54 protein-coding genes and 1 tRNA gene (2 of these 55 running past the window's edge) are annotated in these 55787 nt (G+C 60.5%); 32 read left to right on the forward strand and 23 right to left on the reverse strand.

What is annotated here, in order from left to right; translation table 11 throughout:
- The 12 genes from MF4836_RS04670 to MF4836_RS04715 form a co-directional block, all read left to right on the forward strand.
- Positions 1–4527 carry the 3' portion of a two-partner secretion domain-containing protein gene (locus MF4836_RS04670; RefSeq protein ID WP_161955731.1) on the forward strand. Its footprint begins 2550 nt before the window's first position, so 4527 of the gene's 7077 nt are visible here — the last part of the coding sequence; the start codon falls outside the window, past its left edge; it ends in the stop codon at positions 4525–4527.
- Positions 4528–4531: 4 nt separating this feature from the next.
- Positions 4532–4894 carry a hypothetical protein gene (locus MF4836_RS04675; protein ID WP_078469367.1) on the forward strand — a complete coding sequence of 121 codons (363 nt, stop codon included), beginning with the start codon at positions 4532–4534 and terminating at the stop codon, positions 4892–4894.
- A 547-nt stretch (positions 4895–5441) separates the two neighbouring features.
- The gene (locus tag MF4836_RS04685) at positions 5442–5735 is read left to right on the forward strand and encodes a hypothetical protein (RefSeq protein ID WP_078469369.1); all 294 of its coding nucleotides are present in this window, start codon (positions 5442–5444) and stop codon (positions 5733–5735) included.
- Between the two features lie 62 nt (positions 5736–5797).
- A complete protein-coding gene (locus MF4836_RS04690) occupies positions 5798–6175 on the forward strand; it encodes a hypothetical protein (protein ID WP_078469370.1) in 378 nt (125 codons plus the stop codon).
- A gap of 2 nt (positions 6176–6177) precedes the next feature.
- On the forward strand, positions 6178–6621 hold the full coding sequence (locus MF4836_RS04695) for a hypothetical protein (protein WP_078469371.1): 444 nt from the start codon (positions 6178–6180) through the stop codon (positions 6619–6621).
- Positions 6622–7373: 752 nt separating this feature from the next.
- On the forward strand, positions 7374–7550 hold the full coding sequence (locus MF4836_RS35340; protein ID WP_161955732.1) for a hypothetical protein: 177 nt from the start codon (positions 7374–7376) through the stop codon (positions 7548–7550).
- 238 nt (positions 7551–7788) lie between these two features.
- Positions 7789–7953, forward strand: a complete 165-nt coding sequence (locus MF4836_RS35345) for a hypothetical protein (RefSeq protein WP_161955733.1) — start codon at positions 7789–7791, stop codon at positions 7951–7953.
- Positions 7954–7960: 7 nt separating this feature from the next.
- Positions 7961–8239, forward strand: coding sequence for a hypothetical protein (locus MF4836_RS34870; RefSeq protein WP_153050189.1), 279 nt, complete (start codon positions 7961–7963; stop codon positions 8237–8239).
- A 745-nt stretch (positions 8240–8984) separates the two neighbouring features.
- A complete protein-coding gene (locus MF4836_RS35765; RefSeq protein ID WP_238596127.1) occupies positions 8985–9209 on the forward strand; it encodes a hypothetical protein in 225 nt (74 codons plus the stop codon).
- Positions 9210–9416: 207 nt separating this feature from the next.
- Positions 9417–9737, forward strand: coding sequence for a hypothetical protein (locus MF4836_RS34875; RefSeq protein WP_153050190.1), 321 nt, complete (start codon positions 9417–9419; stop codon positions 9735–9737).
- A gap of 138 nt (positions 9738–9875) precedes the next feature.
- The gene (locus MF4836_RS04710) at positions 9876–10373 is read left to right on the forward strand and encodes a hypothetical protein (protein WP_078469373.1); all 498 of its coding nucleotides are present in this window, start codon (positions 9876–9878) and stop codon (positions 10371–10373) included.
- A gap of 1697 nt (positions 10374–12070) precedes the next feature.
- Positions 12071–12463, forward strand: a complete 393-nt coding sequence (locus MF4836_RS04715) for a DUF2846 domain-containing protein (RefSeq protein WP_178102919.1) — start codon at positions 12071–12073, stop codon at positions 12461–12463.
- Positions 12464–12621: 158 nt separating this feature from the next.
- On the opposite strand, the gene MF4836_RS04720 is transcribed toward MF4836_RS04715, so the two are convergent.
- Together MF4836_RS04720 and MF4836_RS04725 are read right to left on the reverse strand one after the other, a co-directional pair.
- On the reverse strand, positions 12622–13185 hold the full coding sequence (locus MF4836_RS04720) for a DUF4272 domain-containing protein (RefSeq protein ID WP_078469375.1): 564 nt from the start codon (positions 13183–13185) through the stop codon (positions 12622–12624).
- An 83-nt stretch (positions 13186–13268) separates the two neighbouring features.
- The gene (locus MF4836_RS04725; protein WP_078469376.1) at positions 13269–13823 is read right to left on the reverse strand and encodes a hypothetical protein; all 555 of its coding nucleotides are present in this window, start codon (positions 13821–13823) and stop codon (positions 13269–13271) included.
- A gap of 125 nt (positions 13824–13948) precedes the next feature.
- On the opposite strand from MF4836_RS04725, the gene MF4836_RS04730 reads away from it, so the two are divergent.
- Entirely contained in the window at positions 13949–14509 is a 561-nt protein-coding gene (locus tag MF4836_RS04730) for a hypothetical protein (protein WP_078469377.1), read from the forward strand.
- Positions 14510–14526: 17 nt separating this feature from the next.
- Here the strand turns inward: MF4836_RS04730 and MF4836_RS35950 are convergent, their stop codons facing one another.
- From MF4836_RS35950 to MF4836_RS04745, 3 genes are all read right to left on the reverse strand, one after another.
- Entirely contained in the window at positions 14527–16368 is a 1842-nt protein-coding gene (locus MF4836_RS35950) for a M48 family metallopeptidase (protein ID WP_078469378.1), read from the reverse strand.
- A 5-nt stretch (positions 16369–16373) separates the two neighbouring features.
- Positions 16374–18374, reverse strand: coding sequence for a DUF4034 domain-containing protein (locus tag MF4836_RS04740; protein WP_078469379.1), 2001 nt, complete (start codon positions 18372–18374; stop codon positions 16374–16376).
- A gap of 142 nt (positions 18375–18516) precedes the next feature.
- Positions 18517–19479: a LysR substrate-binding domain-containing protein gene (locus MF4836_RS04745; RefSeq protein ID WP_078469380.1), complete on the reverse strand. Its 963-nt coding sequence runs from the start codon at positions 19477–19479 to the stop codon at positions 18517–18519.
- A 92-nt stretch (positions 19480–19571) separates the two neighbouring features.
- On the opposite strand from MF4836_RS04745, the gene MF4836_RS04750 reads away from it, so the two are divergent.
- The gene (locus MF4836_RS04750) at positions 19572–20561 is read left to right on the forward strand and encodes a DMT family transporter (protein WP_078469381.1); all 990 of its coding nucleotides are present in this window, start codon (positions 19572–19574) and stop codon (positions 20559–20561) included.
- Between the two features lie 18 nt (positions 20562–20579).
- Here MF4836_RS04750 and MF4836_RS04755 read toward each other — a convergent pair whose 3' ends face one another.
- A complete protein-coding gene (locus tag MF4836_RS04755; RefSeq protein ID WP_078469382.1) occupies positions 20580–21734 on the reverse strand; it encodes a Fic family protein in 1155 nt (384 codons plus the stop codon).
- 466 nt (positions 21735–22200) lie between these two features.
- On the opposite strand from MF4836_RS04755, the gene MF4836_RS04760 reads away from it, so the two are divergent.
- The 3 genes from MF4836_RS04760 to MF4836_RS04770 all read left to right on the forward strand — a co-directional run bounded on the left by MF4836_RS04760 (position 22201) and on the right by MF4836_RS04770 (position 23383).
- Entirely contained in the window at positions 22201–22479 is a 279-nt protein-coding gene (locus MF4836_RS04760) for a hypothetical protein (protein ID WP_078469383.1), read from the forward strand.
- Positions 22480–22587: 108 nt separating this feature from the next.
- Positions 22588–23163, forward strand: a complete 576-nt coding sequence (locus MF4836_RS04765) for a hypothetical protein (RefSeq protein ID WP_078469384.1) — start codon at positions 22588–22590, stop codon at positions 23161–23163.
- A gap of 7 nt (positions 23164–23170) precedes the next feature.
- Complete coding sequence (locus MF4836_RS04770; RefSeq protein ID WP_178102913.1) at positions 23171–23383, forward strand: helix-turn-helix domain-containing transcriptional regulator; 213 nt, start codon at positions 23171–23173, stop codon at positions 23381–23383.
- Positions 23384–23464: 81 nt separating this feature from the next.
- Here MF4836_RS04770 and MF4836_RS04775 read toward each other — a convergent pair.
- The 5 genes from MF4836_RS04775 to MF4836_RS04795 all read right to left on the reverse strand — a co-directional run bounded on the left by MF4836_RS04775 (position 23465) and on the right by MF4836_RS04795 (position 27685).
- A tRNA-Phe gene (locus MF4836_RS04775) sits at positions 23465–23540 on the reverse strand.
- A 103-nt stretch (positions 23541–23643) separates the two neighbouring features.
- Positions 23644–23916: an oxidative damage protection protein gene (locus tag MF4836_RS04780; RefSeq protein WP_078469385.1), complete on the reverse strand. Its 273-nt coding sequence runs from the start codon at positions 23914–23916 to the stop codon at positions 23644–23646.
- Positions 23913–24980 carry an A/G-specific adenine glycosylase gene (gene mutY, locus MF4836_RS04785; protein ID WP_078469386.1) on the reverse strand — a complete coding sequence of 356 codons (1068 nt, stop codon included), beginning with the start codon at positions 24978–24980 and terminating at the stop codon, positions 23913–23915. The genes MF4836_RS04780 and mutY overlap by 4 nt, the downstream gene beginning before the upstream one ends.
- Positions 24977–27205 carry an AsmA family protein gene (locus MF4836_RS04790; protein WP_078469387.1) on the reverse strand — a complete coding sequence of 743 codons (2229 nt, stop codon included), beginning with the start codon at positions 27203–27205 and terminating at the stop codon, positions 24977–24979. The genes mutY and MF4836_RS04790 overlap by 4 nt, the downstream gene beginning before the upstream one ends.
- Positions 27206–27286: 81 nt before the next feature.
- Entirely contained in the window at positions 27287–27685 is a 399-nt protein-coding gene (locus MF4836_RS04795; RefSeq protein ID WP_078469388.1) for an acetyl-CoA sensor PanZ family protein, read from the reverse strand.
- A gap of 309 nt (positions 27686–27994) precedes the next feature.
- On the opposite strand from MF4836_RS04795, the gene MF4836_RS04800 reads away from it, so the two are divergent.
- The 7 genes from MF4836_RS04800 (at position 27995) to MF4836_RS04830 (ending at position 33802) form a co-directional block, all read left to right on the forward strand.
- Positions 27995–29656 carry an OFA family MFS transporter gene (locus MF4836_RS04800; RefSeq protein WP_078469389.1) on the forward strand — a complete coding sequence of 554 codons (1662 nt, stop codon included), beginning with the start codon at positions 27995–27997 and terminating at the stop codon, positions 29654–29656.
- Positions 29657–29876: 220 nt separating this feature from the next.
- Positions 29877–30470 (forward strand): imidazoleglycerol-phosphate dehydratase HisB, encoded by a 594-nt coding sequence (gene hisB, locus MF4836_RS04805; protein ID WP_017849940.1) that lies wholly within the window; start codon positions 29877–29879, stop codon positions 30468–30470.
- Positions 30470–31108: an imidazole glycerol phosphate synthase subunit HisH gene (gene hisH, locus MF4836_RS04810; RefSeq protein WP_020299546.1), complete on the forward strand. Its 639-nt coding sequence runs from the start codon at positions 30470–30472 to the stop codon at positions 31106–31108. The genes hisB and hisH overlap by 1 nt, the downstream gene beginning before the upstream one ends.
- Positions 31108–31365, forward strand: a complete 258-nt coding sequence (locus MF4836_RS04815; protein WP_078469390.1) for a DUF2164 domain-containing protein — start codon at positions 31108–31110, stop codon at positions 31363–31365. Before hisH ends, MF4836_RS04815 begins: the two co-directional genes overlap by 1 nt.
- Before the next feature lie 100 nt (positions 31366–31465).
- Positions 31466–32203 carry a 1-(5-phosphoribosyl)-5-[(5-phosphoribosylamino)methylideneamino]imidazole-4-carboxamide isomerase gene (gene hisA / locus MF4836_RS04820; protein ID WP_003187784.1) on the forward strand — a complete coding sequence of 246 codons (738 nt, stop codon included), beginning with the start codon at positions 31466–31468 and terminating at the stop codon, positions 32201–32203.
- 9 nt (positions 32204–32212) lie between these two features.
- Positions 32213–32983, forward strand: coding sequence for an imidazole glycerol phosphate synthase subunit HisF (gene hisF, locus MF4836_RS04825; RefSeq protein ID WP_020299543.1), 771 nt, complete (start codon positions 32213–32215; stop codon positions 32981–32983).
- A gap of 63 nt (positions 32984–33046) precedes the next feature.
- Positions 33047–33802: a substrate-binding periplasmic protein gene (locus MF4836_RS04830; protein WP_078469391.1), complete on the forward strand. Its 756-nt coding sequence runs from the start codon at positions 33047–33049 to the stop codon at positions 33800–33802.
- Positions 33803–33812: 10 nt separating this feature from the next.
- Here the strand turns inward: MF4836_RS04830 and MF4836_RS04835 are convergent, their stop codons facing one another.
- From MF4836_RS04835 to gpmI, 4 genes are all read right to left on the reverse strand, one after another.
- Positions 33813–34637, reverse strand: a complete 825-nt coding sequence (locus MF4836_RS04835) for a divergent polysaccharide deacetylase family protein (protein ID WP_078469392.1) — start codon at positions 34635–34637, stop codon at positions 33813–33815.
- Between the two features lie 115 nt (positions 34638–34752).
- Positions 34753–36063, reverse strand: a complete 1311-nt coding sequence (locus MF4836_RS04840) for a S41 family peptidase (protein WP_020299540.1) — start codon at positions 36061–36063, stop codon at positions 34753–34755.
- A gap of 32 nt (positions 36064–36095) precedes the next feature.
- A complete protein-coding gene (locus MF4836_RS04845; RefSeq protein WP_020299539.1) occupies positions 36096–37382 on the reverse strand; it encodes a murein hydrolase activator EnvC family protein in 1287 nt (428 codons plus the stop codon).
- Positions 37383–37516: 134 nt separating this feature from the next.
- Positions 37517–39046 (reverse strand): 2,3-bisphosphoglycerate-independent phosphoglycerate mutase, encoded by a 1530-nt coding sequence (gpmI, locus tag MF4836_RS04850; RefSeq protein WP_078469393.1) that lies wholly within the window; start codon positions 39044–39046, stop codon positions 37517–37519.
- Positions 39047–39197: 151 nt separating this feature from the next.
- On the opposite strand from gpmI, the gene MF4836_RS04855 reads away from it, so the two are divergent.
- The 3 genes from MF4836_RS04855 to secB are packed head-to-tail and all read left to right on the forward strand — an operon-like array spanning position 39198 to position 40408.
- Positions 39198–39611, forward strand: coding sequence for a rhodanese-like domain-containing protein (locus tag MF4836_RS04855; protein ID WP_078469394.1), 414 nt, complete (start codon positions 39198–39200; stop codon positions 39609–39611).
- 1 nt (position 39612) lies between these two features.
- Positions 39613–39867, forward strand: a complete 255-nt coding sequence (grxC, locus tag MF4836_RS04860) for a glutaredoxin 3 (protein ID WP_020299536.1) — start codon at positions 39613–39615, stop codon at positions 39865–39867.
- Between the two features lie 58 nt (positions 39868–39925).
- Positions 39926–40408 carry a protein-export chaperone SecB gene (secB, locus tag MF4836_RS04865; protein WP_020299535.1) on the forward strand — a complete coding sequence of 161 codons (483 nt, stop codon included), beginning with the start codon at positions 39926–39928 and terminating at the stop codon, positions 40406–40408.
- A 190-nt stretch (positions 40409–40598) separates the two neighbouring features.
- Here the strand turns inward: secB and MF4836_RS04870 are convergent, their stop codons facing one another.
- Positions 40599–41054, reverse strand: coding sequence for a tRNA (cytidine(34)-2'-O)-methyltransferase (locus MF4836_RS04870; RefSeq protein WP_078469395.1), 456 nt, complete (start codon positions 41052–41054; stop codon positions 40599–40601).
- Here MF4836_RS04870 and MF4836_RS04875 point away from each other — a divergent pair.
- A complete protein-coding gene (locus MF4836_RS04875) occupies positions 41053–41493 on the forward strand; it encodes a hypothetical protein (protein ID WP_078469396.1) in 441 nt (146 codons plus the stop codon). The genes MF4836_RS04870 and MF4836_RS04875 overlap by 2 nt on opposite strands.
- An 843-nt stretch (positions 41494–42336) precedes the next feature.
- On the opposite strand, the gene ntrC is transcribed toward MF4836_RS04875, so the two are convergent.
- The 4 genes from ntrC to MF4836_RS04895 all read right to left on the reverse strand — a co-directional run bounded on the left by ntrC (position 42337) and on the right by MF4836_RS04895 (position 47791).
- On the reverse strand, positions 42337–43773 hold the full coding sequence (gene ntrC, locus MF4836_RS04880; RefSeq protein WP_020299532.1) for a nitrogen regulation protein NR(I): 1437 nt from the start codon (positions 43771–43773) through the stop codon (positions 42337–42339).
- A complete protein-coding gene (glnL, locus tag MF4836_RS04885; RefSeq protein ID WP_020299531.1) occupies positions 43770–44855 on the reverse strand; it encodes a nitrogen regulation protein NR(II) in 1086 nt (361 codons plus the stop codon). The genes ntrC and glnL overlap by 4 nt, the downstream gene beginning before the upstream one ends.
- Before the next feature lie 419 nt (positions 44856–45274).
- Positions 45275–46693 carry an MFS transporter gene (locus MF4836_RS04890; protein WP_078469397.1) on the reverse strand — a complete coding sequence of 473 codons (1419 nt, stop codon included), beginning with the start codon at positions 46691–46693 and terminating at the stop codon, positions 45275–45277.
- A 198-nt stretch (positions 46694–46891) separates the two neighbouring features.
- On the reverse strand, positions 46892–47791 hold the full coding sequence (locus MF4836_RS04895) for a LysR family transcriptional regulator (protein ID WP_078469398.1): 900 nt from the start codon (positions 47789–47791) through the stop codon (positions 46892–46894).
- Between the two features lie 111 nt (positions 47792–47902).
- On the opposite strand from MF4836_RS04895, the gene MF4836_RS04900 reads away from it, so the two are divergent.
- From MF4836_RS04900 to MF4836_RS04915, 4 genes are read left to right on the forward strand one after another with little or no spacing between them, the layout of a single operon-like run.
- Complete coding sequence (locus MF4836_RS04900) at positions 47903–49624, forward strand: acyl-CoA dehydrogenase family protein (RefSeq protein ID WP_078469399.1); 1722 nt, start codon at positions 47903–47905, stop codon at positions 49622–49624.
- A 32-nt stretch (positions 49625–49656) separates the two neighbouring features.
- On the forward strand, positions 49657–50844 hold the full coding sequence (locus tag MF4836_RS04905) for a CaiB/BaiF CoA transferase family protein (RefSeq protein WP_078469400.1): 1188 nt from the start codon (positions 49657–49659) through the stop codon (positions 50842–50844).
- A 36-nt stretch (positions 50845–50880) separates the two neighbouring features.
- Positions 50881–52428: a 3-hydroxyacyl-CoA dehydrogenase gene (locus tag MF4836_RS04910; RefSeq protein WP_078469401.1), complete on the forward strand. Its 1548-nt coding sequence runs from the start codon at positions 50881–50883 to the stop codon at positions 52426–52428.
- A 33-nt stretch (positions 52429–52461) separates the two neighbouring features.
- A complete protein-coding gene (locus tag MF4836_RS04915; RefSeq protein ID WP_078469402.1) occupies positions 52462–53664 on the forward strand; it encodes a 3-oxoadipyl-CoA thiolase in 1203 nt (400 codons plus the stop codon).
- Between the two features lie 16 nt (positions 53665–53680).
- Here the strand turns inward: MF4836_RS04915 and MF4836_RS04920 are convergent, their stop codons facing one another.
- The 3 genes from MF4836_RS04920 to MF4836_RS04930 all read right to left on the reverse strand — a co-directional run.
- Positions 53681–54199, reverse strand: a complete 519-nt coding sequence (locus MF4836_RS04920; protein WP_078469403.1) for a DUF4124 domain-containing protein — start codon at positions 54197–54199, stop codon at positions 53681–53683.
- A 70-nt stretch (positions 54200–54269) separates the two neighbouring features.
- On the reverse strand, positions 54270–54824 hold the full coding sequence (locus MF4836_RS04925) for a chorismate mutase (RefSeq protein ID WP_078469404.1): 555 nt from the start codon (positions 54822–54824) through the stop codon (positions 54270–54272).
- A 128-nt stretch (positions 54825–54952) separates the two neighbouring features.
- Positions 54953–55787, reverse strand: the end of a protein-coding gene (locus tag MF4836_RS04930; RefSeq protein ID WP_078469405.1) for a hypothetical protein. It continues 1208 nt past the right edge of the window; the window shows 835 of its 2043 coding nt (coding positions 1209–2043); the start codon falls outside the window, past its right edge — the gene reads right to left on this strand; the stop codon is at positions 54953–54955.

A 55787-nucleotide genomic window follows, 5' to 3' on the forward strand; every position in this document is an offset into this window, starting at 1 on the left:
GAGGGCGGGCGCATCGCCAGTGCCGCCGAGGCCGAAGTCAACCTGACCGGGCTGCTCGACAACCTGGGGCGCCTGACCGCTGGCACTCAACTCAATGTGCGCGCCCAGGGCATCGACAACCGCGGCACCTTGGGCGCGCAACAGTTCCTTGGCCTTACCGCCATCCAGGGCATCAGCAACCAGTCCGGCGGCTTGATCTTCAGCGGCGCCGATATGCAATTGCGCGCCAACAGCCTGCTCAATCGCTACGCCGATCTCTACAGCAAAGGCAACCTGAGCTTCGCTGCGGTCGACGGCGGCCGTGCCCGTGAAATGCGCAACCTGTCCGGCAGCATCGAAAGCGAAGGCGACCTGCAACTCAAGGTCAGTGAACTGGAGAACGCCAAGGCCGACTTCGAAGCCGGCGAAAGCGTGGCCAACCGCAACATTCTGATCAACTGCATCGACTGCCGGGGCGATCGCCACTCCGGCTACTACATCGTGCGCACCACCTACGAGGGCTCCGTTCTCAAGGACTCGCCGGCTGCGCGCCTGCTGGCCAATCGCGACCTGTTGCTGGAGGCCGTGACCGTCACCAATGGCCAGAGCCTGCTGGCGGCCAACCGTAACCTCAGCGTCACGGCGGCCAACTTCTACAACCGGGGGCTGACCCTCGACAACCGCGTCGAGACTGTCAATTACTTCCTCAGCGACGTGAGCCAAAGCGCCTACCGCGTGACCGAAGCGGCGACCAATGCCTGGAACGCCTGGAACGCCGGTCTGGCTCCCGGAGACCAGGCGCCGATCCCCGTATCGATCACCCAATATGGGGTTCACAGCAGCAACAGCACCCTCACCCCCGGCACCAACACCCTTGAAAGTGGCACCGTACAAGCCGGCGCGACGCTGAGCCTGAACATCAGCGGTGAACTGGTCAACGGAACCCTCAGCCCCCAGGGCGACGCTCAACTCCGTGGAACCACCCTGGACAGCCAGGCCTATGGCGCTGGTGGCCAGGAGGTGGTTCTCGGCACCCAGGCCGGCGCGCCGGGGCCGTTGAAAGACGTGAAGCGGGTTGAAGTCGTCAATGCCGATGGCAGCGTCCACGTCAGCTTCGTGCCACAGGACTTCAGCGACGCGCCGTTCGTCAGCGTCGACCCGACTTCGCTGCCGACCTTCCGTTTGCCCCAGGGTGAATATGGCCTGTTCACCCAGAGCCGCAACCCGGCGAGTCAGTACCTGATCGAAACCAATCCGGCGCTGACTGACCTCAAGCGGTTCATGAGTTCGGACTACCTGCTGGGCCAACTCAATTACGATTTTCGCGAAGCGTCTCGGCGCCTGGGCGATGGGCAATATGAAACCCGCCTGATCGCCGATGCCGTGCGGGCCCAGACCGGCCAGCGCTTCCTTGCCAATGGCCTGAGCAGCGACTACGAGCAGTTCCAGTACCTGATGGATAACGCCATCGGCAGCAAGAGCGCCCTGGGCTTGAGTGTCGGCGTGGGCCTGACGGCTGAGCAGGTGGCGGCCCTGACCCATGACATCGTCTGGATGGAAGAGCGGCTGGTCGACGGCGAATCGGTACTCGCCCCGGTGCTGTACTTGGCCAAGGTCGATTCTCGAAACCTGCGCGGCGCCAGCCTGATTCAAGGGCGTGACGTCAACCTGATCAGCGGGGCTGACCTGAAGAACGTGGGGACCTTGCGCGCCAGCAAAGACCTCACCTTGATCAGCGGTGGCAGCGTCCTTCAGGGAGGGCAGGTCCAAGCCAACGACCGCTTGAGCCTGCTGGCGCAGGGCAGCATCCGCAATGCCCTGGCCGGGGAGATTCGTGCCGATAAGGTCGACCTCACCAGCCTGAGCGGCCATATCGTCAACGATCGCACAGCCACCGCCCTGACTGTCGGTACCGGCAGCGTGACCCATGTGGACGCTGGCAGCCTGATCAGCGCCGGCTCGCAACTGACCCTGAACGCAGCGCAGGATCTGGTGAACGCAGGGCGGATCAGCAGTGGCGGTGACGCCACCCTGAGCGCGGGCAACGACATCAACCTGCTTGCCGTCGAAGACCGCACCCTCAGCGTCGAAGCGTTGGGGCGCGGCATACGCCGCGAAGAGCACATGACCCAGCTGGGCTCCAGCGTCAGTGCCGAGGGCAACCTCACGCTGAAGGCCGGTAACGACATCAACGCCCTGGCCAGCAGCGCCAGCGCCAGGCAGGACCTGAGTGTCGAGGCTGCGCGGGACATCAACCTGGCCTCCGCCGCCGACGAGCACACCCTAGAAAGCCGCTACAAAAAGGGCCAGAAAAAAGTCCACAGCATCGACAGCCAGACTCGCCAAGTCGCGAGCGAATTCAGCGCGGGTGGCAACCTCGACCTGCTGGCCGGGCGCGACGCCACCCTGGTGGCCAGCACGCTCGAGGCGGGTGAAGAGGCTTATGTCCATGCCGGCCAGCAACTCAACCTGCTGGCCGCTGAAAACAGCGATTACTCGCTGTACGACATGAAGAAAAAGGGCAGTTGGGGCAGCAAGAAAACCCAGCGCGACGAAGTCACCGACATCACCAACGTGGGCAGCACCATCAAGGCCGGCGGCGACCTGACCCTCAAGAGCGGTGGCGACCAAACCTATCAAGTGGCCAAGCTCGACAGCGGCCGCGACATCCTCCTCGACAGCGGCGGAGCCATCGCCTTCGAAGGGGTGAAGGACCTGCATCAGGAGAGTCACGAGAAGACCAACAACAACGCGTTCTGGGTTTCCTCCAAAGGCAAGGGCAATACCGACGAAACCCTGCGCCAGAGCCAGATGGTGGCGGCCGGCAGCATCGTGATCAAGGCCGTCGATGGCCTGCAGATCGACGTGCGGCAGGTCAACCGGCAAAGCGTCAGCCAGACCATCGACGCCATGGTCGCCGCCGATCCACAGCTGGCGTGGCTCAAGGACGCCGAGCGACGCGGTGATGTCGACTGGCGCCAAGTGAAGGAAATCCACGACTCCTTCAAGTACAGCAACTCGGGGCTTGGGCCGGCGTCGCAGATCATTATTGCGATATTGATGGGCGCGGTAATCGGGCCTATGGCCGGTGGGCTGGTCGGGGGCGGTACGACCGGTGCCGTAGTAGGCGCCGTTGCATCCGGAGCCTCTACCAACGCGACCGTGAGCTTTATCAATAACGGCGGCAACCTCGGGGCCGTGTTCAAGGACGTGACCTCTTCGAACGCCATGAAAGGCTACCTGATCGCCGGTGCGACAGCGGGGCTGACTTCCGGCGTTTTCGACGGGCTGACGGGAACTCAAACCAATCCGTATACCGGCAAAGTTACCCCTCCCGACTTGAGTACCTGGACAGGAGTGGGCAAGTTCGCTGCGAACCAGACTTTGCAGTCGGGTACGTCAATGCTGCTGAGCAAGGCGCTGGGGCAGGGCGGCAGTGCCAGCGATGCGCTGAAAAGCGCGCTGTTCAATACCCTGGCCGCCGCGAGCTTCAATGCCGTGGGTGATTACACCGAAGGCGTGCTGACTGAAGGCATGCCACCCAAGATCCTGGTCCACGCCATGGTCGGCGGCCTGCTGTCAAAAGCCACCGGCGGCGACTTCAAGACCGGCGCCTTGGCGGCAGGAGTGAACGAGGCCCTGGTCGTCCACCTGGACAAGCTGGTGAGCGGTAACAAAACGCTGCTGTCCATGAGCTCGCAAATCGTGGGCGTGCTGACGGCTGCGGCGCAGAAGGATGCGGATGCGCAGTCGATGGAGAAGGGTGGTTGGGTGGCGAAGAATGCTACGCAGTACAACTACTTAGGTCATCAGGAGCTAGATGATTTAGAGAAAGAGGCACGTAACTGTAAGGCCCTTGGGAACTGTGACGAGGTCAGGGAGCGATTCAGAAAGCTCAGTGTTCAACTTGATGATGAGCTCGCTGCGGACTGCGGCAGAAATCCGTCAACTTGTCCGACCTTATACGGCGACCTACTGCACGACAGAAATAGTCTGCAGGAGCGCCTGGCGAAGATGTATTTTGATGACAGCATTCCTTCGATGTTCAAGGCGGATCTGCATCGTTATCAGTTGCAGAATATAAGTGCCATAGGCACTCTCACAAAGGCTCAAGCCCAATCCTTTTTTGAAAGTCAGGGGGTTTCCCCGGAAAAGGTTGAGTGGGGAAGTGCACTTCTCGCCGCAATGGGCGGTTTTTTGGTTGGGAAGGGAGGAGCTGCAAAAGCAAACATAAATGTTGCTAAGGACTTTATTAGTAAACCTCAGTCCATCTGGGGGCGCTCGGCGGATGACATAGCAAGTGACTTCAGAACTGCCGGCTATGAGGTAAATGTACGTCAATCCACTCGTGGTTCTGGTCAGGCTCTAATTGTGGAGGTAAAAGGGCATCCCCAAATTTCGCAGATCCAAGTTCATCCTGGTGGAGGTCGGCATGAGGGAGCCTATTATAAAGTCTCTACTACAACAGATGGGACTATAAAGGTAGTTGATCCTTTAACTTATAAGCCGACTCCTGGGGAGAAGGCAAAGATTATTTCTGGAGGTTAGTTAGATGTTGTCTAAGTTAAAGTGGATAATTCAGGCTTTGGCTATTTCAGCAGCTGAGCAGGTGCGTTTATTTCCAGACTTTGTTAATGTTGCAGACGAACTTGCATTGATTTGGGAAGAGGTCTTAGATAGCCTTGATGTTTTGGAAGCTATGGTGTCAACAGAAGCTCTGTTAGCAATTCGAAAACTAGATGAGAAAATTTTATCTATTAGCGGTGAGTCTAATTCGCAGATTTGGACTGAGAAGGCTTTGTATGAGTCTACCCACTGGGAGGAGATAAGAGGGCTGGCTACTGTAGTGGCTAAAAAGATGAATTGGCCTATTAGCTCGCCTGGACCTGCTGAAGGTATCTATATCGGATCATAAAAGGGAAGTTGCGGCAAAAGGAACTAGCTCGCCAGGTACGAGTACAGTGGCGGGTGTTGCCTCAAATAAAATTGACCCTCACCATCTTGACCTTGTTACAGGCCATCCGAATGCGCACTCTATTACTCGCCATGGTGGAAGTGTGACGGATGAGCAATTAATGCATAGGGCGTTGACAGGTGTGGCACCTGATGGTCATGTGAAAGTAGCTAATGGAAAGACTGTTCTCCCACCAATGTCCTCGCATTCCATTCTGATCAGCTACTTATAAACGCAGATCAGACTATCCGTAATGGTGGGGCTTTGCAGGCAGTAATAGCGCAAAATCCTGGTAAAACTATAATTACGGTGAAATCGGCTGATGTCGGTGATTTAGGTACGAGTGTAGGGCGTGGCTTTGAGCGTATTGCTGGAAGCAAGTTGAACTCAGGATTGCAAGGTGCTCCAAGATTGGTGGGTGATTTGAGAAGTGTGCAGGCGACTTACGAATTAAATCCCATTACAAAAAATTGGGAAACAATAACCATATTTCCGTCGAGGTGATGTTATGCAAAATTATTCGTCGATAAGGAATCTTCTTGAGTCAATATTTTCGGTGGATGTTGGTTTAGATGAGAATGATGCGCTGGCCGCCTTGGGGCGCGTGCTAAGTGATAAGTGCCAGCGAGAAAAAATAGAGCGTGAGTTATGTGAGCTTTTCAAAGATCGGTCTGTTCTTTGGATGGAGTTGCTGGATAACGAGAGTTATGTTGTTTATCCCGCAGATGATGAAGGTGATGCTAAAGCCTACATTGTGGAAGTTCTTTGGAGCAGGGTATTTCCAAATGCATCAGTTCCCTAGATCCTAAAGGAACGTTTGTCTCACAAGGCAATGCTCCTGTGTGTGGTCCCGCTTGTGCGGCTATGACCATAACCGATGGAACAGGGGTTTTTATTAAGTTGGAAAACACCATAGGGAAGTTTGTGAATGGAGTTAGGCCTAGTGGTGTAAATGCTTTAGAGTTGTCAGAGGTGATCACTAAGGCGGGTGTCAAAAATACAGTGAATACGACCATGTTTCCTGGGCAGTTAAATAAGGCTTTGGAGGAGGTTGGTAGTGTAATAGTTCAAGTTTCTTCGGGCCCTGGGAAGCATTTCATAATCGTAGATGGCGTGCAGATTGTGAATGGTGTCAAATATTATATGACAAGAGACCCAAGCGCAGGGCCACGAGGTGTTCGGCAGGACTTTTTGGATAAAGCGATGTCAGATGGTGTTAATGCGATTGTGATAGGCAAATAGGCATGAAAATTCCAAATGAAAAATATAGTGATTTTTTTAATCGGTTTGTCGGCAGTGAGGGTCTAATCGAGCTGGCTGGATGGTTAGTGATTATTGATTATAGATTGTTTCTTATTTCTGAAAAATATGTCGGAGATTATAGGCAGGCTGAAAGGATTGAAGTTTCTGATTCGGCAGTTATTTTTTCCGTAATAGATAGGGTTTTCCCGTTAGGTGGAGGTGAGAGTTTTTTATTTCATAAGGCAAAAGTCATTGGGTGGCTCGTCGAAACTACTCCTCTAAAGATTGTCCCAGTAGAACTGGTGGTTGAAGAAAGAGGTCGCGGGTTTGTTTCTATTAGTCTCCAGGAGGAAGATATGGAAAAGAATAGGGTACGATATGAGAGCTTTCTAAAAAATAAAGAAACTGCTAATCCAGTTGACTGGCTCGATTTCTACAGGGACTAATTCTCGGTCCGGCAACCTGGTTTTCGGCGGCGTCGATATGCAGTTGCGCGCCAATAGCCAGCTCAGTAGCTATGCCGATCTCTACAGCAAAGGCAACCTGCAACTAAAGGTTGGTGAACTGGAGAACGCCTAGGCTGACTTCGAAGCCGGCGAAAGCGTAGCCAACCGCAACCCCAACCCCAACTGCCGGGGCGATCGCCACTCTGGCTACTACATAGTGCGCACCACCTACCAAGGCACCGATCTCAAAAACTTGCCAGCTGCGCGCCTGATCGATAATACATCTGGGCACTATGAGCCCTCTGGTCCTGTTGCACAGGTTGCAGCAGAAAAAACCTCCTCCCCAAAAGGCCTTGATGTATCAGGGAAGTATGTAGAAAAGTCTGAACTCCAAATCATAGTAGTTCTAGAATAGGTGCGTGGTATACGCAATTATGAAACGTTTGGCCTTGAGAAGATGGCTCGAAACCAAGGATTGGAACGCTTTCCTTTCTAAGTGAGGAGGTAACCTGGGGATTGAGCTTAAATCCGAGGCGGGGAATCTGAAGTTTCTTATCGTGAGTGCAGAAGCTGAGAGTTTTTTGATTTTGATATTGTCTGTGATTGGTATAAGAGGTTTCTGGCTTTTTTATCTAGTGGCTTTTTTCGCAGTCTAGGTGCCTAAATGATGTAAGATAAATTCTGGTGCGCCTTTGTAAAGAGTTGCAGTAGGAGTGTGGGGGCGGTTTTAGATAATTGCGATTGATGGTGTCATGAAAATTAACTGTATTAATGGAACATCTAAAACAATGCTGCTTATTATTGAGCCTTGGGCTGAAGAATATTGGCTTGAGTCTGGTGTGTCAGTTGATATTGTCGGGTGTGGAGGGGCAGTTGATGGTAATTTTGAAGTTGAGTATTTCGACGGTGGTGTGATCTTTTATGGGTAGGAAGGCAGCGTGGTTTCAGTGTTTTCGAATGGTGTCGAGGTGGTTCCTAGTCGACAAGATTAAATCTTTGGTGCAAAAGGTGTAAGAGAAGTAGCCGGAACCAATAAGAATAATTTGCCTGTTCTTTTTGATGGGGAGCTCGCTACTAAGCAGTTGCTTGGTACTGCTAAGACACCAGGTGGTAAGCAAATATCATGCTGCGGATCGTATGGTAAATCCGCCTAAAGGCAGAGAGCCGATGACTATTCTGGAAGTGGAGGATTTTATTGATACCGCAGATAAAATTAGAAAAATAAAAATAGATGATTGTGATGCATCTGTTACGCTGATGAACTCTAAATATCCTAAAGCTCCAAGTTGTAGCGGATGGGGATCGTATTGTCGTGGCTTGTTAATCCGATAAAGAAAAAATGACGATAAATGATTTGATTGAGCATCTTAATAGATTTGTGGGCGGTTCTAATATTTCGGCTCAATGGGCAAAAGATGCGGAAACTCTTTTGGATGAAATTGAAGAAAATGAAGGCTTTGGTGAGTTTGAAAGTTTTTTTGATGAGCTGCAGGAAAAGCTTTCGCTTTATCGGCCTGGAGGCGGAGAGCATCTTATAGATGAGTTTGAAATGAAGCTATTTTGTGTAAGGGTTGTTTCAGCTCTTTTAGATAGGGGCGTGATAAGTGGAGGGGAGTAGGCAGTAGGGGCAGGCCGATATTGTCCTGCCGTGAAATCGGGGTCAGACCACGACAAGTAGCTCGGAAGTTGAAGTGTATACCTCGTTTATATAGCAAGATTTTTAATAGCTCTGAATTTATTTCTGTTATTGCCCGCGCTTGCCCCTCAGCGTCGAGTACCTGTGCATAACAGGTGCCACTACTAAGCGGGTGGCTTCAATTTTTTGAATACCTATCGCTGGCCTTGAATACGCCTCCAGGCCAACAACCCGAGCAACAACGCAGGCGGTGTGATTGCCGGGCGCGGCCGCCCAAAATATAAAAATATAAAGAGCTGCAAAAGCACCGGCAGGATCCGTAAAAAGCCAAACGACACCTAGTTTTCCAAATCAATTCCCAGATCATCCAACAGCTGTTCCAACACTTATCGCAGAAACAAAGTTGACCCAAAGTATAGGAACATATAACTATATTGTTCTTGAGGATGGTAAGTTGGTGATCGGAAGAAAATTTAATGAGGTGGGTGGAGGGCACATTCATCTAGCGAATGGTAAGCCCGTTATTGCAGCGGTGGAGGTGAAAGTTGTGCGCGGGGAAATTAAATATATAGATAACACGTCTGGGCATTATGAGCCCTCTGGGCGCAGCACAGGGCGCAGCAGAAAAGGCATTCTTTCAGAAAGGACTTGATGCGACCGGTAAGTACATAGAAAAAGTCTGGGTGCCAGAACCTGGCAATCCCAGAAAAGGTGCTTGGGTGCCAAAATGAAGGACGTCATTAAACAGTTTGACATGCTTTGCGATGTGGCCATGGCTGCTTTTGGTGAAGAGCTAGAGATTTCCTATGAAATGTCATTATTAAATATTTTAGAGTTTGTAAAAAAATATCCAGACTATAAAGGTAGCTTTATAGATAGGTTTGAAATTATTTTAACCTCTCGCAACTCGCCATTTGAAGTTGTGGCATTTTGCATGCATGAGCTTCAGTGACTCGAAATTAAAAAGTTTGTGATTTTAAAGGTGAATCCTTCGGAGGATCCTCGTAGTGAGTCCTTGCGAAGTACATTGACCGCATATGATGAATTTTGGCCTGATGCGGATCTTTATAGTTACTACGGTATGAATTAGTTGCTGCAAAGGAGCTGCGGTTAATACTAGCAGACTGCTAGTCACCCGAAGAATCTAAGCATAAGCCCCTTGGATAGAATAGTTGACAAGTCAATTAATCCGGCAGTGATTCGTGATGGTTTGTCACCATATATTCGAGGGGGGGCAACTGGCTTGTCAGTAGCTAAAGGTTCTATCGAGATCAATGTTGAGACACAATATTTGCTATGTGTTAGCGGAAAGTCTTGGAAGGGTAACGCTCCAGAAACTGTGAAAATAGGTGGTTCTCATTATCAGGTGATTGTAAGTGATAGCGGTTCTGTTCCGAGTTTCCCGAATGGAGCGAATGGCTCTACTAACCTGAATCATGCAGAGCTACTTGCAAGAGGTTTATGCAGGGCAACAGGTTAAGATCTCAATGGGGGTGCAGAATACATCTGCGTCCAAGCCAGGTATGTGCGGTGGGTGCTCGATGACAAGTAAAAAGTTTGCAGAAAATAATCCACTTTTTGATATTGGGTTCTTTCAGGGAAGTTCAAGGAGTAATCCATGAGTCGCGAATTTTTTAAAAGTATTGCGGGTGAAGAATTTTTCTGTGTGGGTAGTGATATTTTGGGCTACTCCTTGGAGGATTTGGAGAGAATAGAAAGACTTTACGATGTGCGTATCAGTGGTCAGTTAAAATCATTCTTGCTTGAAATGGGGCGAAGTGACGGTGGGCTGATTGGGGATTCGATTATACAGCTGTATCGTCCGTCTTGGAGAATACGTGCGCATCTGCTTTTTCAAGTTGATTTTTTTAGCCAGATGCAAGAGTCAGGGAATTATGTGTTTCTCAATAAACCATTTGTGTTGGCTTGGATTTCTGAGACACAGTACTATTTTGTTCAGACTTTATTGGCAGATGACGCTATTTATCATTACGATTCCAATGTCGAAAGTGTAGTAAAAACCAGGTGGGATATTTGTTGTTTTATGAAAAGTCTAGTGAGTGAAAGGGTTGGAGATATGAAGGTAGGGGTGGTTGGTAATTTGTTAGAAATTTGAGTGAAAGAGAGGTTGTGCTCGTGTGATCTCTCGGTAGTTAGGTGTGGTTGTCAAAAACTGATGCATGAGTATCGTAGGCTGTTGTATGTAGTTTAGAACTGCTAATGAGTTACTCGTGAATGAATCTCAAGGCGGTATCGGCGCTATGTCCAATAACGGGAGGTGTAGTGGGTCATTGCGAAAGCTGGACTATATTGGAGCAACTTTGACTACTCATGTATCTGAAAGCTTAAAGCGTCATGGTTTTAAAGATTTTCAGTAGGTTGATAATATAATTAATAATGCGATACATAAAATTGTGCAGAGAGATGGTGCGACTGTCTTTGTACAGAAAACGGGTGCTGGTAGTAAGGCAAGATATAACCTTGTCGTCGACGGTGAGAAAGGGATTGTCACTGGTATGCGTAACCTCAAAAAGCAAGAAGTAAAAATATGGCGCGTAACCAAGTTAGGAGGGGTTACCTTTTTAAATGAATAAGTTATTAGATATTTTTCTTAAAGCGGAAGCTGGAAGCTTAATATTTTCGCCTGCCGAGGTACGTAAGAGTGAGGGCGTATTTGACTTCAATATTGTCTGTGTCTTAGCTAAGAAATTTTCTGGATTCTTACCGGGAAGCTTTACCTGCAGACTATACCGCAGTGATATAGAAAGATTGGTTTCTTACTTTGATAGGCATGTGCGAGGCTTGATGGTTGGAGAGCTGGTTGAGTCGCCCCTTATGTGCCTTTGGAGGGTGATATACAAATAAAAGGTTTGGATGGTGATGTGGTTGATTTGTCTGATGGGTACTTTTCGATAAGTGTATTATTTAATTGTGGTAAGGCTAATGAGCTTTCCTCTAATATATATTTTGGACTTGAGGCTGTTGTTGGTTTGACTGAATTAAATGAGTTTTGTGAGAGACTTAAACGCTTGATTTTTTAGTAAAAAATAATCCACGGCTTTCGTCGGGGATTATTTTTATTGTTCCGCGGTAATCACCAAGTATCCCTTCATCACCCGCACTTTAACGTTCTCGTTTACCTCAACCCCCGCCTGTCGTAACTACAGCTGCGTAGCCTGATCCAGTGCGCGGGTCGGGCGACGGTGTAGCTGTTGTATTTGTTGTTTACCAGGTTGAAATCGGCGGCGATTTTCAACCGGCGGTCAGTGACGAGAGATATTTTTATTGAAGTGGCCGTATCGCTAACAAGCAGTTTTTAATTCGAGGGGGTGTAAGTATTTTAGGATCTGGTATGAGTATTTCGTACTTTAGTAATTGAGTTTTTTGCAGGCGATAAAAATGGGCGGCTGACGCCGCACATTTTCCGTCATATAGAAAGCTGTTTCGGTGGCTTCCGCCCGACGACATCAGAGGGTAGAGCGTGAGTTAGGCAAACTTTTCACAGGCTAGTCTCAGTTGTACAGAGGTTGTCTGGAGGCGAAGTTGAATTTTCTGAGTGGGATATAAGGGCCGCTTATAAAGCTTCTGAGCTGTTGCTATGACTTGGTTTTTGAGTCAGTATTTTAAGCGTGTTTTTAGCGGCGTATGGATTAAGTGCGAGTTGCTTCGTTTTCTCGTTTTAAAAGGTGTTGCTTGAAAGTTGTGCTGATCAATACAAGGATGATTCAAATGATGAAGGCTCTCTTTAAAACGGCTGCTGTATTCTCGGTAGCCCTGCTTTACGGTTGTGCTTCGGCCCCGTCGATGGAGAAGATGCAGGATGAAGTCGCTCACTATTCGCTGCCCAAACCTGTAGTTGCCGACAAGGGGCTGGTCTATGTCGTTCGCCCTAGCAATGTTGGGATGATGGTACGCTTCAATGTCTTCCTCGATGACAAGGAGGCCGACTCGGAAATGGGCTATAACCGTGGTAACCAGTACATCTATTTTTACGTAACCCCGGGTCAGCACGTGATCAGTTCCAAGGCTGAAAACTGGGCAGACATGCCTATAACGGTCAAGGCGGGTGAGGTGGTCTATCTCAAACAGGAAGTTGAAGTTGGCGTGATGATGGCACGTAACAGTTTGAAGATGTTGAGTGATGTGGAAGGCCGTTATCTGGTCAAAGATGCAGCGCTGGGCACTGTTGCTAAAGAGAGCAAGTAGTATTCGATTGATCTGTATTTGGATCAATTTCGAGCAAAAAAGGGCGACTTTCCAGTCACCCTTTTTTGCTTATAGGAATACGTGTTCCTCCATCCGCCGTGTTGTCACCTTTATCAAATCACAGTCATCCCGCAGCCAGCGCTGTCCCCGGCTAGCCCTCAAGTATCAGTCGGCACCTCATCCCAATCGTCGCCATAGCCCACCAGCCAGCTCAAGGCATAGCGCCGTTCGTACACCACCCCGGGGTGGAGTTCCTCGGGCATCGGTTTGTTGAACAACTGGGCGTCGCGCACCCGCCAGTGCTGTTGATAGAGCTCGCCTTCGGCGGCTTCGATATCGGCCGCCGGGCGCAGTTGGGCCTGGGCGATAAAGGCTTTAGGGTCGTTCATGGCCTGGGCCAGCAGGCGGATGCTCTTCAGGTCTGCCGTCAGGTTCAGCGCCGGAAGCTGGTCGAGTCCGCCCAGGGCCCAGGCCACTGCGACCAGGCCTTCGGCGCGCCAGCTGAAGTTGACCAACTGCTGCTCGGTGGGCTCCGGTTGCTGGTAAAACGCCCGTTCCTCATCCGAGAAAAACGCCTCGACACCGTGCTGCTTGACCCAGGCCAGTTCCGGCGAGTCCGCTGCCGAGTAGGTGCGCGACACGGTGGCCGTCAGGGCCAGCAGGCGCTGCGCGACCTGTTCCGGGGTGCGTGGGCTCATGGCGTCATCGTCGTGGTCGGTCATCTGCTGCGAAGCTCCATTTCTCTGGCCGAACGGGCCGGGAGGGCGATCCTGGCACAGCCCTCGGCGGTGTTCAACGTGTGGCGTCAGTCGGTTTTTGCGTGCAGTTTGATCAGCCCGGTGGGCAATTGGTCGAGCTCTTCGTAGGCATCGCGCGGGCCGTACACCAGGTAGCGGTGGCTGCTCTCATGGCCGACATTGTTGAAGATGACCCGTGGCCCCTGGGCGGTCACCTGCACCCATCCGGGGCGGTTTCTTTCGGCAAAATCGATGCGCTGCACCTGATTGCCCTGGGGGTCCCAGTAGAACGCCGCGCCTTGCAGGTAATTGGCGGTGAACTCGCCGGACAGTAGCAGCAGGTGGCTGTTGGTACCGGTGGCCACGCATTGCCATTGCACATTCATGCCCAGTGAATCGTCTTCGCTGTTGTAGAGCAGCCAGGTCTGCGTCCCATGGCGCAGGCGATAGATAAATGAATCGACAAAGGCGGCGCTGCGCAGCAAGGCCAGCCGCTGGGAAGAGCCCGCCAGCTCGCAATCGATCACGGTCCTGGCCGGCGCCGCTGCCCAGGCGTGGGTTGTGAGCAGCAGGGGCAGCAGTCCGAGTAACAGGCGGCGCAGGGTTAGCGACAGGGTGGGCATAAGGGGGGTGGCTTCCATGGCGAGATGTTGAGGCGGTGCGGGTCGTACCTAGTAATATGGCGGCACTTTTTTTACCAGCTGATTTGTGAATGCCTGAGTACAGCCCGTCTGCGAGTGAGCCCATCATGTTGTTTCCCGAGCACATCAGCCTGTGGGCCGATGGGGGGGAACTGCCGGCGCTGGCCACGCCTTTGCCGGGCCCTTTCCGGGTATTGCGTTATGGCTGGCTGGTGCTGGTGCTCGGGTTGCTGGGGGCGGTGGCGCTGGGGCAGCAGGTGCTGGCGCTGATCCTTGGCGTGTCGATTGTGATGATTCCATTGCTGGTCCTGGGTGTGCGCCGGTTGCTGTTTCCGCCTGCTCGCCCCAACGCCTGGTTCGACGCCCAGGGCCTGCACCTGGCCTGCGGCACTGAAACAGCCCCCGGTGGCGTTTACCGGCACTTCATTGCCTTCGGTGATATCACCCGTATCGCGAGCCTGGATCAGTCGATCGATCTGCCGCGGCGCGGTCATGCCCAGTACCGCACCTACCTCGTCGAAACTCGGCAGTTTTTGGGCGACGACACCTGCATACACATCAGCACCCAGCAGAGCCTGGAAGCGCTGCACAGCGTACTGGAGCGCCTTAGGCAACTGCCCGCAGCGGCCCATATCAGCCTGCCGCCGACGCACCGGTACGGCGTCTGAACCGTGTCCAAAGCGCATCAGTCGGGTGACGCATCGAGACGCATCCGCGCCGCCTCTGTGCACTGCGCAAGCCGTGGGTCGTTGTCTTCGAGGAGGTAGGCCTCGACCCGCAGGTGCAGGCGGGGCATTAGCCGATCCAGCAGTTGCTCGCAGTTGCGCTGGCTGTAGTTCTGCTCGCCGGTAAGACGGCTGACGAGGCGCAGCAGAAGGTTCTCCCGGGCCTGGACCAGCAGCACATAGTGCCGGCTATCGGGCAGGCGCAGCAGCCAGACGCCGCCGGCAATGCGCAGCAGCGGGGCCAGGGTCTGAGCCAGTTTGTTGACTTCCACGGCGGCCAGTTCATGGGCGTGATACTGCGGCGGGCCCTGCTCGGCGTTGGTCTGTTTTTGCAGGCGGTCGGCCTGTTGCCGATAGTGGCTGGCCTGCTCCCAGTCCTGCGCGGTCATGGCCAGCATGCTCAATTGGCGCAAGCTGCCCAACTGGTAGGGCCCGGGCTCGGCGGCCAGTTGTTGCCAGCGTTGCGCGGCGGCTTGATGCTCCCCGGCCTGGTACAGGCTGAAGGCCTGCTGCTGGCGCAGGGCGCGGTGTTCCGGGTCCTGCTCCAGGGCCTCTTCCAGCAATGAGGCGGCCCGGGGGTTGTCGTCCAGGTGGGTGCGATACAGCCAGGCCAGGCGGGCGATCTCATCACTGTTGAGGCTGCGGATCCGTTGCTTGCGCAACAGCTCGTGGTGTTCGCCGACCAGGGCCTGATAGTCCTCGCGGGCGTCGTTGCAGCGCTCGCGGATGAACTCGGCAAATTCTTGGTCCAGACGTTGCGCCAGGGCATGGTGCTGTTCTCCCAGCCACGCCTGGGCGGCGCTGGGTTGAGCGCGTTGCCAGTTCAGGGGCAGGTCGGTGCGTGCGGTGTCGATGCCCAGCGCGGCCAGGCGCTCTGCCAGTGCCGGGTGGGTGTCGCTGCGTTCGGTGCTGTTGCACAGTTCGGCGTGCAACCAGGTGCCGGCCTGGGCGGCGTCCACCGGGGTCGCCAGCAGGCCGTGGCGCGCCAGTTCAAGCAGGGGTTGCAGGTTGTCCCGGGGCTGGTTCACCGCCTGGGTGTAAAGCCTGGGCCAGTAGTCCTCGGCCAAGGCGCGGCGTTGCAGGGCGGTGCCGATCAGGGCCTGGGCGAAGGTGTCGGCGCCGCAGACTCGCGCTGCCTCGGCGTCGGCCTGGTATTCACAGTGGCGGGCGAAATCCAGGCTGATATCGAGAAACCTCGGCACGTACCACTCCACGAACAACCGCAGCGGGGCGCCGCTCAGGGTGCGATTGCGCTCCAGTCGGTCGCTGACGGCCTGCCATTGCAGGCGGGCGAAATACACCCGGCTGGCGTAGCGCCCGTGGCGATGGGCAATGTGCGCGCATTCGTGGGCGAGGATGGCTGCGCAGGCTGCGGGCGACAAGGTGTCGAGCAGCGGCAGCCCCAGCCACAGCACATTGCGGGTGCGGCCGGCGAGCACCCGGTGCTGGCGAATGCTGGCGTTGAACTGGCTGTTGAGGTACACCGCATCCAGCCTGGGCGCGCCCAGCTCGCTGCGGATCCGCTCCAGTTCGGTGAACAGCTGCGGCACCTGCTCGGGCAGCAAGGGGATGCCGTCTTCATCCCCCTGGACCCGGCTGCTGAACGGAACCTTGAGCATCACCAGGCCGAACGGCGCGGCGGGGAAGGTCGCCACCGCCGCCAGCACCCCAAACAGCCCCGGCAAGGCCACCAGCAACAGCGCCGGCAGCAGGCAGAGCAGCAGGCCCAGGGTCAGCAGCGCTACATCCCCCAGCAGCAGCCAGGCGCTGATCCGCAGCCGGTGTCGACGCAGGTTCGGCATTTCACTCATGACGCAGGTTTGGGTGGCAGGTCGTCGGGGCTGATGTTGCCGCGCTTGAAAAAGGCCCCGACCACCGTGCCCATGGTCTTCACCAGGCTGTGGGAGTTGAGCACCTCGCGTTCGATTTCCTCGATGCCCTCGTTGTCCGGCAACAGGCGGGTGGCGTGCTGGGCCCATTCGATGGCGGCAAAACGGCTGCGCTTGGCGCCGCGTCCGTTCATGTAGGCCAGGGCGATTTCCGCACAGGCGCGGGCGGCGGCCCAGTCGTCCTGGTCGTCGATCAGCGAGCGCAGGTAGCCTTGCACGCCTTCTTCCTGCTCGTCGAGGGTGCCGAAGTCGCGTTGCAGTACGCCGATTCGCAGCCGGGCGAATGCTTCGCAGCGCGGGTCCTCGCGGGACTCCTGCAGCAGTTGGCGCACGGCGTTGAAGTGCTTGCGCTCGTTGAAGTCCAGGCCCTGGCTGAACAGCCGGTCCCAGGCCATGTTGTACTTGGCCAGGGCCGAACCGTCGGCCACTGCGCGCTCCAGCCAGAACTCGCGGGCGGCGTCATTGATATAGCTCTCCGGGGTGTTGCTGCGGCTGCCCCGGTGAATGTCGTACATGGCACTGGAGGCGTCGTGTACCCGGCGTTCGGCGCATTGTCGGATCAAGTAGTAGCCCGCCTCATGGGCGCCGCTGTCCCACAGCAGGTAGCCGGCATTGAGGATATTGAAGTTGTCGTCCATCTGGTTTTTGCTCAGCACCGCGGCGCGGTTGAGCAGCGTGCGTGCGCGCTCCGCATCGTGAGCAAAGCCCCAGAGCCCGAACTCGTGACCCACGGCGGCCAGGGCCAGCGGGGTGGCCAATTCATCCATGCGGCACATGCGTTCGATCGCGTCTCTGAAGACGTCGATGTGGTCCGTCATCTGATGGATCAGGGTCAGGTAGGCGAAGCTGTGGAACGGGCCGTCGACCTCACGGAAATACACCCCGGGCGCAAAGGCCGCGACGCTGGCCACATGCAGCGAGTAGGCGCGCGCTTCGTCGTTCAGCGAGTAGCTGCAGAAGTTGGCGAAGCGGCCCAGGGCATCGCCGCGCTCTTCGGGCCGCAGGTCGCGTTGCAGCCAGGCTTCGAAGCGCGTCTGGAAGGCTTGCGCGGTGCTGACTTCATCGGCGGCCGGGTAGTCGCTGATGGCGTCGTACGCGCCGACCCAGCGGATCGCGTTGCGTTGCGCTTCGTCCAGCCCGGTGGCGAGTGGGCCGCTGGCCAGGCCTTCGATGTCTTCGTAACTGCCGCCCCAGCGCGGCCGCAGGTAATTGGTGTAGGCCAGCAAGGCTTCGAGGCAGGCGGGGCGCCATTGCAGGATCTGATGCAGCCAGTAGTCCTGGCCCTGGTCCATTTCGTGGGCCTCCCGGGTCGGCAGCAGCTTCGGCAGCGCCTGAGGCGCTTGGGCCAGTGGGGTCAGGCCATAGTCGGCCAGGTGTGCCAGGGCCTGGGCCAGCAGTTCCGGCTCCTGGTCGTTGGCGGCGCAGGTGACGGCGGGCTGTTGGCGGAACAGTTCCAGCAGCCAGGCCGGCTCCTGGAAGTGTGACGACAATTGCAGCATGGCCATGCCGGCTGCCACCGGGCGCGACGAGCGCTGCATGGCGGTCAGCAGTGCTGCGGTGGCGTTCTCGCAGGCCATGGCTGCGCCCAGCCAGCAGTCCTGGGACACGCCCTGGGCCCAGCCGTAGCCGCGGATGTCGGTGGCGCGGCCAAAGCAGAATTTGCCCCAGATCAGTTGTGGGTGATACGCCTCGGGGCAGGCCGCGATCCAGGCCTGGAGAAACTGCGCCACGGACGCATAGGACTGGGTGCTGTAGTCGAACAGCGTCCCGGCCTGGGTTGCATCGATGTAGGGATGGCTGCCAGTGGGCGCCTCGAGCCATTGCGCCTCGAGCTCGTTGTAGTAGTGATCCAGCTCGGCATAGGCGGCAGTGCGTACCAGATCACGAACGTGCAGGCGCAGGGTAGAGAGGGTATGCAAGGGGCATCATCCTTGATCGGGTAAGGGGGCGGCGCAGTCCGGGGTTTGCGCGTGGGGCGTATCGCATGGGGCATCGCGCCCGGGCTGCGGTAAAAAATCCGCGTGATATTAATACAATGGCAGGCGTGGCGCAGCCGGATGTTCAGGCTGGCAGCGGTGGGGTGTCGGCGTCGAGCTTTTTGGCGGCCTGGGCCTCATCGTCAGCGCGCAACTCATCCTCCAGCCATTGCACCAGGGCCCGGGTTTCGTGACGATCACGGTCCTGATAGCGGCTGAACACCGAGATCGCCTCCGGCAGCGGCACGCTCTGCGCGCAAGGGCGGATCAGCGCGCCGCTCTCGATCAAGCGGTTGGCCGTGCGCTGCCAGCCCATGGCGATGCCATGCCCCTCGACAGCGGCTTGCAGCATCATCGGATAGTTATCGAACACCTGACTGGCACTGTGCTGGGCCAGGGTCAGGCCGAACTTGCCCAGCCAACTGTCCCATTCCATCAAGTGCGGCGGGCTGGAGCGGTGGTGCAGCAGGGTGTGCTGCGGCAAGTCAGTGAGGGCCAGCGGCAGTGCGGTACCTGCCAGATAGCTCGGGCTGCACACCGGGAATACCTCGTCGGACGCCGTGAACGCCAGGGCCTGGGAGCCGCTGGCGCGCCCGGTGCTTTGCAGAGCGACGTCGAAATGCCCGTTGAATTCGGTCAGCGGGCGGGTGGTGGTGACCACCTGGATCTCGATTTGCGCATGCCGCTGATGAAACCCGGACAGGCGCGGCATCAGCCAGTAGAAGGCCTCGCACAGCTGGCACAGCAGCACCAGCTGGTTCTTGCGCGGCGCGCCACGCAGCTCGTCGGCGCTGGTGCCGATGCTGCGCAAGGCGCTGCTGACCACCCGCGACAACTCGATGCCTTGGGCCGTGAGAAACACCGCGCGATTGCGCCGGCTGAACAACTGCACACCGAGGTTCTCCTCCAGCCCGCGAATCTGCCGGCTGATGGCGGCCTGGGTGATGTGCAGCTCCTGCGCCGCCAGGGAAAAACTGCCGAGCCGCGCGGCGGCCTCGAACGGCAGCAAGCTGGCGAGTGGGGGAAGGGACTTGCCGAGAGCATTCATAATCTGTGGTTATGCATAGGCGGCTGAGAACTCGTTTGTAGCACAGAACCGGCGTTGCGCAGTATGGCCCCACGTTATCGATGGAGGCTGTCATGTCCCAACCTGTCCCACATCTGGCCGCTGGCATCGCCTGCGCCGTGTTCGCCACCCTGAGCTGGGCGCTGAACTTCATTGCGCCCTACGTCAGCGGGGCTTACAGCTTGTTTGATCTGCTGGCGCTGCGGTTTCTGCTGGCGGGGTTGATCGGCGGCGTATTACTGCTGGCGCACCACCGCCAACTGACCTTTATCCGCCCGTGGCAGCGCGGGCTCGGGCTGAGCCTGGGGGTTATGGGTTACCTGGGCTACAGCGCCTGCATCGCCGGCGGCATCCTCTTCGCCGGCCCGGTACTGACCCCGGCCCTGATTGGCCTGGTGCCGGTGCTGCTGGCGCTGCTGGGCAATGTCCGCTGCCCAACATTGACGTGGAGCCGGCTGGTGTTGCCCCTGGGCTTTCTGCTGTGCGGCTTGCTGTTGATCCACCTCGGTAGCCTCGATCAACCCCTTATCGCCGGTCCATCGCTGGGCATCGGCCTGCTGTTCTCGGTGCTGGCGGTGGTGATCTGGCTGGTGTTCAGCCTGCTCAACCAGCACGCCATGGACCAGTTACCGACCACCGCCAACGGTGCGTGGACCGGGCTGATGATGGCCGGTGGCGCCCTGGGCACCCTGTGCTTGCTGCCGATCGGCCTGCACCTCGACCTGTTGCGCCTGCCGCACCTGGGGTTCGGCTTCGACCAGGCCGGCTCGCTCTACGCCTGGGCCCTGGCGCTGGCCCTGCTGTCATCGGTGGCTGGCGGCTGGGCCTGGAACCTCGCCACTCGCTACCTGCCGATGGTGCTCTCGGCCCAATTGATCTCCCTCGAGTCCCTGTTCGCCAGCGTGCTTGGCCTGCTGTTCCATGGGCGCTGGCCGACCCTGTTTGAAGCCTTGGGCCTGGGGGCCGTGCTGCTGGGGGCGATGCTGGCGGTGCGGGTGATTTTGCCGGGGCGGGGGCAGGAGGTGGGTGAGGGCAAGGCGTGCGTGAGTGGGCGTTTGGATTAGCCGCGTGTACGAGGTTCTTCAGGGCTTGTCGAGGGGCTCAGGGATGAAACCCTGCTCCCGAAGCGATTTGATAACGCCTCTGATCAGGTAGTTGTTCGAAAAACCGATGGTGTATTGCCGTGCTCCCGGACTGATGGGCAGCAACATGCCTTGGTCGACCAATTTTCTGATCTGGTAGGTGCGCTGCCCGGCAGACAGTTTTGGCAGTACGTTGCCAATGTCCGCTGACTTGACCACTTTGATTTTAATCGCGGCCGCCAGCACCCGTTCCTCCGCCTGGGTGATCCAGCCGCGCTCATGGGCGAAGGTCACCGCGGGGTCCAGAATGTGCGTCTTCAGGTAGCGGTAGTCAGTCAGCCGATCGACCTTCTCCAGCTCGTCCCGGACCCCCTCCAGTACATAGGTGCACCACAGCTCCCGTCCCTCCTTGGTGCCGGCATCCGCCGTGGCGAGCATGGCGTAGTAGCGTTCCCGATCATTGCAAAACACTGCCGTGGGGTTGAGTACTCGTCCGACGGCGCTCACATCAAAGCCATATTTCAGGAGCAGGGCATAGGTCAGGAGCCGCACCACACGTCCGTTGCCATTGCTGAATGGGTGAATCCAGCCAAACCGATGATGGGCCAGCGCGACTTTCATCAGGTCGTATTTGGGAGGGTCTTCGCAATTCACGAAGGCCACCAGCTCTTGCATGTAACCGGGGACCAGTACCGCATCCGGGGGTAAATGATCGGATTGCGCAATCTGCACGCCGCCCAGGCGATAGGCTCCTGGGGTCGGGTCTCCTTCTCGTTCCAGCGTTTGTACGGCGATGGCGTGCAGTTCTCTGATGGCCAGCTCTGTCAGTTCGGTGCCGGGGGCCATGATCTGCTCGATGTAGTCCATGGCTTTTTCGATATTGGCGATTTCGCGCAGTTGATCAGTCTGTTCGGCGGTGCCCTCGACTTTGCTCTCGATGTAATCGGCCAAGGTCGTGTGGTTGCCCTCGATCCGTGCGGAGCCCAGGCTTTCAAGTGCATGGAAAATGGATTTGAGTTGATGGAAAACACCTGGTGGCGTATCACCTTCCAGCCGGAGCCGGCGAAGGTGCTCCAGCTCGCTCAGGACGTCGACCAGGCCTGAGTCGAAAGAAGGATTCAACAGCTCCAGATCGTGGTGAGTGAAGGTTGCCATGGTGCAGTTATCTCAAGCCTGTCTTGGGGATATCTTTAAAGGTCGCTGGCTAAGCCCAGTATTTAAAGGGCTGATGGCTAGTAAGCGCTTAACATTATCTCAAATCCAGGTTTTTACTAAGTCAAAGTGTATGTGTTGCCCGTGGCGTGCTTTTGCCTGGGCATCAGGGTTTCGTGCGCCTTGTTACTTCTGGTTATCGAGCAAGGCTTGCTCTGTGGGGAGGGGCTCTTTACTCTGCGCCGGTCGCTGCAAAATCAGCGGCCGGGTGTAGGAACCCGTTCACAAGATGCGTATAAGCACCCGAAATCTTCGGGTGTTTTTTGCTGCCTATGTGTTATGGCGGCTATACGCGGGCACGCCTCGGCGTGACCGGGTCTTGTGTGTGCCGGTTCCTACCCCGCGTATAGCTGCCACCTGGCGTGTAGGACGTTGCGTGGTAGTTCTTCTCACACAAGGAGCTACGCCAATGAACGGATATATCCCGCTACCCAACACCCCCAGCGAACACCCTGTTCTGCTGATCAACCCCAACGCCCCGTTGGTGGACCTCTTGGCCTGCGCCGATCAGCGCGTACGCGCCATTCACAAGCTGATGACCCGCCTCTCATGCATGACCGCCCACAGCGCGGACGAGACCGACCTGTTCCAGATCGCCGACATTGCCGCGCTGCTGCTCAGTGACGGCGTGGCCTTGCTGGATGTGGCGCAGGGCAGAGCAATGACGTTGGTGGATAAGGCGGCCTGAGGGCCTTCGGTTAAGCGGCCAGGCCGGTCTAAGCCTGGCCGCCTCGCCTCTGAACACGCCGGCGCAGGTATGCTGGCGGCTTTTGCTGATGGACCAGGAACGACAACGATGACATTACGCACATGGATTGGGCTGGCGCTGCTGGCTGTCAGCGGGCCGCTATGGGCCAGCGAGCCGGCCTCGGTGTACCTGCGCTGCACGATGACAGCCGAGCAGTACGCCAAGGCCATGGCGGCGCCTCCAAGCTCGGCGCTGGCCTATAGCGATTGGCAGGCGTGGTTCGACAGCCAGGGCCCATTCGGCCCGGGGCTGGTCGAGGTGGAATGGCTGCGTGACTATTCCGCTGTCCCCAGCCTGCAAACCCTGGTGCAGTGGTGGTTGGGCGCAGGCGGGACCTCACGCTATGACCCGCAGACCGGGAGTTGGCAGTTTGCGCTGCTGGAATTCACCGACAACTACGGCGAAATGATCCAGCTGCTGGCGCCCCTGCGCGGCGTCGCCTCTTACTGCCAGCCGCAGTCCGGCAGCTTCCTGTTTATCTACTCCTACTTCTGGGGCAACGGCGACAACGCCTACCTGACCCTGGATACACAACGCAGCCAGTTCGCCCCCGGCCCGACACCGGCCCAGCGCACCGAGGCGAATGCGGCGCTCAAGGCGCTGATGGAGTCGAGTGCCGACTGAAATTGACATGAGTTATTTGGAGGGTGAGATGGCGAAGAGCAGATTGAGCAGGTGGGATGTTGTCGATCATCTGCGGACAGAGCACGACAGGTCGCTCTATCTTGAGGCCTGTCAGCAGGAAAACGATCCGCAACTGCTGGCTGTCGCCCTGGGTGATATCGCCCGGGCGCGGGAAATGCATCGGCGCCCAGGGGCACGGAAAAAACCGATGCAGGGCTAAACCCCAGACAACAAAAAACCCGCACTAGGCGGGTTTTCTGGTTGCTCTCACGTGATGTAAACACCACCTGAAAGCTGAAGGTGGTGCCCAGAGACGGAATCGAACCGCCGACACGGGGATTTTCAATCCCCTGCTCTACCGACTGAGCTATCTGGGCAACGGGGCGCATTAAACGGGTTTTTCGGGGGGGCGTCAAGCGAGTTTTGAAAAAATGTTTAATTATTACCGTCGCTTACGTTCCACCCCCGATTTATACGGGTTTACTCAGCTGGCGGCACGTAGCCGTCGGCCTTGGCGTATTCCTCGCCGGAGAAGAACTTGTCCATCTCGCCCTGCAAGTATTTGCGGTCTTCGGCGTTCATCATGTTCAGGCGTTTTTCGTTGATCAGCAGGGTCTGGTGTTTTTGCCAATCGGCCCAGGCCTTGGCCGAGACGTGGTCGAAGATGTCCTGGCCCTTGGCGCCGGGAAACGGCGCGCGCTCCAGGGCGGGCAATTCTTCTTGGTACTTGCGGCACATGATGGTGCGGGTCATGACAACTCTCCTGCGTTCAAGACGTCGGCCGCGCGTTTAAGCAGCTTTTTCACCGGGGCGGCAAGGCCCAGGCGCGGCGGGGTGGCGAGGTTATACCAGAGCCAGTCGGCCTCGGCCACGTGATGGGCCGACTCCTCGACCTGGACCAGCCAGGGTTCGATGGCCAGCTGGAAGTGGCTGAAGGTGTGCACCAGGCTCGGCAGTTCGTGTTGCTCGCCCAGGGCCAGCGAGTGTTGCAGCGCCAGGTGTTCGAGGTCGGCCAGGTCATCGAGCTCCGGCAGACTCCACAAGCCGCCCCAGAGGCCGCTGGAAGGGCGGCGATAAAGCAGGATCGCGCCGTCGCGATTGGCCAGCATCGGCATCAGGGTGCGCTTTTGCGGCACGCTCTTGCGCGGCTTGGGGATCGGGTAGCGGGTTTCGAGCCCCAGCATGTGAGCCTCGCAGCCGCGCTCCAGGGGGCACAGCAGGCAACTGGGCTTGCTGCGGGTGCAGAGCGTGGCGCCCAAGTCCATCATCGCCTGGGTGTAATGGTTGACCCGGGTGTGCGGCGTGAAGCGCTCGGCGGTGGCCCACAGTTGCTTGGCCACCTTGGGCTCGCCCGGGTAGCCCTCCTGCGCCGTAAACCGTGCCAGCACGCGCTTGACGTTGCCGTCGAGGATCGAGGCGCGGATACCCATGCTCAGGCTGGCGATGGCGCCGGCGGTGGACAGGCCGATGCCCGGCAGTTCGGTGAGTTTCTCGACGTCGCGGGGAAACTCGCCGCCGTAGTCGGCAACGATGATTTTCGCGGTCTTTTGCAGGTTGCGCGCCCGGGTGTAGTAGCCCAGGCCGGTCCACAGGTGCAGCACTTCGTCTTCCGGCGCGGCGGCCAGGGCTTCGACCGTCGGCAGCGAGGCCATGAAACGGTCGAAGTAGTTGAGCACGGTGCTGACCTGGGTCTGTTGCAGCATGATCTCCGAGACCCACACCCGGTACGGGGTGATGCCCTGTTGCCAGGGCAGGTCGTGGCGGCCGTGGTGGTCGTACCAATCCAGTACCGCCGGTGCAAACTGTTCCGCTCTCATCGTTTGAACAGCCCTTTGAGCGCGTTTTTCAGTTCCGGGCTGACCTTGTCGCCGAGTTTCTCTTCAAGTTTTTCGCTGAGGCGATCGCCGGCCATCCGCGTCGCGACCTGACCCAGGCCATCCTTGTCCAGGCGGCAGGCCTTGGCCCCCAGTTCCAGCGGGCCACGGCAGCGCAATGGCAGTTCGAGGCCGACAAAGCGCTCGCCGACCTGGCAGGCCGGATCGGGCATGTCGCTCTTGTCGCCTTCGACCACGATGCCGACGCGGTAGTCCATGCCCAGCACCCGCAGGTCGATGTCGCCGTTGCCGTTGACGGTCATGCCCGGGATGCGCACTTTCAGGTCCGGGTTGCTGGCCACGCCGTTGCGCAAGGTCAGGTTGCCCTTGAGTTCCTGGAACGGCGTGTCCTTGCCGCGCGGGGTGCTGCTGAGGGTCTTGCGGTTGAGGAAGGCGATGCCCTGGCACAGCTGCTGTTCCAGGTTGGCGTTGAGCAGTACGCCGTTGTTGATCACAAAGCTGGTGGTGCCGTTGAGGCTGTCGATCAGGGCTTTCTGGCTGTTGCCGCTGCCGCTGAGGTTGCTGTTGAGCGTCACCAGGCCCTTGACCGGAGGCGTCTGCCCCTGGCTTTCGAGGATGCGCTCCACCGGCACCCGGTTGATCTTGGTCTGCAGGCTCAGCAGCGGGGTGGCCTGGCGCACGTCGAGGTTGCCGCTGGCATCGAAACTGCCGTTGTACAGCTCGCCGCGCAGGCTTTGCAGTTTCAGCAGGCCGCCCTGGCCGTTGGCCTTGAGTACGGCATTCTGGATTGGCAGTTTGTCCAGGGTCAGTTGGCCAAAGCTCAGGTCGGCGTCGACGTCCAGCTTGCTCAGGCGTTCCACCGGCAGCAGGCGTTCGGTGCTCCAGGCGCCCTTGGTCGGTGCGTCCGGCAGCGGGGTGGTGCCGGCACCGGCCATGGCATCGGCCTCGCTGCTCTGCACTTCGGCCTTGCGCGCCACCGCCGCGCTGTTGGCGGCGGCGGACTTGGGCGGCAGGTAGCGGTCGACGTTGAAGGTATCGGCCTTGAGCTGGGCGCGCAGCGACTGCTTGGCGAAGTCTTCGATGGCCAGGCGGCCGCTGAAGGTGCTGTCGTCGAGCTTCAGGTTCAGGTCTTCCAGCGCCATGCTGGTGGGCGTGCCTTGCAGGCGGCTGACCAGTTCGACCTTGGTCAGGCTGCCCTCGGCCATGGCCGGCAGGGTCTGGCCGATGCTGTCGACAAATTTGGCCAGGTCGAACTGGGCAATCGAGATGCCGCCACTGATCTGCGGGGTTTTATCCAGGTCATTGACCTTGAGTTCACCCAGGGCGCGCAGCTGGTTGGCGGAGATTTTCAGGCCGGTCCATTCACCGACGTTGGCGGCCTTGTCCAGCAGCAACTGGCCTTGGGCGGCGAAGGTCACGGTCTTGCCTTGCAGCGGGTCGCCGGTGACTTCGCCCGACAGGCGCATGTCTTCGAACTGGTAGCGCTGCAGGGCGCGGTCAAAGCGCAGCTCGCCGTTGAGTTCGGTGCGCACCCGCACCACTGGCTGGTTGCTGGCCAGGAAGGCGGTGAGTTTGACCGGGGTGGCGGTGGCCTCGTGGATCGGCCCGGTACTGAGCTGGATGCTCTCGGCGGTGAACTGCTTGCCGCTCTGTTCGTCGTTGTATTCAACCCGGGCGTTGTTCACGGTCAGGCTGTCGATGTCGAGGCGGATCGGCTGCGCGGCCTTTTCGGCCGTGGCCGGGGTTTCGACGCCCGGCTCGCCGGTGCTGGTGGCCGGGGTCTCGGCCTGTTTCGCCAGGGGCGCGGCACGGCCGATGTCTTCCCAGTTGCCGTGGCCGTCCTTGTCGCGGTTCAGGCGCAGGTTCAGGCCTTCGACCCGTACATCGCTCATCTGCACTTCGCGGCGCAGCAGGGGCAGCACGCGTACCGACAGGCCCAGCATCTGCAGGTCGGCGAAGGGTTGGGTCGGGTTGGCCAGGGTTGCGACGCTGGCTTCGTGCAGTTCGAGGCCGAGCCAGGGGAACAGGCTCCAGCCGATGTCGCCATTGAGCGTCAGCTCGATGTGGGCCTTGTCGCGGGCAATCTGGCGAATCTCGTCTTTGTAGTCGTTGGGATCAAACAGGTGGGTCAGGGCAAAGCCCAGAGCCACGATGATCAGCAACAGCCCGAGAAGTACCAGACCCAGGATTTTGCCGAACGCTTTCATGGGCGAGTCCTTGTAGTGTCGAATTCAAATTTAGCCGGGGAGTATAGCGCCCCGGAACCGACGACTGGTCACCGATCGCGCCTAGAGCTCATCCAGCTCCAGATGCAGTTTGGCGGCCAGTGCCTGGGCCGGCAGATGCCCGGCTGGCGCGAGCAGGCGCAAGGTTGCGCCCTGTTGTCGGGCCATTCTTTGTGCCTCGCTCACCAGTCGCTCGGCCACACCGCGGCGGCGGGTGATGCTGCGCACGCACAACTGGGACAGGTGCCAGACCGCTTGGTGCCGTTGCAGGCGCGCGGCCCCCAGCAGGCGGTCGTTGAAGCGTCCGGCGATCAGCGAGCCGTCGCCCAGGCCGGTTTCAATCAGCTCCCCGGCGTCGCTCAGCGGTGCGAACAGCCAGTGGGGGGCGTCCTGGTAGATTTTCTGCAGGTCCTGCTGATCCTGATAGCTCACGTGGTGCAGCGACTCGACAACGATGGGCATGGATTCTCCTGGGCAGGCAGTGCGGCGTCGGCAAATACGGTTGCAGGCGGGCCGGCTGCTGCGCATGGCTCGGGCTTTTGCCGGGTGTGCCTGCAGGTTTGCAGGGGTTCGAAGCAGATGAGCACTGCGCCGCCATCTGTTTGCGTTTTCTGTGGCGGGCAAATGGTAACCTCTCGCCGTTCGTCCGTCCCTCTGCGACTTAACGTCGCGCTCAAATGGAGCTTTACTCAATAAAACGGCCATGCCTGCGTGCAAAGGCCGTGGGTGAAGAGCGGCCGACGAATAATTCTAACAATTGGGGGAATATCCATGAGCACTAGCACTTCGGCGGGTAGTTCCGCCGTCCAGCCAGCGTTCTTGTCCAAAGAACGCATCATCGCCAGGCCCGGTTTCAACCGCTGGCTGGTTCCACCGGCCGCCCTGGCCATCCACCTGTGCATCGGCATGGCCTATGGCTTTTCCGTGTTCTGGCTGCCGTTGTCCCAGGCCCTGGGCGTGACCGCCCCGGTGGCCTGTGCGCCTGACATGAGCTATATCGCGCAGATCTTCTCGTCCCAGTGTGACTGGCCGATCTCCATGCTCGGCTGGATCTACACCCTGTTCTTCATCTTCCTCGGCTGCTCGGCAGCGATCTGGGGTGGCTGGCTGGAACGCGCCGGCCCGCGCAAGGCTGGGGTGGTCTCGGCACTGTGCTGGTGCGGCGGCCTGCTGATTTCGGCGTTGGGCATCTATACCCACCAGATCTGGCTGATGTGGCTCGGTTCCGGAGTGATTGGCGGCATCGGCCTGGGCCTGGGCTACATCTCGCCGGTGTCGACCCTGATCAAGTGGTTCCCGGACAAGCGCGGCATGGCCACCGGCATGGCGATCATGGGCTTTGGCGGCGGTGCCATGGTCGGTGCTCCGCTGGCCGCGGCGTTGATGGGTCACTTTGCCTCGCCGACCGGCGTCGGTGTATGGCAGAGCTTTCTGGTAATGGCGGCGATCTACTTCGTGTTCATGCTGGCCGGCGCCCTGTCGTACCGCGTTCCGCCGACCGGCTGGAAGCCTGAGGGCTGGACCCCGCCGGCGAAGCGAGCCGCCAACGCGATGATTACCCATCGCCATGTGCACGTGAGCGTGGCCTGGAAAACCCCGCAGTTCCGCCTGGTATGGCTGGTGCTGTGCCTGAACGTCTCGGCCGGTATCGGCATCCTCGGCATGGCTTCGCCGCTGTTGCAGGAAGTGTTCGGCGGCAAGTTGCTGGGCAATGGCTTGTCGTTCGGCCAACTGGATACCGCGCAAAAGGCGTCGATTGCGGCAATCGCCGCGGGCTTCACCGGTTTGTTGAGCCTGTTCAACATCGGCGGCCGCTTCTTCTGGGCCTCGTTCTCCGACTACCTGGGGCGTAAAAATACCTATTTCGTGTTCTTCGCCCTGGGCTTTGCCCTGTACGCGCTGATTCCGAACCTGGGCCACCTGGGCAATATCGCGCTGTTCGTGGCGGCGTTCTGCATCATCCTGTCGATGTACGGCGGCGGTTTTGCCACGGTGCCGGCCTACCTGGCGGACCTGTTCGGCACGCAGATGGTCGGCGCGATCCATGGTCGGCTGCTGACGGCCTGGGCTGCTGCCGGCGTGCTGGGCCCGGTGCTGGTGAACTACCTGCGTGAGTACCAGTTGAGCATCGGCGTCGAGCGCGCCGCCGCCTATGACATCACCCTGTACATCCTCGCCGGCCTGCTGGTGCTGGGTTTCCTGTGCAACCTGCTGGTACGCCCGGTGGCGGACAAGTACTTCATGACCGACGCGCAACTGGCGGCCGAGCAGGCACTGGGGCATGACAAGGGCGCCGACAGCAGCACCATGCTGGAGTGGAAGGCGTCGGCGTCGAGCCTGCCGCTGGTGATCGTGGCCTGGCTGGTGGTGGGTATTCCGCTGGCGTGGGGCGTGTGGGTCACCCTGCAAAAAACGGCGGTGCTGTTCCGCTAGGCCTCGGCCTGATGCACAAAAAGCCGGTGCGTGATCTTCACGCGCCGGCTTTTTGCCGTGTGGGCCGGGCCAATGTCCGTTCGGCTGGCTTGTCATGACAGGTATAGCCCCGCAGCCATTGGCTCGCGCCCGTCAGGATATTGTCCGGCATGTTTCTGTTTGGCGGCCGTCGGGCCTATAATGGTCGCCTTTTTCGCCCAATGATTTTGCGGAGCTGGTGATGGCCGAACGTAAGGCGTCTGTCGAGCGCGACACTCTGGAAACCCAGATCAAAGCCTCGATCAACCTGGATGGCACCGGAAAGGCCCGATTTGATATCGGTGTTCCGTTCCTTGAGCACATGCTGGACCAGATCGCCCGTCACGGGCTGATCGACCTGGATATCGTCAGCAAAGGCGACCTGCATATCGATGACCACCACACCGTGGAAGACGTCGGTATCACCCTGGGCCAGGCGTTTGCCAAAGCCATCGGTGACAAGAAAGGCATCCGCCGCTATGGCCATGCCTATGTGCCGTTGGATGAAGCGCTGTCGCGCGTGGTGATCGACTTCTCCGGCCGCCCGGGCCTGCAGATGCACGTGCCCTACACCCGCGCCACCGTTGGCGGCTTCGACGTCGACCTGTTCCAGGAGTTCTTCCAGGGCTTCGTCAACCACGCCCTGGTCAGCCTGCACATTGACAACCTGCGTGGCACCAATACCCACCACCAGATCGAGACCGTGTTCAAGGCCTTCGGCCGTGCCCTGCGCATGGCGGTGGAACTGGATGAGCGCATGGCCGGGCAAATGCCCTCGACCAAGGGCGTCCTGTAATGCAGACGGTCGCGGTTATCGATTACGGCATGGGCAACCTGCACTCGGTGGCCAAGGCCCTCGAGCACGTAGGGGCCGGCAAGGTGCTGATCACCAGCGATGCCGATGTGATTCGCGAAGCCGACCGGGTGGTGTTCCCCGGCGTTGGTGCGATTCGCGACTGCATGGCGGAGATCCGGCGCCTGGGTTTCGACTCGCTGGTGCGGGAAGTCAGCCAGGACCGTCCGTTCCTCGGCATTTGCGTGGGCATGCAAGCCCTGCTCGATCGCAGCGAAGAGAACGACGGCGTTGATTGCATCGGCCTGTTCCCGGGCCAGGTGAAGTTCTTCGGCAAGGGCCTGGTAGAAGACGGCGAGCACCTCAAAGTCCCGCACATGGGTTGGAATGAAGTGCAGCAGACGGTGGATCACCCGCTGTGGCACAACATCGCCGATCGTGCGCGCTTCTACTTCGTGCACAGCTACTACATTGCCGCCGGCAATGCGCGGCAGGTGGTGGGTGGCGGTCATTACGGCGTCGACTTCGCCGCGGCGCTGGCCGATGGCTCGCGTTTCGCCGTGCAGTTCCACCCGGAGAAGAGCCATACCCATGGCCTGCAATTGCTGCAGAACTTCGCCGCCTGGGACGGGCGCTGGTAATGGCCATCAAGAAAAAGCCGCCGATCCTGACCCTCACTCCCGAGCAGGAGAGCGAGGCCAATCACAAGATCAAGCGCTTTATGGAGGATCGCTTCGAACTGGACCTGGGTTCGTTCGAAGCGGCTGAAATCCTCGATCTGTTTACCCGCGAAATTGCGCCGCACTATTACAACAGGGCGATTTTCGATGTGCAGACGCACCTTAAAGAAAGGTTCGAAAGCATCGAAAGCGACTTGTGGGCGCTCGAGAAGAACTAGGGCAGCGGCAAGCTTCAGGCTGCAAGCTGCAAGAAGTAGACACGCGTGCGCGCTTGCAGCTTATGGCTTGCAGCTTGCAGCTCTTTGACGAAGGAAAAGCATGCTAATTATTCCCGCTATCGATCTCAAGGACGGCGCCTGCGTACGTCTGCGCCAGGGCCGCATGGAAGATTCCACAGTGTTCTCCGATGACCCGGTGAGCATGGCTGCCAAGTGGGTGGAGGGCGGTTGCCGTCGCCTGCACCTGGTGGACCTGAACGGTGCCTTCGAAGGTCAGCCGGTCAATGGCGAAGTGGTGACCGCGATCGCCAAGCGCTACCCGAACCTGCCGATCCAGATCGGCGGCGGCATCCGCTCCCTGGAAACCATCGAGCACTACGTCAAGGCTGGCGTCAGCTACGTGATCATCGGCACCAAGGCCGTGAAAGACCCGGCCTTCGTCGCCGAAGCCTGCCGTGCGTTCCCGGGCAAAGTCATCGTTGGTCTGGACGCCAAGGACGGCTTCGTCGCCACCGACGGCTGGGCTGAAATCAGCACCGTGCAGGTGATCGACCTGGCCAAGCAGTTCGAGGCTGATGGCGTGTCTGCCATCGTTTATACCGACATCGCCAAAGACGGCATGATGCAGGGCTGCAACGTGCCTTTCACCGCTGCGCTGGCGGCGGCCACGAAGATTCCGGTGATCGCCTCCGGTGGCATTCACAACCTGGGTGACATCAAATCGCTGCTGGACGCCAAGGCGCCTGGCATTATCGGCGCCATCACCGGCCGTGCGATCTACGAAGGCACCCTGGACGTCGCCGAAGCTCAGGCTTACTGCGACGCCTACAACGGCTGAGGACTGACCATGGCGCTGGCCAAACGCATCATCCCTTGCCTGGACGTCGACAACGGTCGCGTGGTCAAGGGCGTCAAGTTCGAGAACATCCGTGACGCCGGCGACCCGGTGGAAATCGCCCGTCGCTACGATGAGCAGGGTGCCGACGAGATTACCTTTCTCGACATCACCGCCAGCGTCGACGGTCGTGACACCACGCTGCATACCGTCGAGCGCATGGCCAGCCAGGTGTTCATTCCGCTGACCGTGGGCGGTGGTGTGCGTACCGTGCAGGACATCCGCAACTTGTTGAATGCCGGTGCGGACAAGGTTTCGATCAACACTGCAGCCGTGTTCAACCCCGAGTTCGTGGGCGAAGCGGCGCAGCATTTCGGCTCGCAGTGCATCGTCGTCGCTATCGACGCGAAGAAGGTATCCGGCCCGGGCGAAACCCCGCGCTGGGAGATCTTCACCCATGGCGGGCGCAAGCCTACCGGGCTGGACGCGGTGGAGTGGGCGAAGAAGATGGAAGGCCTGGGCGCCGGTGAAATCCTCCTGACCAGCATGGACCAGGACGGCATGAAAAACGGCTTCGACCTGGGCGTGACCCGCGCCATCAGCGATGCCCTGGGGATTCCGGTGATCGCCTCTGGTGGCGTCGGCAACCTGCAGCATCTGGCCGATGGCATCCTCGAAGGCCACGCCAGTGCGGTGCTGGCAGCGAGTATTTTCCACTTCGGCGAGTACACGGTTCCCGAGGCCAAGGCGTACATGGCCCAGCGCGGAATAGTTGTGCGATAGCCACTGGACAGCATGGCGGGCTCACGGCACTCTTGAGCACGCCATGGATTCCGGTAGCCCGTCATGTTCAAACGTTTGCTCCTTGTTCTTGCCAGCGCTACGCTCCTGCTTTCAGCGGCCTCTCGTGCCGCCGACACGTCCGATACCTCCCTGGTGTTGCTGACGGAAAACTTCCCCCCTTACAACATGGCCAAGAACGGTAAGAACTTCGCCCAGGGCGATAACATCAACGGCATCGCCGTGGATATCGTGCGGGAAATGTTCAAGCGCGCCGGGATCAATTACAGCCTCACCCTGCGTTTCCCCTGGGAGCGGATCTACAAGCTGGCCCTGGAGCAGCCGGGTTACGGCGTGTTTGTCATGGCGCGCCTGCCGGACCGGGAGCAGTTGTTCAAATGGGTCGGCCCGATCGGCCCGGATGACTGGATCATGCTGGCCAAGGCCGACAGCAAAATCGCCCTGGAGAATCTGGAGCAGGCGCGTCAGTACAAGATCGGCGCCTACAAGGGCGACGCCATCGCCGAGACCCTGGCCAAGCAGGGCCTGGCACCGCTGGTGGTGCTGCGTGACCAGGACAACGCGAAGAAGCTGCTCAACGGCCAGATCGACCTCTGGGCCACCGGCGACCCGGCCGGGCGCTACCTGGCCAGGCAGGAAGGCATCACCGGTCTCAAGACCGTGCTGCGTTTCAACAGCGCTCAGTTGTACATGGCCCTGAACAAAGACGTCCCCGACGAAATCGTCACCAGACTCCAAGCCGCCCTGGATCAGCTGCGCAAAGAAGGCGTGGTCGACGAAATCATGGGGCGTTATCTCTAGAGCAGCAGCCCTACCTGTACTTGCCGTTTTTGCCGTGAGCTACTGTGGCCTGGTTGCTGCGCACGCTGATCATCAATTTGATATCGATCCACTCGATGCCCTGGGCCTTGAGCTTGGGCAGCTCGCGTTCGAGTACCGCCAGGGTCTGTGGATAAGGGTGGCCGATCATCACCGCCGAGCCCTGCTTGTGCGCCAGGTTGATGGCGGTTTGCAGTTGCCCGGCAATAGCGGCTTCGGTGCGCTCGTCGTCGAGGAATACATCCCGTGAAACACTGGCCAGGCCGATTTTCTGGGCCTCGGCGGCGGCGACGGTCTGCGCGCTGGTGCGGCTGTCGACGAAGAACTTGTGACGGCGCTGCAATTCAGCCATCAACCAGGCCATGGCCTGCGGCTGGGCGGTCATGCGGCTGCCCATATGGTTGTTGATGCCGCTGGTGTAGGGCACGGCCTTGAATGCCGCATCGAGACGCTTTTGCAGTTCTTCGATGGGCAGCTCGGGGTGCCAGGCAAAAGGCCCGGTGGCCGGGTCCATGGGCATGTGCAGGATGACGATCTTGCCGGCGCGATGGGCTTCGCGGGCGAATTCGGCGGCGTGGGGAGTGTCGGGCATGATCGCGGTGGTCACCGGCCCTGGCAGGGCCAGCACGCGGCGATCCCGGGGCAGGTTTTGCCCAAGGTCGTCGATGATCAGGGTCAGGTAGGCCTTGCGCGGCACCTGGGAGGTTTCAGCCGCCTGGGCCGGGATCACATTCAGAAGACACAACAGGGCGACCAGAAGCCCCCACGACAACCTTGAAACGGGTTGGCGCTGGCGGGTCAGGGGGATGTGTAACATGGGATTGGGCTGCGGCCTTTGCACGGGTGGTGAGGCGCCATCGCCGGCGAGGGGCATGCCCCTCGGGCCCCCGCAGAATGCACGGGAGCCGCTTTACCGGCGATGGGTTTGACGGTCAGCGACCGCGGGTGATGCTCAAGCCCTTGAGCAGGCTCAACGCCTGGGCCAGCTGGTAATCGTCGTCCTGCGGCATCGGCTTGGCCTTGCTCGCCGAACCGCTCGGCTTGTCGGCGCCGCCGTTGCCATTGCCCAGGTGGCCCTGGAGATCGGCTTCCTTGAAGTATTCGCCGTCCTGGGACTCGCTGGTGATCTTGGCGCGACGCACCTCGATGTCCGGCACGATGCCCTGGGCCTGGATCGAGCGCCCATTGGGGGTGAAGTACAGCGCGGTGGTGATCTTCAGCGCGCGGTCGTTGTTCAGGGGCAGCACGGTTTGCACCGAACCCTTGCCGAAGCTGGTGGTGCCCATCAGCACCGCGCGTTTCTGGTCTTGCAGGGCGCCGGCGACGATTTCCGAGGCCGAGGCGCTGCCGCCGTTGATCAGCACCACCATCGGCACGGCTTCGCTTTCGTCCTTGCCGGTGGCCGAGAAGCGCAGCTCGGAGTTGGCGATACGGCCCTTGGTGTAGACGATCAGGCCCTTGGTGATGAAGTGGTCGACCACTTCCACCGCCGATTGCAGCACGCCACCCGGGTTGTTACGCAGGTCGAGAATGATCCCGCTGAGTTTCTTGCCGTTGTCCTTGCGCAGCTTGGCCAGGGCCTTGGAGACTTCTTCGCCGGTCTTGACCTGGAACTGGGTGATGCGGATGTAGCCGTAGCCCGATTCCAGCAACTGGCTCTTCACGCTTTTGACCTGGATCGTGGCGCGCGCCAGGGTCACGTCGAAAGGTGTACCGCCGTCGCGGACCAGGGTCAGGGTGATCTTCTGCCCGAGTTTGCCGCGCATCTTGTCCACGGCTTCGGTCATGGTCTGGCCACGGGTCGGCTGGCCGTTGATCTTGACGATCAGGTCGCCGGCCTGAATCCCGGCCTTGGACGCCGGGGTGTCGTCGATCGGCGATACCACTTTGATAAAGCCGTCTTCGGCGCCGACTTCGATGCCCAGGCCACCGAATTCACCGCTGGTGCTTTCCTGCAGCTCGGCAAAATCTTCCGGGCCCAGATAGGCGGAGTGCGGGTCGAGGTTGCTGAGCATGCCTTTGATGGCGTTTTCCAGCAGGGTCTTGTCGTCGACAGGTTCGACATACGCGGCCTTGATCCGGTCCATGACCTCGGCAAAGGTGCGCAGCTCTTCGAGCGGCAATGGCGCCTTGGTGGTCGCGGCGGCTGCCGATTGAGCAGTTTCGGCGGCGAACGCCAGCGGCGCGCCGATCACCAGAGCGATCGTCAGGGCCAGCGAGGTGAGGCGGGACAAATGCAGCATGTCGAACGAACTCCTAAATTAGGTAACGGCGCTTATCCTTGCGCGCGGCACCATTGTGCCGGGTCGCTGGGGCGGCCCTGCTGACGAATAGCGAAGTACAGCGCAGGTGTGTCTTGTCCGCCACTATTACCGACCGTGGAAATGGACTCACCGGCTTTGACAATGTCGCCAGCTTCTTTAAGCAATGTCTGGTTGTGTCCGTAGAGGCTGAGGTAACCGTTGCCGTGGTCGAGGATCACCAGCAAGCCGGCGCCGCGCAACCAGTCGGCAAACACCACGCGACCACCATGTACGGCGTGTACCTGGCTGCCGGCGCTGGCGCTGATCATCACCCCGTCCCACTTGGTACGGGCGTCGTCGCCACGGGATTCACCAAAGCGTGCAAGCAGTCGACCATCAACAGGCCATGGAAGTTTTCCCCGGGCTGAAGCAAAAGGCCCGCCGAAGGATGCGCCTGAACTTGAAACCAGGGGGCCAGGCGCTGATCTGGTTGGTTTGCGTGGGGCATCGCTGGCGTCTGCCTGGGCCTCACGTAAACGCTTTTTTTCGGCTTCCTGCTGGGCGATCAGCGCTTTCTGTCGCGCTTCTTCTGCCTCTCGAGCCTGGCGGGCCAGGGTTTCCTCGATGGTTTTCAGGACTTTCGACAGGTCGGCCTGGTCTTGCTCGCGGGCTTGCAGCTTCTGGTCGCGGGCTTTCACATCGTCGTTGAGCTTGGCCAGGACCTGCTGGCGTTCCTTGCGGACTTTGTCGAGTTCTTCGCGCTGGCTGTCGAGGCTGCTTTTCTGCACCAGCAACTGGGCCTGTTGCAGGGAGATGTCTTTTTCGACATTGGCCAGTTGGCGCAGGGTTTCGTTGAAGTTCTTCAACTGCTCCAGGCGTGCCTGGCTCAGGTAGTCGTAATAGGTCAGGGTGCGGGCGAATTTTTCCGGATTCTGCTGGTTGAGCAACAGCTTGAGGTATTCCTGGCGACCGTTCTGGTAGGCCGCACGGGCTTGGATCGCGATCAGTCGTTGCTGTTCAGTGCGCGCGCTCTGGAGTTTTTTTTTCTCCTCATCGAGTCGCTGCAGCTCGGTCTCGCTTTTCTTCAGCTCTTTTTGCAGGGTTTCGACCTGCTTTTCCAGCTTGCCCATCTCGGTTTCAGTGCCGCGCAGGTCTTTTTGCACGCCGGATTTTTCTTCCTGCAGCTTGCCCAGCAGCTTTTTCAGCTCGGTAATGTCCTGACGCGTGGCGTCCAACTGTTGTTGGGTTTGCGCGCGCTCATCGGCAAACGCCGGTTGGAGCAGGCAGATCAGAGCAAGGGCAATCAGCGAGCGAAGCATAGAGGCGGGCGACACCAGGGAAAGGGACGGCCTAGTATGCCCGCCCATCGCAGCAAAAAAAACGCCTCAAAGCCAACTGCTTTGAGGCGTTCGTCATAAAAAGCCGTTTCCGGCCGGTTTTGGGCCTTTTGCTATCAAACCAGGATCGATTTGCCGGTCATCTCTTCAGGCTGCTTGAGGCCCAGCAGCTTGAGCATGGTCGGCGCGACGTCGGCCAGGACCCCGCCTTCGCGCACTTTCAGTGCACGTTTGCCGACATAAATGAACGGCACCGGCTCGGTGGTGTGGGCGGTGTGCGCCTGGCCGGTGGATTCGTCGGACATTTGCTCGACGTTGCCATGATCGGCGGTGATCAGGGCTTCGCCGCCTACCTTCTCCAGGGCGTCGACAATCCGCCCCACACACAGGTCCAGGCATTCCACGGCCTTGACCGCCGCGTCGAACACGCCGCTGTGGCCGACCATGTCGCCGTTGGCGTAGTTGACGATGATCACGTCATAGCGCTGGTGTTCGATGGCGTCGACGATCTTGTCGGTGACTTCCGGTGCGCTCATTTCCGGCTGCAGGTCATAGGTGGCGACCTTGGGCGACGGGATCAGGATGCGTTCTTCGCCGGGGAAGGGCTCTTCACGGCCGCCGGAGAAGAAGAAGGTCACGTGGGCGTATTTTTCGGTTTCGGCGATGCGCAGCTGGGTCTTGCCGTTTTTCGCCAGGTAGTCGCCGAGGACGTTTTCCAGGCTGCCGGGAGCAAAGGCCGATGGCGCGGGGATGCTGGCGGCGTATTGGGTGAGCATGACGAAGCCGGCCAGTTTCGGCTGGCGGGCGCGCTCGAAGTCCTTGAAACCGTCCTCGACGAAGACCCGGGTCAACTCGCGGGCGCGGTCGGCGCGGAAGTTCATGAACACCACGGCGTCGCCGTCTTCGACCTTCACCGGTTCGCCCAGGGTGGTGGCCTTGACGAATTCGTCGCTTTCGCCACGCTCGTAAGCGGCCTGCAGGCCTGCCTGGGCATCGGCGGCGTTGAATTCAGCCTGACCGTCGACGATCAGGTTGTAGGCCTGGGCCACGCGGTCCCAGCGATTGTCGCGGTCCATGGCGAAGTAGCGCCCGATCAGGCTGGCGATACGGCCCTTGCCCAGGGTCTTGAAGGATTCATCCAGCAGTTCGATGGACGACTGGGCGCTTTTAGGCGGGGTGTCACGGCCATCGAGGAAGGCGTGCAGGTAGATTTTTTCGGCGCCACGCTTGAACGCCAGCTCGGCCATGGCCACCAGGTGGTCCTGGTGGCTGTGCACGCCGCCGTCGGACAGCAGGCCGAGGATGTGCACGGCCTTGCCCGCCGCCACGGCTTTATCCACGGTGGCGCAGAGGGTCGGGTTCTCGAAAAAGTCGCCGTCTCGGATCGATTTGGTCACCCGGGTGAAGTCCTGGTACACCACGCGCCCGGCGCCGAGGTTCATGTGGCCGACTTCGGAGTTGCCCATTTGCCCGTCCGGCAGGCCGACATCCATGCCCGAACCCGAGATCAGGCCGTTCGGCATGCTGGCGCACAAGCGGTCCAGGACCGGCTTCTTGGCCGAATAGACGGCGTTGGATTCGTGGCTCTCGCTGTGACCGAAGCCATCCAGAATCATCAGGACCAAAGGTTTAGGCGTGGTAGTCATAGATTCCACTCGTGGCTGGATTGGGGGAGGTGTTTAAAAAGGGAGTGGCAGTTTAAAGCTAAGTTCCGGTGCCGTCACCGCCGGGCGGGGTTTGGCCGACCTTGACGGCTGTGTATACTGGCCGACATTTTAACGCCCTGGAACCTCCTTGATGGTTGCTCACCTGATTCAATTCGCCACTGATCACTACTTGCTCGTCGGCGCCTTCGTCATCTTGTTGGCTCTGTTGATCGCCCATGAGTTGAGCCGCGGCGGCCGCAGCCTCAGCACCCGCGAGCTGACCGCACTGGTCAACAGCGAGCAGGGCGTAGTGATCGATATCCGTCCATCCAAGGACTTCGCCGCAGGCCACATCGTGGGCGCGCTGAACATTCCCCAGGACAAACTGATGGCTCGCATCGGCGAGCTGGAAAAACACAAGGCCAAGACCCTCATCCTGGTCGACGCCCAAGGCCAGCATTCAGGCATTCACGCTCGCGAACTGCTGAAGGCCGGCTTTACCGCCGCCAAGCTGTCCGGTGGCATCGGCAGCTGGAAAGCCGACAATCTGCCGTTGGTGAAGTGATATGGCCGCTGTCGTCGTCTACTCAAGTGATTACTGCCCTTACTGCTCGCGGGCCAAGCACCTGCTCGAGAACAAAGGCGTAGCCTTCGAAGAGATCAAGGTCGATGGCAAGCCCCAGGTGCGCGCCGAAATGGCCCAGAAGGCCGGACGCACGTCCGTGCCACAGATCTGGATCGGCAGCACCCATGTGGGCGGTTGTGATGATTTGTTCGCCCTGGAGCGCGCCGGCAAGCTCGACGCGCTGCTCAAGGCTTGACCGAACCCCCCAAAATAGTCGAACCCTCTAGTAGCCCCGAGATCAAGAAGGATCCGAGATGACTGACCAACAGAACACCGCCGCTACCGAAGACGAAAGCGCTCCACAATTTTCCCTGCAGCGCATTTACGTGCGTGACCTGTCCTTTGAAGCTCCGAAAAGCCCGGCAATCTTCCGCCAGCAGTGGGAGCCAAGCGTCGGTCTGGACCTGAACACCCGCCAAAAGCCACTGGAAGGCGACTTCCACGAAGTGGTCCTGACCCTGTCGGTGACCGTGAAAAACGGTGAAGAAGTGGCATTCATCGCTGAAGTGCAACAGGCCGGGATCTTCCTGATCAAGAACCTGGACGAGGCTTCCATGAGCCACACCCTGGGTGCCTTCTGCCCGAACATCCTGTTCCCGTACGCTCGTGAAGCGCTGGACAGCCTGGTGACCCGTGGTTCGTTCCCGGCACTGATGCTGGCGCCGGTGAACTTCGACGCGCTGTACGCCCAGGAGCTGCAACGCATGCAGTCGGCTGGCGAAAACACCGTCCAGTAAACCGCACGTGCAGTACGAAAAAAGCGCCGTTCAAGGCGCTTTTTTCATGTTCGGCCCGGCCATTTCCAGCGATCACCTGCAGCCGCCTGTAGCCGCTGCCGAGCCCGCGGGGCTGCGCTGGCCGGTGCGCTCGCCGTCGGTTGTGATCTGCGGCTGGAGTGTTTAGCAGTCTTGCGCCAGCGGCTGAAACTTACTTGAAACCCAACTGCCGCCAGCCTTCATAGACGGCGACGGCTACGGTGTTGGACAGGTTCAGGCTGCGGCACCCTTCGCGCATCGGCAGGCGCAGGCGCTGCTCGCCGGGCAGGGCGTCCAGCACTTCGGCGGGCAGGCCGCGGCTTTCCGGGCCGAACAAAAAGGCATCGCCCTCGGCAAAGCTGGCATCGTGGAACGGCCGCGAGCCCTTGGTGGTGAAGGCGAACAAGCGCGGCTGGCCGAGGCTTTCCAGGCAACTGGCGAGGTCGGCATGGCGTTGCAGGGTGGCGTATTCGTGATAGTCGAGGCCGGCACGGCGCAGGCGCTTGTCGTCCATGTCGAAACCCAGCGGTTCGATCAAATGCAGGTGGCAGCCACTGTTGGCGCACAGCCTGATAACGTTGCCGGTATTCGGCGGAATTTCTGGTTGAAAGAGGATGACGTGAAACATGCACGGCTCCGAAGAGAAAGACAGGCTGCATTCTACGCCTGAAGAAGACCCCAGGCCGAAGCTAATGCTGCGGGTGTTCGGCTCGTTGGCGATTGTCGGCTTGATGGTGGGGCTGATGATCGGCCGGCTGACGACCCCCGAGCCCACGCTGCTGCAGCAGGTGGAGGTGCAGCCCGATGGCCTGGTGGTGTGGTTCAGTCAGGAACCCAAGGTGCATGGCGAACATATCGACGGCACCGTGGCGCTGCTGTTCGATGCCCAGGGGCCGGCGCAGAACGGTCGGCTGAAGGTCAATGACAAGGATGTGAATTGGCGGGTCAGGGCGGCGGATGCGGGGTTGCTGCTGAACCTGGTGGCGGCGCGACCGCTGCACGGCGAGTGGGCCGGGACCAAGGTCGACGGGCGCTGGAAGCTGCAGATCCATCTGCGGGAGGAATAAAAGAGGGAATCCCCGGCCTGCCTGTACCAAGGTCCCCAAAACGGGTTGGGCTCGTCGCTGTGAGCGTGATGAGCCTGGTGTAAAAGAGGGAATCCCCGGCCTGCCTGTACCAAGGTTCCCAAAACGGGTTGGGCTCGTCGCTGTGAGCGTGATGAGCCCGGTGTAAAAGAGGGAATCCCCGGCCTGCCTGTACCAAGGTTCCCGAAACGGGTTGGACTCGTCGCTGTGAGCGTGATGAGCCCGGTGTAAAAGAGGGAATCCCCGGCCTGCCTGTACCAAGGTTCCCAAAACGGGTGGGCTCGTCGCTGTGAGCGTGATGAGCCCTGGTGTTAAAGAGGGAATCCCCGGCCTGCCTGTACCAAGGTTCCCGAAACTGGGTTGTGTTTGGGGTATTGCAGGGGGCGTGCCAATGTTCGAAAAGGATGTGGTTGTTGCCGGTATCCATGGTTGAAAGCCCCGTAATACGGGGCTTTTACCTTTTCGAAAGGCCACTGTTCGAATCCGAACTCCGCGAGACTCAAGGCCCGCTCCGTGCCCGATCACGGGGCACCGCGCATTCAGGCAGTGCAAAAGTCGCCTTCCCTGGCCGCCAACATAAATGCCAAGCAGAACTCACATGCCTGTAGCCGCTGCCAAGCCCGCGAGGCTGCGCTGGCCGGGGGATATCGCTCATGGGTGTCAGAGTGGTTCAGAAGTGTTTGGAAGGGCCCGCGTTCGAACGCGGCCCGAGCCTGCGGCAGCGGCTACACGAGTCTGTAGCCGCTGCCGCGCTGGCGAGGCAGCGATGGCTGGGAAGGTCGCCGAAGGGTGTCAGGTGGTTTTGCGGTGTATGCGCGGGCCAGCTCAGCCTTCCTCGCCTTCGTCATCGTCACCGCCGTCGACCTTCATCCCCAACTCCTTGATCTTGCGGGTCAAGGTGTTGCGGCCCCAGCCCAAGAGCACGGCGGCATCGCGCCGGCGGCCTGCGGTGTGCTTGAGGGCGGTCTCGATCATGATCCGCTCGAAGCTCGGCACGGCGCTGTCCAGCAGGCTCGACTGACCACGGGCCAAGGCCTGGTCGGCCCATTGGCGCAGCGCCTGTTCCCAGTTGGTCACTGGCGCCGAGTCCTGCGGCAGGCTCAGCAGCTCTGGCGGCAGGTCGCTGATGTGCACTTCACGCCCCGAAGCCATGACCGTGATCCAGCGGCAGGTATTCTCCAACTGGCGCACGTTGCCCGGCCACGGCAGATTTTTCAGGTATTCCTCGGTCTCGCTTTTCAGCAGCTTCGGCTCGACCGCGAGCTCCTGGGCGGCACGGCTGAGGAAGTGGCGGGCGAGGGTCGGGATGTCTTCGCGGCGATCGGACATCCGTGGAATATGGATGCGGATCACGTTCAGGCGGTGAAACAGATCCTCACGGAATTTGCCGGCGTGGACCAGGGTTTCCAGGTTCTGGTGGGTCGCGGCGATGATCCGCACATCGACCTTGACCGGCGTGTGCCCGCCGACCCGATAGAACTCGCCATCGGCCAGTACCCGCAACAGACGGGTCTGGGTCTCGGCCGGCATGTCGCCGATCTCATCGAGAAACAGCGTGCCGCCATCGGCCTGTTCAAAGCGTCCGCGGCGCAGGTTGGCTGCGCCGGTGAAGGCGCCTTTTTCATGGCCGAACAGCTCGGATTCCATCAGGTCCTTGGGAATCGCCGCCATGTTCAGCGCAATGAACGGCGACGCCGCACGCGGGCTGTGGCGATGCAGGGCGTGGGCCACCAGCTCTTTGCCGGTGCCGGATTCGCCATTGATCAACACCGTGATGTTGGAGTGACTCAGGCGGCCAATGGCGCGAAACACCTCCTGCATCGCCGGCGCTTCGCCGATGATTTCCGGGGTCCGGGCCAGGGCGGGCACCACTTCCAGGCCTTGCTGCTCCTGGGCGTGCTGGTTGGCGCGCTTGACCAGGGACACTGCCTCATCCACATCGAACGGCTTGGGCAGGTACTCGAAGGCGCCTCCCTGATAGGACGCGACAGCGCTGTCCAGGTCCGAATGGGCGGTCATGATAATCACCGGCAAACGCGGGTGCTGCTCGCGGATCCGCGCCAACAGGTCCAGGCCGCTGGCACCGGGCATCCGGATATCGGAAATGATCACGTCCGGTTGCTGGCGCGCCAGGCGACTCATCACGCCATCGGCACTGTCGAAGCTCTGGGTGGTCATGCCTTCCTGCTGCAAGGCTTTTTCCAGGACCCAACGGATAGAACGGTCGTCATCGACGATCCACACGGTTTCACTACGGCTCATGTCGATGGGGCTCCTTGTTCCAGTGGCAGAAAGATCGAGAACGTGGTGTGGCCAGGATGGCTGTCACATTCGATCAGGCCCTGGTGCTGGCTGATGATGTTCTGGGTAATGGCCAGGCCCAGCCCGGTACCGTCCGGGCGGCCACTGACCATGGGGAAGAAGATGGTTTCCTGGAGGTCGGCAGGGATCCCGGGGCCGTTGTCGATGATCTCGATCTTGGTCACCAGGCGATGGCGCACGTGGCCGATGGTGAACTGGCGCATGGCCCGGGTGCGCAGGCTGATGCGCCCCAGGCGCAGTTCATTCTGGCTGCTGATGGCCTGCATCGCGTTGCGCACGATGTTGAGCACCGCCTGGATCATCTGCTCGCGGTCGATCAACACATCGGGAATGCTTGGGTCGTAGTCGCGCACCAAGGTGATGCAGCCCTGGCTCTCGGCTTCCACCAGGCTGCTGACTCGCTCCAGCACTTCATGCACGTTGCACATGGCCAGGGACGGCAGCTTGTTCGAGCCGAGCATGCGGTCCACCAGGTTTCGCAGGCGGTCGGCTTCTTCAATGATGACGTTGGTGTAGTCCTTGAGGCTTTCTTCCGGCAGCTCCCGGGCCAGCAACTGGGCGGCGCCGCGAATCCCGCCGAGGGGGTTCTTGATTTCATGGGCCAGGCCGCGCACCAGCATCTTGCTGGTTTCCTGCTTGGACAACTGGGCCTCTTCCTTGGTGATGCGCAGCAGCCGGTCCCGAGGGTGGACCTCCAGCAGCAGCAAGGTGTCGCCGTTACTCAGAATCGGCGTCACCGCGTAATCCACGGTCAGGGTCTGGCCGGTCAGCGCGGTGAGCATGGCTTCACGCTTGGTGAAGGGATGAGCCTGCTCCACGGCCTGGCGCAAGGAGCTCAGTGCTTCGGCCGACTCGGTGAACAACTCACTGATAAATTGCCCGTGGCTGCGTTGTCCGCTGATGGCCAGGAGCATTTCCGCGGCCGGGTTCATGTACTCAAGGCGCAGGTCGGCGTTGAGCAGAATGGTCGCGGTGGTCAGGTTGTCGAGTAGCAAGCGGTGCAATTGGTCGCTGATGGTCATTAGGACCTCTTTTGGAGCAAAACACTTCGGGGCCGATCCCGGAGTGCGCGCGCGGGTAAAGCGCTGAGTGAGGAAAATGCAAAAACCAAACCAAGGCTCCGAAAAGAAGCGTCAAAGCCCTGAAACAGCTGTTTGAAGCTCGATTGCGTGGCGCTTGGCCAGCTTTGGCGGGTATTTTCGAACCAAAATGGGCCGGGTAATGGGTATCGGGGCGTGCGTGCGCACCAATATAGTGCGCTTCCTGAACGAGCGCTCTAAAGAATAGCCGCTGCCCGTGGCGACGCGATCGGCGCTGCTTTTTTGTGCGGCGCACCACGCACAAGGCCCGCTCGGGGCGGGCCTTGTTATTCAGTCAAAAGCGAACACTTCCTATGGGGGGTGGGAGCAAACTCCCGCGCCACCGGAGGCTGGTCGCTCGGTCAGCGGGCGGGCTGGGGCAATCCGCCCACGTCCTGATGTGCCGGGCGAGGACTGTCTGTCGGGGTGATGGTCGAAGTGCCGGCTTCGCGGGCCAGTTCATCGGCATCCTCCTGCTCGGCGGTCGACAGCTCGGCGGCGTTATGGCCGATGCGTTTGAGCAACAGCAGCATGCACACCAGCGACACCACGGCATAGCAGGCCGATGCGATGGCCACGCCGACGATGCTCCCGGTGCCGTTGAGGATGCTTTGCGCCAGTACCGGCGTGGCGCCGCCCACCAGCAACGAGCACAGCTGATAGGAAATCGACAGCCCGCTGTAGCGCACCCGGGTCGGGAAGGCGCGGGCGAGGATACCGCCGACGGCACCGTAGAACATCGAGTGCGGCACGGTGGCCAGGCACATGCCGAGCACGGCGATCCAGTAATTGCCGGTTTCCACCGCGAAGAACATAGCGGGCATCAGGAAAAATTCCGGCACCACCATCAGCACCACGGCCTTGCGCATATCCATGCGTGACACCAGCACCGCGCCCAGGGGCTGGGTGATGAACTGCACCACCAGGGCGATGATGATCACGCTGAGAAACGTGCTTTGGGTGTAGCCCAGTTCCTTGGTTGCCCAGGACAGGGCAAAGGTGCTTTTGAAGTAGGTGACGTGGATGATCGGCAACACCCCGGCCCCCAGCAGCACGATTTTCCAGTGGCTGCGCAGCACCTCGAGGATCGGCAGCTTGACGGTTTTTTTCTGCTGGATCAGGCGCTTCATGTCGTCCGACTCTTCGAGCTTGAGGCGGATCACCATGCCGACGATGACCAGCGCCGCCGAGAGCAGGAACGGAATGCGCCAGCCCCAAAGCAGGAAGTCCGGCGCCGGCAGCGCACTGAGGGCGAAGAACACCAGGGTCGCCAGCAGGTTGCCGGCCGGTGAGCCTTGCTGAGCGAAGGCGGCGTAGAGAATGCCCTTGCCCTTGGGCGCGCTTTCACTGGCGATCAGCACCGCGCCGCCCCATTCACCGCCTACCGCGATGCCCTGGATGATGCGCAGCACCACCAGGGCGATTGGCGCCCAGATGCCGATCTGCAGGTAGGTGGGCAGCAGGCCGATGCAGGTGGTGGCGATGCCCATCATGATCAGGGTGATGACCAGGGTGGTCTTGCGCCCGATCTTGTCGCCCAGGTGGCCGAAGATGATGCCGCCGACGGGGCGTGCGACAAAGCCGGCCCACAGGGTCAGGAACGACAGCAGGGTAGCGGTGCCCGGTGGCAGGTCGGCGGGGAAGAACACTTTGCCGAAGACCAGGGCGGCCGCGATCCCGTAGGCATAGAAGTCATACCATTCGATGGTGGTGCCGATGAATGAGGCAACGCCCGCTTTGCGGGCTTTTTTGTGGGCAGCAGCTTCCAGGGCGGGATTCATGTTCACTTCCTGCTTGTTGTTATTGTTATGTGCGCCCCGCGCCATTTTCTGCCGAAAATGTCGCGGACATTTCGCTGGGCGAATCGGCGCATGGGGTTCTTGCAAGGTCCGACTGCTCGGAGCCTATACAGGCAGGTATGAAAAAAATAATGATTAAAACTTATTGTTTGATACGTGATTTCGTATGGTCGTCCGGGCTCAGGGCTCCGCTGTTGCGGGTTGTTGCAGGGCCTTGAGCAGCGCCAGGAAACTCTCGGCGGCGGCCGCCGGTTTGTCGGCATGACGAATCGCATGGATCTCTGAAAGCGCGCCCTCGCCCTCGATCTCGCAGTAATGCACCCCTTGTTGCCGAGTCATGGCCAGGGTCTGCGGGACCAGCGCCACGCCCATTTCGTAAGCCACCATCGCCACCACTGTTTGCCAGAGCCGGGTCTCATGGCGGATGCGCGGGCTGAACCCGGCGGCCACGCAGCGGGCGATGATCAGGTCGTGGTAGTGCGGCGAGACGTTACGCGGAAACAGAATGAAATCATCACCGGCCAGTTGTGCCAGGTCGATCCGCTGTTGCTGCGCCAGGGGGTGTCCCTCGGGCAGGCAGCAGAGAAAGGGTTCGGCCAGCACCGGCTCGCAGTGGATGCTCGCGGCGAAGGTGTTGCCATGCACGAAGCCGATATCGATCTGGCCGCGTTGCAGGGCCTGGACCTGTTCGGCGCTGTTCATTTCCATCATCACCACTTCGGTGTCCGGGTGTTGCTGCTCGAAGCTCTTCACCGCCTGGGGCAGGCCGCGGTGCAGGATCGAGTTGACGAAACCGACACTCAGGCGCCCGACAAAACCCTGGGCCGAACGCTGGGTCAGGCGCCGCGCCTGCTCGGCGCGCAGCAGCAGGTAACGCGCCTCGTCGAGCAGCACCTGGCCGGCATTGGTCAAACTCACCGACTTGTTGTTGCGGATCAGCAGCTGGATATCCAGCTGGCTCTCGAGCTTTTTGATGTCGAAACTCAGCGCCGGTTGCGAGATGAACAGGCGAGTCGCGGCGCGCCCGAAATGCAGTTCTTCGGCCACGGCGACGAAGTAGCGCAACTGTTTGAGGTCCATGCTGATCCCCTGCTCTACGATTTGGTTTTCTTATCGTAGTGGAATGATTTTGTATTAGATACTTATCGATGGCGGTTCTAGTCTCGGCGTACAAGAACCAGGAGACGCCCCATGAACGTCGAGCCACACGCCACCGAAGACGGCCTGAACATCCCCGATAGCCGGGGCCTGAATCTATTCGAATGCGATGCCGGGCTGGCCGCGCTGCTCAAGGTTTACCTGCCGGCGCAGGTCTATGGGCAGTGGCTACCGACCTGGCAGCGCCTGGGGGCCAGGGCGGGTGGCGAACTGGACGTGCTGGCCCTGTCGGCCGACAAGAATCCCCCGGTACTGCGGCCCCGCACCCGACGTGGGGAAAACCTGCAAAGCATCGCCAAGCATCCCGACTTCGTTGAGCTGGAGCGTGTCGCCTATGCCGAACTGGGCCTGGCCGCCATGAGCCATCGCCCCGAGCCGGCGCTGCCGCTGGTGAAGTACGCGCTGACCTACCTGTTCGTGCAGGCGGAGTTCGGCCTGTGCTGCCCGGTGAGCATGACCGACTCCCTGACCCGCACATTGCGCAAGTTCGGTGCCCCGGAATTGGTGGAACGCTTCCTGCCGCAGCTGGCGTCACAGGATTTTGACCAACTGTTCCAGGGCGCCATGTTCATGACCGAGCAGGCGGCCGGCTCCGATGTGTCGCGCACCGAAACCCGGGCGCGGCTTGAGAATGGCGAATGGCAGCTGTTTGGCGAAAAGTGGTTCTGTTCCAACCCGGATGCCGACCTGGCCATGGTTCTGGCCCGGCCTGACGATGCCCCGACGGGCATGGCCGGGGTCACCCTGTTCCTGCTGCCCAGGCTGCGCCCCGATGGTTCGCGCAACGCCTACCGGATCCAGCGCCTGAAGGACAAGTTGGGCAGCCGCTCGATGGCCAGTGGCGAGATCACCCTGGAAGGTGCCACCGCGTACCTGATCGGCGAAGTCGGCCGCGGTTTTCAGCAGATGGCCGACATGGTCAACATGTCGCGCCTGTCCAACGGGGTGCGCGCGGCGGGGTTGATGCGCCGTGGCCTCAACGAGGCGCTGTTTATCGCGCGCCAGCGCCGAGCCTTCGGCAAACACCTGATCGAAATGCCCCTGATGCAGCGCCAGTTGCTGAAGATGATGCTGCCCACCGAGCAGGCCCGCTCGATGTTCATGCAGATCGCCACGTTGCTGCCTCGGGCCGATGGCGGCGATGAAGCGGCGCGCAAGTGTGTGCGCATCCTCACCCCGATGATCAAATTCCGCGCCTGTCGCGATGCGCGGCGGGTGACCGGCGATGCCATGGAGGTACGCGGCGGGGTCGGTTACATCGAAGAGTGGAGCGACGGGCGGCTGGTGCGCGATGCCCACCTGGGTTCGATCTGGGAAGGCACCAGCAACATTGTTGCGTTGGATATCGCCCGCGCCGTGACCCGCGAGCAAGCCCTGGAACCCTTGCAGAAAATGCTCGCGCAATTGCTGGCCGAAGCCGACTTGCCGGAGCCCAGCCGGCGCCTGTTCGAGGTGACCCTGCAGCGTACGGTCAGCCACTTCGACGAGGTGGCCCGGCAGCGTCAGGACGAACAGGTGCGCCAGGCCGGCAGCGCCCTGTATCACCTCGCCAGCGCGATTTTCATGGCCTGGGAAGCCTGTCGCCAGGCACCTGACTATCGCCGCCTGGCCTTGGCCCATCTGGTGCTGCAGCACAAGTTGCTGCCCCGCGACCCGCTGCGTTCGGCGCCGGTGATCGACGCCGCGCTGCTGGCGAACCTGGCCAATGAGCGTCCGCTGTCGCTGGCTGAAGCCATGCAGTTGCTGCCTGCCTGAACGGCACTTCCCCTCTTTGCTGGAGAACACTGATGAACCCAACCCAAGGTGCCCTGGCGGGCCTGAAAGTCATCGACCTCAGCCGCGTGCTGGGCGGCCCTTACTGCTCCCAGGCACTGGCTGACCATGGCGCCGAGGTGATCAAGCTCGAACCATTGGGCGGCGACGAAACCCGTGGCTGGGGGCCGCCCTTCGAGGGTGACGATGCCTCGTACTTCAAGGGTGTGAACCGCAACAAGCAAGGGATCGCCGTTGACCTGTCGCGGCCCGAGGGCCTGGATCTGTTGATGCAACTGCTGGAAGGTGCCGACGTGCTGGTGGAGAACTTCAAGCCAGGCACCCTGCAGCGCTGGGGGATCGGTTATGCCGAGGTGCTGAGCCAGCGCTTCCCGGGGCTGATCCATTGCGCGATTTCCGGGTTTGGCGGCGATGGGCCCTTGGGTGGCTTGCCCGGCTACGACGCGGTGATCCAGGCGATGGCGGGCTTGATGAGCGTCAACGGCGAAGGCGATGGCGGGCCGTTGCGTATCGGGCTGCCGATTGTGGACATGGTCACCGGCCTGAACGCCCTGGCCGGGATTCTGCTGGCGCTCAATGAACGTCACCGCAGCGGCCTTGGGCAGTCCCTGGACATCAGCCTTTACGATTGCGGCGTGTCGCTGCTGCACCCGCACCTGGCGAACTTCTTCGCCGCCGGCAAGACCCCGCAGCGCACCGGCAATGCCCACCCCAATATCGCGCCCTACGACAGCTATCGCACCGGCAGCGTGCCGATCTTCCTGGCTGTGGGCAACGACCGCCAGTTCGCCCGATTGTGCGAGCAATTGGGGGCGGGTGCCTTGCTCGATGACCCGCGTTTTGCCAGCAACGGCAGCCGTTCGGTCAACCGTGAGGCACTGAAGCAGGCGCTGGAGCACCACCTGCAAACCCATGACGGCGCGGCCTTGGCCCAGGAGCTGATTGGCCTGGGGGTGCCCTGCGGTTCGATTGCCACCATCGACCAGGTGGTGGCCCACCCCCACACCCGGCACCGGGGCTTGCTGGTGCAGATCGACGATTACCGCGGGGTCGGCTCGCCGGTGAAGTTGTCGCGCACCCCCGCCAGCTACCGCAGTGCACCGCCGGCCCTGGGCCAGGACACGCGCCAGGTTCTCGAAGGCCTGGGCCTGGATGCGCAGATGATCGCCGGCCTGTACGCCAGCGGCATCGTGCGCGGCTAAGCGCGCCATGACTGTTTCATTTTTCGGGAGCGCTTTATGAATGGCGAGTCGGTCTGCCTGAACACCTTGCAATGCATCGGCGTGGTCGGTGCCGGCGCCATGGGCCAGGGCATCACCCAGGTGCTGCTCCAGGCTGGGCTGACGGTGCAACTGTTCGACGCCCGTTCCGGTGCCGCCGATAGTGCCCGCGAACAACTGCACGTGCGCTTCGCCCGGTTGCAGGACAAGGCACGCATGAGCCCGGAGGCAGTGGTGCAGGCGCTGGGCAAGCTACAGGTCATGGACAGCCTGCAAGCGCTGGGCGACTGCCAGTTGGTGATCGAGGCGATCGTCGAAAACCTGGAGGCCAAGCAGCAGCTGTTCCGGGAGCTGGAGCAGGTGCTGGACAGCAGCGCGCTGCTGGCGAGCAACACCTCGTCGCTGTCGATCACGGCCATCGCGGCGGGCTGTCGTAACCCGCAGCGGGTCGCGGGGCTGCACTTCTTCAACCCGGTGCCGCGTATGCGCCTGGTGGAAGTGATCGCCGGCCTGGAAACCGCGCCCGAGATCGCCGGGCAATTGCAGGCCCTGGTGCGGCACATCGGGCACCAGCCGGTGCTGGCCAAGGATTCCCCCGGTTTTATCGTCAACCATGCCGGCCGTGCGTTTGGCACCGAGGCCTTGCGTATTTTGAGCGAGGGCGTGGCGTCGGTGGCGCAGATCGATGCACTGCTGCGTGACGGTGCCGGATTCGCCATGGGGCCCTTCGAACTGATGGACCTGGTGGGCCTGGATGTCAGCCTGCCGGTGATGGAATCGGTCTACCGGCAGTTCTACCAGGAGCCGCGCTACCGCCCCCATCCGCTGCTGCGCCAGATGCAGGCTGCTGGCCATCTGGGGCACAAGAGTGGCCAGGGTTTCTACCGCTATGACGGCGTGCACGACACTCCGCAGCCATCCTCTGTATCAGCGCCACGTGGTATGCCGCCGGCGGTGTGGATGGCCGCCGATGACGAGCTGGGGCATGCGCGTCTGCTGGCCCTGCTCCAGCGCCTGGGGGTGGAGCCGCAAACCGGCCCTAGGCCATCCGGCGATGCGTTGTGCCTGCTGGCGCCCCTGGGCGATGACGCCACTGAGGCCGCCTTGCGTCATGGGGTCGACCCGGCGCGCACGGTGGCGATCGATACCTTGTTCGGGCTCGATCACCAGCGCTGCCTGATGCTCACTCCCTGCACCCGGCCGGACATGCAGCAGGCTGCCCACGACTTGTTCAGTGCTGACGGTGGCCGGGTGACGCTGATCCACGACAGCTGCGGTTTTGTCCTGCAACGAACCCTGGCGTCGATCGTCAACCTGGCTTGCGACATCGCCCAGCAAGGCATTGCCTCAGTTGCCGATATCGATACCGCGGTGCGCCTGGGGCTCGGTTACCCCCAGGGGCCGCTGGACTGGGGCGATCAATTGGGTGCCGAGCGGCTGTTACAGATTCTGCTGCGCATGCACGCCCTGACCGGCGAGCCGCGCTATCGCCCGAGTGGCTGGCTGCGGCGCCGGGTGCGCCTGGGCCTGTCGTTGTGTCAGGCGCCCGAGCCGCTGCTGGCTTGAGTGCTGTCGTCCACCTGCCATGAGAGTTGCGCCATGCTTGATGCCTACATTTACAGCGGTTTGCGTACCCCGTTCGGCCGCTATGCCGGTTGCCTGTCGCGGGTGCGCCCGGATGATCTGGTCGGGCCGTTGCTGGCCCGGTTGATGGAAACCTCGGGCTTGCCGATGGATGAGCTGGAGGAGGTGATTCTGGGCTGCACCAACCAGGCGGGCGAAGACAGCCGCAACCTGGCGCGCAATGCCTTGCTCAGCGCCGGCCTGCCTTGGTGCGTGCCCGGGCAGACGATCAACCGCCTGTGCGCCAGCGGCCTGTCGGCGGTGGTCGATGCGGCGCGTGCCATCACCTGTGGCGAGGGCCAGTTGTACCTGGCTGGCGGCGTCGAAAGCATGTCCCGTGCGCCCTTTGTCATGGCCAAGGCCGAGAGCGCGTTCAGCCGCTCGGCGGAGGTGGCGGACAGCACCCTCGGCGCGCGTTTCAGCAACCCGCGCCTGGTCCGGCTCTACGGCAACGACAGCATGCCGCAGACCGCTGACAACCTGGCGCGGCTGTTTTCCATCAGCCGCGAGCAGGCCGATATCTTTGCCGCGCTGTCCCAATCGCGTTACCAGTCGGCCCTGCAGGCCGGGCACCTGGACGACGAGATCCTGCCGGTCGAGGTGCCGGCGGGGCGCAAGGGCGAGGTGCTGCAGGTCAGCCACGACGAACATCCACGGCCGCAATCCGATTTCGAACGGCTGTCGAAAATGTCGCCCCTGGCTCCGGGCTCGGTGATCACTGCGGGTAATGCCTCGGGGATCAACGACGGTGCGGCGGTGCTGTTGCTCGGCAATCGCGCCATAGGCGAGGCGCATGGGGTGGCCCCGATGGCGCGGATTCTTTCGTCGGCCGCCGTCGGCGTGGAGCCGCGAATCATGGGGATCGGCCCGCATCAGGCCATCGAGCTGGCGTTGCACCGTGCCGGCCTGACCCTGGAGCAGGTCGACCTGATTGAAATCAACGAAGCATTCGCGGTGCAGGTGCTGGCCTGTCTCAAAGTCCTGGGCCTGCGCCATGACGACCCTCGGGTCAACCCGGGCGGCGGGGCCATTGCCATCGGTCATCCGCTGGGCGCATCCGGTGCTCGCCTGGTGCTGAGTGCCTGCCGCACCTTGCAACGCTACAAGCTGCGCTATGCGGTGGTCAGCCTCTGCGTCGGGTTGGGCCAGGGTGTGGCCATGGTCATTGAGCGCGCCTGAGGCCCAGGGCTCAACCTCAAGGCCGGTGCACCCGCAGCAGGTGAAACGTGGTGCTCGGGCTTTGTTGCACCACGTGTTCGCCATCGAGTACCTGGACCGCCAGGCGATGTTCGCCGCGGTCGATATTTTCCAGATGCAGTTCCAGTGCCGTGCCGGGTTGGCCGTAGGGCTGGTCGTCCAACAGCAGGCGCAGGCGATGGGGCCCTTGCAGGTTCGGTTGCAGCAGCACCTGCACGCTGAAGCTACCGTTGTTGGCCCGCAATGCGCCGTCGCGCGGCAAGCCACTGACTTGCAGCACCTCATAGGGCTGCGCCACAACGGTGCGCGGCCTGGCGGCAGCTGGCGGCGTCGGTAACGGCAAGCGGGTTGGGCCGGGAATGGCATGGGTGGGCGTTGGCGCAATGGCCTGGCTGCGGGTGTCGCTTGGCGGCTGATCACTGTAGGCCGGGTTGCCTTGGGCATCGGTGTATTGATAGATCTGCGCCGTCGCCGGCAGACAGATGATCAGCAGCAGGTAGCAAACGGCAGCGCGCATGGCTGAGGGTTCCTGGGCGGCGAGGTGAGGGTCCCAGCCTAGAGCAAGGGGCCGTTCGCGGGGCGCGGGCTTAACCTTTGAACACACAAAGCTCGGCCGTGGCCCGGGTCAGGGCCAGCCTGCGCAGTGGGTCCTGGCTTGCGGCCTGGGTGGCCTGGGCCAGCCACTGCGGGCATTGCGCATCGGTGCGCGATGGGCTGAAGTCGGCCAGTTGCTTCAGCAGGCGTTTTTGTAACTGATCGAGTTGCGGGCGGATCTGCCCCAGCAGATCGGGGCGGGCGCTGTCCGGCGCGTGGCCTTGCAGGTGCCAGGCAGACAGGTGGGCGTATTGCACCAGCTTGTTGGCTTCGATCTGCGCTGCAAAAAACTGCTCCACTTCGCCGGCGGCCAGTGAGTATTGCGCGGCCTGGGCCACGGCGCCGGCAATCACTTCACGCTCCCGGGGGCGGTCTTCCACGGCTTTATGGCTGTCCCATTTGCTCAGGGCCACCTGGTCGGCTATTGCCAGGCGCGCCTCGATACTGCTCAACAACGGGGCGAGAGTGGTCGGGGCGTTGGCTGCGCAGGCGTTGCCGGCCAGCAGCAGGGTCGTCAGGGCGAGGCAGAGTGTGGCGTGCAGGGGCATGGGCGATCTCGGCTGTTGTGGGCAAGTCGGCGGCCATGATGCACGCAAAGGCGCCCGGTCTGGCAAGCGCTCGCCCTGGGCGCGAGGATTTGGCGAGCGCCGGTTGTGACCTGTACCAGGCGCGCCGGTCAGTGCACGGCCTCGGCACTGGTCGGTCTGCGGCAACCGCTGGGGCCGGGGAAGGTTTGCTTGCCGGTCTCGTCATACAGGGTCTTGCAACCGGTAGGGCCCTTGTCGAAAAAGTCGCGACTCTTGATCACGCCATTGGGGTAGTAACACAGCTGCTCGCCGCTCAGGACCGCCTGGTTGTAGTTCTTGAGCTTCTGCTGGTTGATGGTCATCCACTCGAACCCGACCTTGTTGACCCGGCACTCGACCTGGCCGTTGTCGTAGTAGGTGATTTCGCTGACCTGGTCACCCTTGCCGATGACGCGCTCTCGGGTCTTGAGTCCGGTTTGCGCGTTGTATTCGCGGTACTCCTGCAGCTCGCCGTACAGGTAGTCGCGTTCGCTGGTGACCCGGCCCTGGCGGAACTCGCGGGACATGCCGCAGAGGCCGACGGTCGACTGGTAGCTTTGGAAGCGGCAGCGGGTTGCGGCGGAAAAGATCTGGCCATGCTCATCGAGCTGGGTCATCAGGCCAATGAATTCGCTGCCCTCGACGCGCCCGACCGTGGCCGGCGAACCGTCCGCGAGGAAAGTCAGGTACGGGCCCTGCTTGTTGCCGTTCTTGTAGCTCATGTCCGACAGCAGCACCTTGCCGTCGGCGCTGTAGATCAGCGAGCGACCTTCGCGCTGGCCGTTTTCGTAGGCATAGGAATACATCAACTGGCCGCTGTCGTTGTAACCCTCCTGAGTGCCCCAGAGCAGGCCGTCGCGATAGTGCTCGATGACCCGCAGCACGCCCTGGGCGTCGGTGTCGCGCAGTTCGCCCTGCATCTTGTCCGCAACAAAGCTGACGCTG

This window comes from Pseudomonas sp. MF4836 (genome assembly GCF_002018875.1).
Lineage (GTDB): Bacteria > Pseudomonadota > Gammaproteobacteria > Pseudomonadales > Pseudomonadaceae > Aquipseudomonas.

Bases quoted from the DNA above. Each gene is read 5' to 3' on its own strand.
- MF4836_RS04800 (WP_078469389.1), top strand. From the start codon at position 27,995: ATGAGCACTAGCACTTCGGCGGGTAGTTCCGCCGTCCAGCCAGCGTTC.
- hisF (WP_020299543.1), top strand. From the start codon at position 32,213: ATGGCGCTGGCCAAACGCATCATCCCTTGCCTGGACGTCGACAACGGT.
- ntrC (WP_020299532.1), bottom strand. From the start codon at position 43,773: ATGAGCCGTAGTGAAACCGTGTGGATCGTCGATGACGACCGTTCTATC.
- MF4836_RS04770 (WP_178102913.1), top strand. From the start codon at position 23,171: ATGAGTTATTTGGAGGGTGAGATGGCGAAGAGCAGATTGAGCAGGTGG.
- MF4836_RS04755 (WP_078469382.1), bottom strand. From the start codon at position 21,734: ATGGCAACCTTCACTCACCACGATCTGGAGCTGTTGAATCCTTCTTTC.
- secB (WP_020299535.1), top strand. From the start codon at position 39,926: ATGACTGACCAACAGAACACCGCCGCTACCGAAGACGAAAGCGCTCCA.
- glnL (WP_020299531.1), bottom strand. From the start codon at position 44,855: ATGACCATCAGCGACCAATTGCACCGCTTGCTACTCGACAACCTGACC.
- MF4836_RS04720 (WP_078469375.1), bottom strand. From the start codon at position 13,185: ATGACCGACCACGACGATGACGCCATGAGCCCACGCACCCCGGAACAG.
- MF4836_RS04730 (WP_078469377.1), top strand. From the start codon at position 13,949: ATGTTGTTTCCCGAGCACATCAGCCTGTGGGCCGATGGGGGGGAACTG.
- MF4836_RS04920 (WP_078469403.1), bottom strand. From the start codon at position 54,199: ATGCGCGCTGCCGTTTGCTACCTGCTGCTGATCATCTGTCTGCCGGCG.
- MF4836_RS04760 (WP_078469383.1), top strand. From the start codon at position 22,201: ATGAACGGATATATCCCGCTACCCAACACCCCCAGCGAACACCCTGTT.
- MF4836_RS04845 (WP_020299539.1), bottom strand. From the start codon at position 37,382: ATGCTTCGCTCGCTGATTGCCCTTGCTCTGATCTGCCTGCTCCAACCG.
- MF4836_RS04710 (WP_078469373.1), top strand. From the start codon at position 9,876: ATGAGTCGCGAATTTTTTAAAAGTATTGCGGGTGAAGAATTTTTCTGT.
- MF4836_RS04765 (WP_078469384.1), top strand. From the start codon at position 22,588: ATGACATTACGCACATGGATTGGGCTGGCGCTGCTGGCTGTCAGCGGG.
- MF4836_RS04890 (WP_078469397.1), bottom strand. From the start codon at position 46,693: ATGAATCCCGCCCTGGAAGCTGCTGCCCACAAAAAAGCCCGCAAAGCG.
- MF4836_RS04925 (WP_078469404.1), bottom strand. From the start codon at position 54,824: ATGCCCCTGCACGCCACACTCTGCCTCGCCCTGACGACCCTGCTGCTG.
- MF4836_RS04780 (WP_078469385.1), bottom strand. From the start codon at position 23,916: ATGACCCGCACCATCATGTGCCGCAAGTACCAAGAAGAATTGCCCGCC.
- MF4836_RS04905 (WP_078469400.1), top strand. From the start codon at position 49,657: ATGAACCCAACCCAAGGTGCCCTGGCGGGCCTGAAAGTCATCGACCTC.
- MF4836_RS35765 (WP_238596127.1), top strand. From the start codon at position 8,985: ATGAAGGACGTCATTAAACAGTTTGACATGCTTTGCGATGTGGCCATG.
- MF4836_RS04695 (WP_078469371.1), top strand. From the start codon at position 6,178: ATGAAAATTCCAAATGAAAAATATAGTGATTTTTTTAATCGGTTTGTC.
- MF4836_RS04900 (WP_078469399.1), top strand. From the start codon at position 47,903: ATGAACGTCGAGCCACACGCCACCGAAGACGGCCTGAACATCCCCGAT.
- MF4836_RS04895 (WP_078469398.1), bottom strand. From the start codon at position 47,791: ATGGACCTCAAACAGTTGCGCTACTTCGTCGCCGTGGCCGAAGAACTG.
- hisB (WP_017849940.1), top strand. From the start codon at position 29,877: ATGGCCGAACGTAAGGCGTCTGTCGAGCGCGACACTCTGGAAACCCAG.
- grxC (WP_020299536.1), top strand. From the start codon at position 39,613: ATGGCCGCTGTCGTCGTCTACTCAAGTGATTACTGCCCTTACTGCTCG.
- gpmI (WP_078469393.1), bottom strand. From the start codon at position 39,046: ATGACTACCACGCCTAAACCTTTGGTCCTGATGATTCTGGATGGCTTC.
- MF4836_RS04835 (WP_078469392.1), bottom strand. From the start codon at position 34,637: ATGTTACACATCCCCCTGACCCGCCAGCGCCAACCCGTTTCAAGGTTG.
- MF4836_RS04795 (WP_078469388.1), bottom strand. From the start codon at position 27,685: ATGCCCATCGTTGTCGAGTCGCTGCACCACGTGAGCTATCAGGATCAG.
- MF4836_RS04725 (WP_078469376.1), bottom strand. From the start codon at position 13,823: ATGCCCACCCTGTCGCTAACCCTGCGCCGCCTGTTACTCGGACTGCTG.
- MF4836_RS04750 (WP_078469381.1), top strand. From the start codon at position 19,572: ATGTCCCAACCTGTCCCACATCTGGCCGCTGGCATCGCCTGCGCCGTG.
- MF4836_RS35950 (WP_078469378.1), bottom strand. From the start codon at position 16,368: ATGCCGAACCTGCGTCGACACCGGCTGCGGATCAGCGCCTGGCTGCTG.
- MF4836_RS04870 (WP_078469395.1), bottom strand. From the start codon at position 41,054: ATGTTTCACGTCATCCTCTTTCAACCAGAAATTCCGCCGAATACCGGC.
- MF4836_RS04830 (WP_078469391.1), top strand. From the start codon at position 33,047: ATGTTCAAACGTTTGCTCCTTGTTCTTGCCAGCGCTACGCTCCTGCTT.
- hisA (WP_003187784.1), top strand. From the start codon at position 31,466: ATGCTAATTATTCCCGCTATCGATCTCAAGGACGGCGCCTGCGTACGT.
- MF4836_RS04915 (WP_078469402.1), top strand. From the start codon at position 52,462: ATGCTTGATGCCTACATTTACAGCGGTTTGCGTACCCCGTTCGGCCGC.
- MF4836_RS04790 (WP_078469387.1), bottom strand. From the start codon at position 27,205: ATGAAAGCGTTCGGCAAAATCCTGGGTCTGGTACTTCTCGGGCTGTTG.
- MF4836_RS04675 (WP_078469367.1), top strand. From the start codon at position 4,532: ATGTTGTCTAAGTTAAAGTGGATAATTCAGGCTTTGGCTATTTCAGCA.
- MF4836_RS04690 (WP_078469370.1), top strand. From the start codon at position 5,798: ATGACCATAACCGATGGAACAGGGGTTTTTATTAAGTTGGAAAACACC.
- MF4836_RS04875 (WP_078469396.1), top strand. From the start codon at position 41,053: ATGCACGGCTCCGAAGAGAAAGACAGGCTGCATTCTACGCCTGAAGAA.
- MF4836_RS35345 (WP_161955733.1), top strand. From the start codon at position 7,789: ATGACTATTCTGGAAGTGGAGGATTTTATTGATACCGCAGATAAAATT.
- MF4836_RS04815 (WP_078469390.1), top strand. From the start codon at position 31,108: ATGGCCATCAAGAAAAAGCCGCCGATCCTGACCCTCACTCCCGAGCAG.
- MF4836_RS04910 (WP_078469401.1), top strand. From the start codon at position 50,881: ATGAATGGCGAGTCGGTCTGCCTGAACACCTTGCAATGCATCGGCGTG.
- MF4836_RS04745 (WP_078469380.1), bottom strand. From the start codon at position 19,479: ATGAATGCTCTCGGCAAGTCCCTTCCCCCACTCGCCAGCTTGCTGCCG.
- MF4836_RS04855 (WP_078469394.1), top strand. From the start codon at position 39,198: ATGGTTGCTCACCTGATTCAATTCGCCACTGATCACTACTTGCTCGTC.
- mutY (WP_078469386.1), bottom strand. From the start codon at position 24,980: ATGAGAGCGGAACAGTTTGCACCGGCGGTACTGGATTGGTACGACCAC.
- MF4836_RS04840 (WP_020299540.1), bottom strand. From the start codon at position 36,063: ATGCTGCATTTGTCCCGCCTCACCTCGCTGGCCCTGACGATCGCTCTG.
- MF4836_RS34870 (WP_153050189.1), top strand. From the start codon at position 7,961: ATGACGATAAATGATTTGATTGAGCATCTTAATAGATTTGTGGGCGGT.
- hisH (WP_020299546.1), top strand. From the start codon at position 30,470: ATGCAGACGGTCGCGGTTATCGATTACGGCATGGGCAACCTGCACTCG.
- MF4836_RS35340 (WP_161955732.1), top strand. From the start codon at position 7,374: ATGAAAATTAACTGTATTAATGGAACATCTAAAACAATGCTGCTTATT.
- MF4836_RS04715 (WP_178102919.1), top strand. From the start codon at position 12,071: ATGCAGGATGAAGTCGCTCACTATTCGCTGCCCAAACCTGTAGTTGCC.
- MF4836_RS04685 (WP_078469369.1), top strand. From the start codon at position 5,442: ATGCAAAATTATTCGTCGATAAGGAATCTTCTTGAGTCAATATTTTCG.